This is a genomic window from Virgibacillus byunsanensis (assembly GCF_042675965.1).
GTDB lineage: Bacteria > Bacillota > Bacilli > Bacillales > Amphibacillaceae > Virgibacillus_R > Virgibacillus_R byunsanensis.
This window is the reverse complement of record NZ_JBHTKJ010000035.1, coordinates 1-57,671: the sequence shown is the minus strand read 5'-3', so window position 1 is coordinate 57,671 and position 57,671 is coordinate 1. Positions and strand designations below refer to the sequence as shown.

Here is a 57,671-nt window from a genome sequence, read left to right as displayed (position 1 = left end):
GAGTGTTTCGGTACATTCGATTACATGATATTGATTGGAAGAATAATATATCGTTTATTCGTGATGCAGTTGGAGGTTCAAATCAGACAAGATATTGGTCTGTGCTAAATTGGATTTTATCCAAATTGGATGAAGAAGTCGAAGAGGATAGCATTGAAATTGAAGGTGACGAGAAAAAAGCCGTAGTTTTAAAGGCATTGAACGAAAAGAAATCTTTTGACTTTACCGACGTAAAACGCCATGTTGTCATTATTGATGAATTAAATCGTGGTAATATCTCCAAGATATTCGGTGAGTTAATAACCCTGTTGGAAGAGGATAAACGTTTAACTAAAAACAATGAATTAATTGTGGAATTACCTTATTCGAAACAAAAGTTTACACTCCCTCCTAACTTATATGTAATTGGTACGATGAATACTGCAGACCGTTCAATAGCGCTATTGGATACAGCTTTGCGACGCAGATTTGTATTTGAAGAAATGATGCCAAATCCTGAACACTTGGAATCAATTGGTGACGAAATTGACGTGGAAGCTATGTTAACCGTAATGAATAAGCGAATTGAGGTGCTCTATGATCGTGATCATTTGATAGGTCATGCATATTTTATAAATGCAAAAACAGATGAAGAGATTATTTCTATTGTAGAATTAAAAGTTATCCCGCTATTACAAGAGTATTTCTATGATGATTGGGAAAAAATCGGTCTTGTTTTAGGAGGCATTGGTACATCGAAGGAGGATCCTTATATAGTTTATAAGGAAGAAGTAAATGTAAATGATCTTTTTAAACAGAGGCCTTCTCTTCATATTCGTGCACTATACCGAGTTAAACAAAAATTATCCACACAGGAGTTAATGGCAATCTATGACTAAAACAGTAATTGTTCGTGAGTCGTATGATTGGATTACAGAAAATGATGTGTCGGCAACACAATATGAAGAGCTTATACGTTACATTGAAGAGAAGTATCCAAATGAAAACGTGCTCGATCAGAAATATAAACGTCTGAGATTCATCAATTATGTTGGAACAATTCAATGCTCGGATGTACGTTATGAAGTCGTCCCAAAGATAAATCTTTCAAATAATGACGAGCGAAAAGTGCTGCTATCGATGCTTTCTATTACAAGGTTTCTACCCATTTCATTTTATGAACAGATACAAAACGGTGAAGAAAAAGGAGATTTGCTTACGGCATTCCTAACAGCTTTTCTTGAGCGCTTGTTGAATGAACTTAAGAAAGGAACCTATAAAACGTATGAGAGGCAGGAAGAAAATTTATATGTCTTGAAAGGAAAACTCGAGCTTAGTAATCACATTCGTAACAATACATTTCATAATACGAGAGCATATTGCAGTTTTGATGAACATACTGAAAATAATTCCTTAAATCAATTATTTAAAGCAGCATTGCATATTTTGAAAAAATATACGGGGTTATATTCTTTAAAACTCCATCTAGAACGCTGTTTAGGATATTTGGAAAGGGTGGACTTGGTAAACATTAATCCTACTACATTAGACAGTATTAAGTTGAATCGACAAAATGAACGTTTTAGAGATGCAGTATTATTTGCCAAGCTAATAGTGGAACGTGCCTCAATTTACAGCCAAGGGCAACGTGCATTATCTTTTTCACTTATGTTTCCAATGAACGTATTGTTTGAAAAATATATTGAAGTAGTACTTAGAGAAGTTGTTGGTTATAAAGTAGTAATCAGTCAACATGCAGAGAAAAGGTTATTACAAAATAAAAAGACAGGTTACAGAAATATCTTACTAAAACCAGATTTTCTGGTTAATAATGAACTCATTATTGATACGAAATGGAAAAGTGCTACGTATCATGGGAAGACCAGGTACGATCAGAGCGATATATATCAAATGTATGCTTATGTTACAGCTTACCAAGAAGCAAATCGGTGTATTCTACTTTACCCGAAACAGGAGAGAGAAGCGGACCACCCTGTTTGGGAAGTCATAGATACGGATAAGACCATTGAGATGCGCGCGATTAAAATTGAGAACTTTTGGGAAAGTGTTGATGAGTTGAGGGGTATTTTGAAGGATAATTAATCATGAAATTTATTAAGTAGCATATTTCATTTAATGCTTATTACTTACGCGTTTTAAAAAAAGAACCCTTGCAAGCAAGGGTTCTTTTTCTATAGATTTAACCAACATTAATAATCCTAATGTATAAATTGATTAATAAATCCATTATATACTAATCTTTTGATGAAAATGTGAATTTTTAATATGGAGTATGATACAATTTTTCTTACATCAATATACCTATAAGGAAATAATCAAATATGAATAGATAGAAAGCATGTTTAAAAATGTTATAGATGTTGTTTTAAATGATCCCATACGAGATGTAACGATTGTAGCTATTGTTGTCTTTATTGCAACCTTTTTCTATGAACAAAGACTTGACTGGTTCCAAGCATAAAAACATCCACTGGTTCCATAAATAATCAAGCAAACCTGGCAACGGTTTTTCTTTTCGTCTTCTACTCATTTTTTAATATTATTATTTGAATTATCCATTTCTCTTACTCCCTTTCCTCTCAAAATAAACCTGCATCTTATACGCACATACCTCACTAGTCATCTCATGTAATATTATTTGATCACTTTCACTAACGTCAAAATTGACCCCAAATTGGTTTTCCTTGAAATAAACAAGCTCATCCTTACTAACCCATTTAGACATAGGCATATCAGCTACCAGTTTTGCTACTTTCGCTTTATCATAATTCCATAGTTTCTTTGTATTTTTATTTGAAAAGTCTTTTTCTTTTCTGTAGTTTTTTTCCATAAAAAACTGGTGAAAATAAGGGGCGACTTCTTCTGGTGTAACAGGCTTGAGCCAATCAGATGGACCTTTATTAAGCAGAAATTGTAATACAACCATTTTATACGATTTGTTCATCATTTCGTTTTCTACTTTTTTCAACCATCGATAATGCTTTTGATATACCTTTGCTTCATGATGACTCAATTCTCCGTATTCGTTGAGGAAAGCAAAGTATCCTCCAAAGGCTTGTTTGTATTCCTTTGAATTACTGGTTCCATATTTATGTACTTCTTCATAAGATGGTCTCTTTCCTACATGCTCTTTCACGTTTAAATAGTTAAGATACATTCTTTCTTTTCGTGAGCTTCGTTTCTTTCTCATCTCTTCTAATAGATTAATAACCTCTGTTTCAAAATGAATAGCACATGAACTCGGTACAATTGGTTCCATGCTTTTACGAGGCTTCGCATCGTCTTCTTTGAATTGATTAAATACTTGGAGTTTCGTGTCAGCATTTCGGTAATTTCCAATTAGATCAATGATTACACAGTTATTTTTACCAGCATATTTTCTCAATCCTCTTCCTATCTGCTGGGTGAATACTACTAGAGATTCTGTTGGCCTTGCAAATAATAATGTATCAACCGATGGTATATCTACCCCTTCATTAAACAGATCCACTGTGAAAATAATATCTATTTCATTTGTATCTAGCATCCGTATTGCTTCACTACGCGAGATGTCTTTTGAGGCTGAAGTTAACGTTATTGACTTTACCCCTTGTTCACTAAAATAATTAGATAGAAATTCTGCCTGTTGGATAGAGGAAGTGAATGCAAGAGTACGAGTTTGCTTATATTCATTCCACTTCTCATAGATTTGTTCTGCGCGATCTCTTTGCAATTGCTGAATCATAAGCTCATGCTGATCATATTGCTTTCCTAACCAGTTAATCTTGGTATAGTCAATATCATCCTTTACTCCGTGATAAATAAGTGGTGTCAGCCAGCCATGCTGTATTGCTTCAATAAAGGTTATTTCATAGGCAACATTTCCATCACAAATTGCAAAAACATCTTGACCATCTGTACGTTCAGGTGTTGCCGTTAAACCCAATAGAAATTGAGGTTCGAAATAATCGATCACCTTTTGATAGCTTTTTGCTGCAGCATGGTGAAACTCATCGACAATAACTAAATCAAATTCCTCTGGTTCGAATGTATGCAATTGATCTTTAATACTTAATGTAAAAATAGAGGCGAAAAGCATATCGTGGTCTGGGTCTTTTTCCAAGCCATAATATAGCCCCCCTGATTTACCAAGAACCTGTTCAAAACTTTTCTTAGCTTGCTTTAGAATTTCTTCACGATGTGCGATAAATAATACTTTTTGGAATCGTTGCGCAAAAAATGCAGCTAAATATGTTTTCCCTAGTCCAGTAGCCATGACGACCATCGCTTTATTATAGTCCTCTTCCATGGTGTTCTCTAATTCTTGTAATGCATCCAGTTGTGCAGGACGTGGTTCTAGTGTTGTCGTATATGGACTTGGGTAATCGACAACTTTCTGTGGCAATTCTTCCTCTTCGTTAGGTAGGGTCAATTCTATTTCCTCACGCTTCGTCCAAGTGGAAATAAGATTCGCATGCTTAACATGAAAATTATCATAATCAGTTTGGTAGCTTTTTAGTGATTCACGATTTATTTCAATGGTTTGGTAATCATAAAAATGTTCAATGAATAAGTCAATGGACTGATTAAACGTATCGATAGAAGCATTGCGCTGCATCCTTAGATTCCACTCGACTCCACTTGTTAACGCAGAGCGAGATAGGTTAGAGGATCCAACAATAATTGCTCCTTCTTCTTGATGTTTAAAAATGTAAGTTTTCGGATGAAAAGCAATTCCATTACTGCGCCATAACCTAATTTCTAGGTTATCCCCCTCTAAATCTAACAATCTTGCTAAAGCCTTAGGCTGTGTTACATATAAATAATCACCAGTTAAAACTTTTATATCTGCTCCATTATTAAGCGCGTCCTGAAGCGCATCATAAATAACCTTTACCCCTGATTTCATGATGAAGGAGGTCAGGATGTAAATAGTAGAGGAGTTTTGTATATCTTCAAGTAATTGTTTATGCAGATTAGACGTATGTAACGTTATATTAGTCATTAGTCTTCAACCTCAACTAAAAATATTTTTTCGTCAAAGCCTCCTCGTTTAGCAGCTTTATCCTTTCTAACCTGCTCCACTTCATCAATTGAAGTACCATGGACGCGAGAAAGCGCATGCATTAATTCCAAGACATCCGCAAGTTCTTCTACGGCATCTTCATTTGTAGTTGTTTCCTGATATTCGGTGACTTCTTCTTTTAGTTTCTTTTTAAGTTCTGATATGTAACGATCCTGGTTAAGTATTTCTGTTTTGAAGTCTTTACCAGTGTTTTCTATGATTTCTGGGATTCGATCACGGACTAATTTGTTGTATGTTGGCATAAATTACGACCTCCTAGAAACTCGTTTACTCTATTTTATAGAAAAAGTAGAGAGGGAGCAAATGATGGTTTTTTATAAGGTTTAGAGTATATAAATTATTTAGAATTATAAATCCCAATACCATCATATTATTTCTAGCATAAAAAACGGGCCCATTAATTAAACAAAAGAAAGACAAAAAGAAACTAAACCATTTACCTATAACAGACGTGATTTAATTTTACCAAAAAAACTTTGGTACGATGAGTCCGTTTTTTTCAGAGGAAATTCTTCACTGGGTTGCAGACAGTAGCGAGAGTTTAGTCTTGCATGCAATGAAACGAACTTTAGAACGCAACAAGTCTAATTGGGGTTATGTACGTGCTATATTGAATTCCTGGATGAAGAAGGGATTTACAACAATTGAACAAGTAAATACAGAGGAAGTAGCATTTCGAAATCAAAAGAAAAGATATCAGGGTTATCAAACTAAGTCGGGAGAAGTAATTCCAGATTGGTTTAAGGATCGGAAGGATAATAGGGGAAAGGGAAGTCCAGTAAAGTAGAAGTTATTCGTGATGCAGCTGCGGAACGAGAAGAAATTGAAGCGTTGTTTGCTAAGTTTGCAGGAGCTAAAACTACAGTTGAAAAGAAGAATGTTTTGGTGGCATCTGGTTAAAAAGTAAACTTAAGGAGGATCAAATATGACTATTCCAGACTATCACTCTATCATGTACCCATTATTGGAATTGTTCTCAGACGAAAAAGTACACAGAATAAGAGATGTTGAATCAGAAATAGCAAAGTACTTTGGGCTTACGGAAGAGGAGTTAAATTTGTTATTGTCAAGTGGCAGGCAGGGTGTATTTAAAAATAGATTAAACTGGGCTAACACGTATCTGAAAAAAGCGTGTTTAGTGAAATCAAGCGAAAAAGGAACTGCTTTTATAACGGAAAGAGGATTAGACGTTATTAGGGATGACACGATAACAGAACTGAATAATCGGCTTCTTAGAAAATATCCTGAATTTGAAAAGTTTTCACGAAGAAAGAAAAACAATGATTCTATAAGTAGTAAATCTGGTCCAAACGAAAAGGTGTATTTCTGACAACTTCTGACTTTTCTAAAGAGGCTCGTGAATATGTAAGTCATATATAGAATAAAATTATTCTTATATCAGGAGACATCCTAGCAAATTTAATGATTCAATTTAATTTGGGTGTGTCAGTTGAATTAACCATAGAGGTTAAGAGGATTGATAGTGATTATTTTGTTGAGTGAATCAGAAAGAATATAAAAAGTTCAAAAGAGATAACGGTTGTATTATTGTACTTTAAACATGATCTGTTACCAAAAGGACTTACTAATGGATTTAAAGTAGGCATATATCAAATTGATATTAAGGATTTTCAATCATTTGTTATTAAAAGATTTGATAGACTCTTACAAAGACAACTCCGAAATAGAGAAGAAAAATATCGAAAAATATGGATAACAAGTCAGGTTCCAAATTTCTATCACTAATATAAAACTTAACCTGTTCAACCTGCTAAGAAAAGTGGGGTTTGGTGTACCAATAATAATTTAACTAGTTATGAATTAGTTAAGGATAATAAAGGTTTTATCTTAAAATCTGGTAGTGAACACCAAGTAAAACAAAAAATAAATAAATATTGGAAAGAGGAAAATAAATCCTCAACCTCTATTGTGGAATGATGAATATAAGTTTGGACAACCAAAGTGAGATAGAGTACGAGTATTCTGCTTCAAAAAGGAAAGAGAACTTATATTAAATGTAGGAAACAGATGGTTAAATATGATAAGTAAATTTTGTTTGGGAAGTCTAGAGAAGTAGAGATAGCATTCCATTAAAGCTAAGGTAAAAAATGGGATAGATGTTAGGTTGATTATTACCAAGACTTAAGTTTATTAGTCCAAAGATTTGGTTCATTTTGAAAATTCATTAAATATTATTGACATTTCCCATTGAATGAATTATATTTATAATAATATTTTTAATAATTGATTATCAATTATTGAAAATACAGACATAAAATTTATAGGGAAGTTAGCTGGAGGATTAGTAATGAGCGCCGAAAAAATATTTGGGATCTTGGACTTATATAACCAAACAAGAAGACAATTAACGGTTTCAGAAATTTCAAACCTTATGGATATCCCACAGAGCAGTGTTTATCGCCATGTTAGAGTTTTAAAGGAGAATGGGTTTCTATATGAAACATCAAATGGTGATTATAAATTAGGTTATCGCTTTTTGGATTTTGCTAACATAGTCCGTTTAGATAATAGTTTATCTGAAATTGCCTTGCCAATAATGAAGGAATTAACAAACCAATTTAAGGAAACGACTATACTCAGTGTCATCTCAGATAATTTTGTTGTATGTGTAGAAACTGTTTCATCTCCACAAGCGGTTACAGTTTCTTCGGAGCAAGGGAAAATAATTCCATTATATGTTGGTGGCTCCTCTAAAGCAATTCTGGCTTTTCAACCCAATGATTTAGTTGATGAATTGTTTAATAAAAATCTAGTTGTAAAACATACGGAGAACACACTTGCGACCAAGGATGAGTTAAAGGCAAACCTTAAAGAGATTAGAGAAAAAGGTTATTCAGTTTCAGATAGTGAGATTGATTTAGGAGTATATGCCTATGGATTTCCTATTAAAAATTCTAAACAAAAGGTATTTGCATCACTAGCGATAGCTGGACCTAAAGAGAGAATGCAACTTAAAAGCGAGCATGAAATTGTAGAAAAGTTCATCGAGGCAATAAACAAAATTGAAAAATACTTATAAGGAGGGAGAGAAAAATGAAGTATGAATTAGTTGTTAGAGGAAAATTGATTTTAGAAGATGAGGAGGTAATAGGTGAGGTAGGAATAAATAAAGGGATAATTGTAAGGGTTTGCAAAACTCAGAATGTATTAGAATATGATCTACTCCAAGATTATGATGAAAGTTATGTATTCCCAGGATTAATTGATGCACACGTTCACGTTAATAGTAACCCAGAGGAAGGCTTTGTCTCCACTAGTAGTGCAGCAGCGGTTGGGGGAGTTACAACATATGTTGATATGCCTTATGATTTCCCTGATCCAATAACAAATGTAGAGAGGTTTCAGCAAAAAGTCGAAAAAGCAGAAAATGAAAGTTTAGTAGATGTCGGGTTATGGGCGACGATTACCAAAACTGGAGGAACTGATCAAATTAAGCCGTTAGCTGAAAGTGGAGCGATTGCATTTAAATTTTCTACGCTTGAATCTGATCCTTATCGTTTTCCTAGAATACCAGATGATGAAATTTTAAAAGCAATGGAATTAATTCGTGAGACTGGTCTACGATTGGCTTTTCATGCTGAAAATGATGAAATCATCAAGGGATTAATAACAAATTTTGAAAGTAGCAATAAAGTTAGTCCAAGAGCTCATATGGAATCACGACCGCCAGTTTCTGAATCCAGTGCTGTTATTAAATTACTAGAATTTGCATATTGGACAAATGTGAAGCTTCATATTGTACATGTTAGTCACCCTAGAACACTTGATTTAATTAATTCCTTTAAAAATGACGGTGTTAACGTAACTGCTGAAACATGTTATCCATACTTGCTTCTTAATGTAAGCGCTTTAGAAGAATATGGTTCAAAGGCTAAAAATAATCCGCCATTACGGGAACCTAATGCCGTTCATGGATTATGGAATCAACTACTTAACCATAAAATCGATCTTATTACTTCTGATCATGTTGCTTGGGGGCGCAAACATAAAAAGTTAGAAGAAAATAATATTTTCAGATCAGCACCTGGGCTTTCTGGTTTGGAAATAATGGTACCTTTGCTATTTGAACACCTGGTATTGAAAGGAAATGTATCACCAATAAGATTTGCGAAGTTAATGTCCCAGAATCCTGCTGAAGTTTTCAGTATACATGGTAAAGGTAAGATTGCAGAAGGATATGATGCAGATTTTACAGTTATAGATCCAAATAAAACTTGGACAATTGAAGAAGAAAAACTACACACAAATGCGAAACTAACCCCGTTCCATGGAACAGAAGTAAAAGGAAAAGTAATAGGAACTATTGTAAGAGGAAACGTGGCATACAATGGTGAAGAAATACTAGCAGAGCCCGGATTAGGAAAAATAGTAAAGGGTTCGGCAAATAAAGAGTCTATTTCAAAATAAAAAAACTGAATTTTTGAAATGGATTAACTATTAAGTTTTCGAATTTTATTAAAATGGTTGGTACATCAATTTGTGCTTGACAGTTATTAAATAAAAAATGAAAGGGGAAATTATTGTGAAAAGTTTAAAAAGGTATATGATGCTGATATTGATTGTCACTTTTCTTGTTATTCTTTCAGCTTGTGGAGATGAGGCCTCTACCACTAATGAAGAAGGAGGAGAGGATTTCGAAATAACTTTAACTTATTCTGACCATGATCCACCAGGAGCTATGAGGACGGACTTTGTTGAAAATGTATGGATTCCTGAGATAGAAAAGCAAACAAATGGTCAAGTGAAAGTTAACGCAAACTTTGGGGGATCACTATTAAGTTCACAAGAGGTTCTTGAAGGGGCTGCGGATGGTGTAACAGATATGGCGATGATTTTCCCAGATTTTTATCCTGAAAGACTATTTACTTATCAGATTTATAAACTATTCCCAGAAGCTCCTGAAAAGTGGGAGAATATTTCAACCATTTTCGAGGAATCTGTTGAAGAGCTTCCAAAATTAAATGAAGAGTTAGAGGCTTTGAATCAAAAGCCATTATTAGTAACAGTCGGACTTCCTACAGTGTTTGGAGCTTCTTACGAGATAGATGGTATTGAAGACATTATAGGTAAAGATTGGCGCGCATCTAGTCGCTGGCATTTAGAATCTATGAAACATATAGGTGCAAACCCAGTAAGTGTACCATGGGAAGATGTATATATGTCCTTAGAAACTGGTGTAATTGACGGAGTAATGACAAATTACGATGGATTTCATGCAATGAAATTCTATGAAGGTGCACAAGACATTATTGTAGGACCACAACTATGGTGGGCATCACCATTCACGCATACAATTAATTTAGATGTATGGAATGACTTGCCAGAAGATGTACAGGAAGGAATATTAAAGGCAACAGAAATTGCTCAGGAAAAATTTGGGGAGGTATATGCATCTGCATTAGAAAATACAATTGAAGCGCATGAAGAAGCAGGAGTAAATGTAAAAATGGCCGACGAAGAGGATGTAGCCTACTTCACGGATGAAGAGCTATTGAACAATCTAAGAAATACATGGATAGAAGAAGCGAAGGCTAATCACGGAATAGAAGATGCAGAAGAGTACATTAATAGTATGCTTGAAATCATGCAAAGAGGTTTGGATAAAGAATAATGACATCTCCTCTTTCTTTCTTAAGGAAGGAAAGAGGAAAGTATTTAAAAAACTTATAAAGGTGTTTTGAAAATGGGAGAAATCTATCGTTTTTCTAAAAGTATAATGAGCTTTATTAATGATAAGCTAGCTGAAATATGTGGATTTCTATTATTTGCGATTATGATTTTACTAACGGTCAATGTCGCAAGCCGTGAATTTGGAATTGCAATTCCAGGACTAACAACAACTGCTGTTTTAATTCTGATAGCTGTTGTATATTTGGGCCAATCCCGTACTGAGGAACATGATGAACATGCTAACGTTGATATGGTAACTAATATGCTGCCATCAAAATGGAAAACATTAAACAGTTTGTTTATAAACATATTAAAATTATTTACTATAAGCTTTTTTTTCTATGGATCCATTGGGAGTTTTATTAGTTCTTATCAAGCAAATGAAATATTTGCTGATGTTGTAAAAATTCCTATGTGGCCCGCTAAGTTAGCAATTGTAATTGGATTATTCTTTTTTGCAATTCAGATTTTATTAAAATTAATTGAAGATATTAGAATTCTATCAAAAAAGTCCTGGAAAACAAATAAATGAATCCAGGGACAATCCCTTGCTCCGTATTTTTAGTATATAATCAGTTTTTTACTTTTTTGTTCAACTCGAAAAAAGGGATGGGGTTTAATTTATTATGGATCTAACAATGATTGGTATTATATGTATCGCTTTACTATTACTATTAATCTTCTTAAGTGTTCCAGTTGGAATAGCTTTTATTATAAGTGGTGTAATTAGTACAATTCTTATTTTTGATATAGAGAGAGCAATATCTCTACTTATGGGAGCAGCGTTTTCCTCGATTGCTGCACCGAGCTGGACAGCTATTCCATTATTTATATTATTGGGAGCGCTAGCTGTTCAAGCGGATTTAGCACGAAGAGCATTTAAGAGTGCAGATGCTATAACGTCTGGAATGCCAGGATCTGTAGGTATTACAACATGTTTTGCATGTGCAGGGTTTGGTGCAATATCCGGGGCATCTATAGCTGCGACATCTATTTTCGGTAAGATGGCTTTGCCAGAGATGAGACGTTTAGGATATGGTAAGGAATTTGCATCGGGACTTATCGCTTCAGCTGGTACATTCGCTTCGATGATTCCCCCAAGTATGATGTTTATTATCTATGCACTGTTTACAAATACTTCAATTGCAGAGTTATTCTTTGCTGGTATAATCCCAGGAATATTAACTGCAGTGGTCTATGCAATATTTATCTATGTAAAATCAAAACGGGACAAAGTGCTAGTAGAAAGACAAAAGGCAGAACCGAAATTAAATGGGAAAGAAAGATTATCAGCATTATTTTCTGCTTGGCCAATAGTACTAGTTGCCATAGTTATTTTAGGTGGAATTTATACTGGCTTGTTTACACCAACTGAAGCCGCGGCAGCAGGTTGTGTATTGATATTGGCAGTTGGAATTTTTGAAGGCAGATTCAGAAAACTAAGCGATGTAAATGGTGCGTTAAGAGAGTCAGCAAATACCACTTCAATGGTATTTTTAATCAACATTGGTGCTTTGTTTTATGCAAAAGTTTTAGTGCTAAGCAGATTGCCGCAAGATTTTACGGTTTATCTAACAAATTTAGATGTACCACCTTTTGTTATTGTATTAATCATTTGTTTAGTTTTCTTCCTTTTAGGAATGATTATGGTTCCTATAGGTATTTATGCCATGATTTTACCAATTGTTATCCCTATAATAACCTCGTTAGGTTACGATCCCATATGGTTTGGGGTTATCGCATTGAAATTAACAGAAATTGGTGCAGTTACTCCACCAGTAGGATTAAATGTTTATGCATTAAAAGGAGTAGTGACAAAAGATATTAGTGTAGTTGATATTTTTAAGGGTATATGGCCATTTGTCATCCTAGATGTGATAATCCTATCTTTCTTAATCGCATTCCCGCAAATAACATTGTGGGTACCAAATTTACTATTTGACTAGTAAATAAGGCAAGTGGTTTTAATACTATAAAATATAAAGATATTTTGGAGGGTTATAGAAATGGAACTAAACGGAATTTGCGTTATTACACTTACACCTTTTAACGATAAAGGAAATATTGATGAAGGGAGTCTCCGTAGACTAACAAACTTCTACATTGACTCTGGTGTTCATGGAATGGTTATCTTAGGTATCATGGGGGAATCCCATAAAATGACTGATAGCGAACGTTCCAAAGTTTTGGAGGTTACTCTAGAAGAAACGAAAGGAAGAGTCCCTGTAGTTGTGGGATGTACAGCCCAAGGTACAGAAGTTGCAAAAGAATTGTCTATACAAGCAGAAAAATCTGGTGCACATTCTGTTATGATTGCAGCTCCAAGAAATTTAAATAATGAAGAAATGTTATTTAAGCATTATGCAGAAATTGCAGAGGCTATCTCCATACCTATTGTTGTTCAGGATGAACCAGTGACGACAGGGGTAAAAATGTCTCCAAAATTCTTAGCTACATTAGCAGATGAAATAGAAAATGTCCAATATGTAAAATTAGAAGAAGCACCAACAACAGTAAAAACAACTAAAATCTTAGAGGAAACTAGTAATCTGCAAATCTTTGGCGGACTAGGCGGTATGTATTTTTACGAAGAGTTAGTTAGGGGAGCAAAAGGAATTATGACTGGTTTTGCTTATCCCGAAGTATTAGTTAAAACCTTTGAATTGTACACAAGCGGTAATAAGAATGAAGCAAGAAAATATTTCTATGAGAAATTACCCTTAATTAGGTTTGAAGCCCAGCTTGGTATCGGTGGGGTAACTATTAGAAAGGAAACGTTTAAACTTAGAAATGTTATCGACTCAAGTCACGTAAGACACCCAGGAGCAGCTGTTGATAGTCAAACCATGGATGAATTACAAGAAATTATAGAATTTGTTGGTTTAAAATAGAAATTAATAGGAGAGTGAAAAAATGGATTTAGGATTACATGGTAAAGTTGCCTTTATCTGTGCATCGAGTAAAGGTCTAGGAAAAGCATGTGCTCTAGAACTATCAAAAGAAGGAGCCATAGTAGTTATATCAGGACGAAAGGAAAAGGAATTAAAGGAAGCGTCAGAAGAAATTCAATCCATTTCAAAAAATGAGGTTGGTTATGTTGTATGTGACCTTACCAAAAAAGAAGATATTGAAAATGCTATTAAATATACTGTTGATAAATATCAAAAAATTGATATCCTAATTAATAATGCTGGTGGACCGCCTAGTGGAAGTTTTGAGCAGATGGATGATGAGAATTGGTATAAATCATTTGAATTAAATCTATTAAGTTATGTTCGAACAATTCGTGAAGTATTACCTTTCATGAAAGAACAAAATTCTGGTAAAATTATTAACCTTGCTTCTAGCTCGATAAAACAGCCTATACCTGGTCTACTTTTATCGAATACATTTAGAACAGGAATTGTAGGTTTGTCCAAAACATTAGCTAATGAATTTGCAGAACATAATATATTAGTTAATACAGTTGCACCCGGCAGGGTAGCAACCGATCGGGTTAGAAGTTTAGACCAAATAAAGGCTGACAAGTTGGGTATTTCTATTGATGAAGTACAGAAACAATCGAAAGGTAATATTCCACTTAGACGTTATGGCCAACCAGAGGAATTTGGGTCCGTTGTTGCATTCATAGCCTCCGATGTGTGCTCTTATGTCACAGGATCATCAGTAATTATTGATGGCGGGCTAATTAAGGCAATATAACGTTAAAAAAGGTGATTTGGTTCTTTTAAGACCCATCTCACCTTTTTTATTTTAACTTACAAATGCGTGGTCTAACTCCACCGTCTTTAGACGGTATCAGCTTTTAGCCTTGCCCTTAAATGTTCATACTTAAAGTGTGAGGTGAAAAGTATGGACGGTTATCGAAAAAATAGCCATGCGGTGTATGATATCAAGTATCATGTCATATGGGTGACAAAGTATAGATATAAGGTGTTGCGGGGTCATATAGCAACAAGAACAAGAGAATTGATTAGGCAAGGATGTGAAGCAAGAGGTATTACTATTTTGCAAGGAAGTGTTGGGAAAGACCATATTCATTTGTTGTTATCCTGTCCACCAAGTATTGCTCCAAGTAAGGTTTTGCAGTATCTAAAAGGGAGATCATCAAGATTATTACAGGATGAATTTCCAGAGTTAAAGAAGCGGTATTGGGGGCAGCATTTGTGGGCAAGAGGATACTTTTGTGCCACGGTTGGTAACGTAACAGACGAAATAATAAGAAATTATATAGCCAATCAATTCAATGAAGGCAAGGACGATATTTTCAGGATTGAAGAATGAGTTTAGTCACATTTCGAGTTTGCTTCAGCTTAAGGGCTTTGAGCAGGACTTCAGCCTGAAGAACGACTTTAGTCGTCGACATTTATGTCCAAATCCACCTGCTTTAGCAGGTGGTCGTTTAAATTAGCAGAATTATTTTTATTGTTGGAAATATAGTTGAATTTATAAATATATGGTGTAAAATATAATTAAAGTTAATGATAATCAATTATTATTATTTGATAAAATAAGAGAGGGGAGATCATACTTGAATAAGTTTGACCTGGTAATTAAAGGAAATGTAGTTTTAGATGAAAAAGTAATCAAGGGACAGGTGGGTATTACAAATGGAAAGATAGAGGAAATTGTAGAATCTGAGAATAATAGAAACCTCAATGGTTCAAAAGAGGTTGATTTTGGAGATTCCCTTATATGTCCAGGCGCGATTGATGTGCATGTTCATTGTTTTAGTAACCCAGATGAAGGATTTCTAGATACTAGTATTTCCGCTGCTGCTGGGGGTGTAACAACCTTTCTAGATATGCCTTATGATTTACCTAATCCTGTAAATAATGTTACTAATTTTAAGCAAAAAGTTGATCTACTTCAAAAAGAAGCTGTTGTGGATATAGGCCTTTGGGGAACCATCTCAAAAAGGAATGGGACTGACCAGATTATTCCCTTAGCAAAGGCGGGGGCAATGTCATTCAAAATGTCTACCTTTGAAACCGATAAGTATAGGTTTCCAAAAATTCCAGAGTCCGAAATTATGAAAGCGATGTCAATATTAAATGAATTAGACCTACTAGTGGCTTTTCATTCGGAAAACGATGAAATAATTAAAGCACTGATTAATGAATATACCGAAGAAAATAAAGTTTATCCAAGAGCCCATATGGAAACAAGGCCGCCAGTATCTGAAACTAGCAGTGTTCTTCAATTGATGGAGTTTGCTTATTGGACGAATGCAAAGCTCCATATTGCACATGTTAGTCATCCAAGAACGTTCGATTTAATTAAAAGGTTTAGAGCAGAAGGGGTTAATGTAACTGCAGAAACATGTTATCCATATTTATTGATGGATATAAATGACTTAGATAAGATAGGACCTAAAGCAAAAATGAACCCTCCACTGCGCTATCCAAAAGATGTATCTGGGATGTGGGACCATTTAGTTGACGGAAATATCGATTTAATTTCTTCTGACCATGTTGCTTGGAAAAAGGAAAATAAAGTTAGCGGGAATGAAAATATTTTCAAGGCATCTTCCGGGCTTGCAGGATTAGAAATTATTGTTCCCCTAATGTTCAACAGTATTGTGGTAGAAAAGGGATTAAGTCCTGTACAGTTTGCAAAATTAATGTCACAGCATCCGGCTGAGGTTTTTGGAATAAAGAATAAAGGGCAAATTAAAGTTGGATATGATGCCGATTTTGTTGTTATTAACCCAAATGAGAAATGGCAAATAGATGAGGAAAAGATGTTCTCAAACTCTAAAATGACACCATTTGATGGGCAGGAATTAAACGGAAAGATTGTTCAAACCATTGTTCGTGGAAATACAGTATTTGATGGTAAGGAAATACAGGTGCAGCCTGGCTACGGAAAGTTTGTTAAAGGTGCTGCTGCAGAGTAGAAGAGGAGGAATGGTGAATTGTCTAGTCAATATAGGGAGTTACTTCAGGAAATTCTAGTAAAAGATGATTTTTCAGAGGATACTATCAAAAGGGCGAAATGGGTGATTATGGATACCATTGTAGCTGCACTTTATGGCATAAAAACAGAAAAGCCACTACAAAACTATATTGATAGTGTTTCAGTAGAACAAGATATTGAGTCGAATGTAAGATTTCCTATTCTGGGATCAGATAAATTTGTAACAGCCAAAGATAGCCTTGTTATCCACGGAACTGCAATTGTATCAAATGAACTGGATGAAGGGAACCAATTTGCTAAAGGGCATCCAGCAGCACATATCTTACCAACGATAATGATAAGCGCAATTGAAAATAAATCTTCAGGTAAGGAATTTATTAAGGCGTTTATTCTTGCGTATGAAGCTAGTTCAAGGTTGGCTATGGCTAGTAACATGAAGGATTACATGCACCCACATGGTACCTGGGGGAATGTAGGTGCAACTATCGCTGCAGGGTTATTACAAAGAATGAAGGTTGATGATATTATTAATGCATCTATGTTATCGGCTACCTTTCCACTGGCAACAACATGGGAAGCAGCTGAAAAGGGGATAACAGCAAGAAATTTGTATACGGGGCTTGGTTCCTTTATTGCATACGAAACTCTAAAACTGCAAAGCTATGGATTTAGAAGCTCGTCTCATGTTGTAGAGGATGTATGGAAAAATATAATGGCGGAAGGATTTGATGGTTCTAAACTTTTTGAAGACCTTTTTTCGCCTCCTTTAATTGAAAAGAATTACTTTAAGTTTTATCCTTCATGTCGTTTTACACATGCTTCTATTGATGCAATGAAAAACTTGATAAGTGAATATGACTTCTCATTGGAAGATATCGATAGAGTTGAGGTTAAAACATACGGATTAGCTGCAAGGTGTAGAAGTTCTAAGCCTAAAACACCACTAGAAGCAAAGTTTTCTATTCCATTTATGTTGTCTGCTATATTACATGAAAAAAATTTATATACAACAAATGAAGAAAGTGTGTTATTTGACCCAGCTATTCAAGAGTTGTCTAGCAAAATAATCGTGAACGAAGATGAAGAACTAAATAAATTGTTGCCAAAGAAAAGGGCGGCTCAAGTTGCAGTTATCTTTAAGAATAATCATACCATAAAAAATATAGTTTATACTGCAAAAGGTGAATATGACCAACCATTAGAGGAAGATCAATTGATAGAAAAGTATAATGCTATGCTAGGGAAATACTATTCTAAATCGTTGCTTAAAACCTTAAAAGATAATGTCTTCCATATAGAAATCTGTGAAGATATGAATGAATTTTTTAACAGTAATAGGTAATAAAAAGTAGGAGTGTGAAAATGATTGAAAATTAATTTAGAAAGAATTAAAGAGGATTTGTTAGAGGTGGGATCTATAGCAAATTCTGGTGAAATTGGGTATACCCGCTTAGCCTTTTCTAAGGAAGAAAAAATGGCAATGAATTGGTTAAAAGGTAAACTAAAAGCTAATGGAATCCAAACATACGAAGATTCAGTTGGTAATGTTTTTGGTAGAGAAGGTGAGCTTGATAGTCCAGCTATTGCTTTTGGGTCACATTTGGATACGGTTCAAAATGGTGGATTGTATGACGGGGCCCTTGGGGTGATTGTAGGGTTAGAGGTCTTGAGAACCATAAAAGAGAATGGCTATGAAACCGATGTACCGTTAGAACTTATTTCTTTTATTGGTGAAGAGGCAAACCCACTTGGTGGAACATTTGGCAGTAGAGTAATGGCGGGTCTTATCAAGGAAAGTGATCTAAGTGAAATTACTTTACAAGAGTTTGGTTATACATTTAATGATATTAAGGATGCATGTATAGATAGGGATAAATATCTATCATTCTTAGAATTGCACATTGAACAGGGAAGTGTACTAGAAACAGAGAAAAAACATGTTGGGATTGTGACTTCTATCGCAGGAATTTCCAGGATGCATGTTCATGTGATTGGAAAAGCTAGCCACTCTGGTACTACACCTATGCAACATAGAATGGATGCCTTAGTTTCTGCTTCCTCCATTGTTAAAAAGGTATCTGAAGAAGCGATAAATAGAAATAGTGACCTTGTTGCAACTGTTGGGAAACTAGAAGTATCTCCAAACTCGGAAAATGTTGTACCAGGGGATGTTCATTTAACGATTGAAATTAGAAGTAGCAATTGGAATGAAGTAAAAGAATTTGAAAATCACTTAAAAAGCTGGATGAATAGTAATTTTAATGTTGAGATGAAGCAAGGAGTGCAAAAACAGCCGAATAAATTATCAGAAGAAGTTCAAAAGTCTATTGAAAAGGCAAGTAAAAATACGGAAACCAATTATAAATATATGGTTAGTGGTGCTAACCACGATGCCAATTCATTAACATCGCTAACTAATGTTGGAATGATTTTTGTTCCGTGTAAGGATGGACTTAGTCATCATCCCGATGAGTATACTTCATGGGAGGATATAGAATTTGGAGCAAATACCATGTTAAATTCTATCCTAGAATTGTCCAAACAGTATGCAAGCTTAATCAAAGGATGATTGATAATGGAAATAAATAAACATGTTACGGATTTGTTAAAAAGTCATCGTTCCATAAGAAAATACAAAAATATAGGAATCCCAGATGATATTTTAAAAGATATCCTGGATACTGCGCAATGGGCACCATCCCATCACAATGTTCAGGCTTATAGCATTATTGTAATAAAAGACAAACAAAAAAAGGAAGAATTATCATCGATTTGTGCAGGGCAAAAGTATGTTAGAGATTGCCCTGTTTTCCTTGTATTTTGTATGGATTTCTACAGGATACATTTAGCATGTGAAATGTATGGGGAAAAGTTAGAAGTTGATGAAGTAGAGAATATTATTATTGGTTCAGTTGATACAGCACTAGTAGCAGAAAATGTATTGATTGCTGCTAGTGCTCATCAATTAGGTGGGGTTATGATTGGTGGTATTAGAAATGACCCTAATAAGGTTAGTCAATTGTTGAATCTCCCACCATATACAATGCCAATTATGGGAATGTGTTTAGGTTATCCAGATGATATCCCCTGGCAGAAACCAAGACTTCCTAGGCAATTGGCTATTCATTCGGAAGAATACGATTATGATAGTTTGAAAGATGGTCTTGTAACTTATGAAGACTATTCTGCGCAATATTATATAAAAAGAACGAAAGGGGTAAAAACGACTGGGTGGACAAAGCAAATATCCAACTATATCAGTCAGCCTAGAAGAAAAGATTTAGTGGAATATTTAAGAAAACAAGGATTTGATGTTAAATAGGATTATAGTACGTAGTCAAGGAAGGGAAATGTGATTTTCGTGGAAAAGGCTATCTATTTTGATGATATTTCTAATGAACTAAAAAAGATTGTGTTAAAAAATAAGCCAATAGATTTGGAGATATTATTTTGGAATGAGTTGAGTGATGTACAAAAGGATCAGGAAACAATTGATACAGACTATTTTATACTGACAGCTTTTCAAGTTGATGATAAACTTCTGAGAAAAGCTAAAAGTCTTAAGTTTATTCAAAAAGTCGGAATCGGGGTTGATAACATTGACCTTAATACTGCTGAAAGACTATCTATACCTGTTTCAAATACACCTGGTGGCAATTCCATCAGTGTAGCAGAGCTAACTATACTATTCATTCTTACACTGTACAGAAGGTTAGTGGAAATTGATCAACGTACAAAAGCAGGGAATTGGGATTCTTGGAAATTTCGGTCATCGTCTTTTGAATTGAATGGAAAGATACACGGTTTGATAGGGATGGGAAATATCGGACTGGAAGCTGCCAAAAGGTCTTCTTCGTTTGGTACAAAAATTGTTTACTATGATACTAGAAGATTATCAAAGGAAAAAGAAAGGGAAGTAAATGCAGAATATATGAGTCTAGATAAAGTGTTACAAACATCAGACATTGTTAGTCTACATGTTCCTTTAATTCCACAAACTAGGAATATCATAAATAAAGAAAAAATGAAACAAATGAAAAGAAATGCGATATTAATTAATGTTGCTAGGGGCGGAATAGTAAATGAAGCTGACTTATATGAATGTTTAAGCAATCAAACAATAAGTGGTGCTGCTATTGATGCTTGGGAAACCGAACCTATACCAAAAGATAATAAGTTATTATTGTTAGATAATGTTGTAGCTACTCCACATATAGGTGGAGGAACAGCCGATACATTTAATCGAGTAATTAATATGGGCTTTGAGAATATTAAAAGAGTTCGTAAAGGGAAAGCTGCTCATCATATTGTAAATAATTTTCAAGTAAAAGACCATAACTAATTTTTATTTGTGAATAGGATAGGAGGAATAGTATTGTACGATTTTACGATTGTGGGCGGAGGAATAGTAGGATTATCTACAGCTTATTCACTTGTTCAGCGCTATCCAAATAGTAAGATATTGGTCTTGGAAAAGGAAGGTTCCTGGGCAGCACACCAAACAGGGAATAATAGTGGAGTTATTCATTCTGGTATTTATTACAAGCCAGGTAGTTACAAAGCAGAATTTACCAAGGCAGGTAAAAAAGAATTAATTGAATTCTGCGAAAAACACGAGGTTAATCATGAAGTATGTGGGAAGGTAATTGTTGCAACAAAAAAAGAAGAGATACCACACTTAGATAAATTATATGAACAGGGAAAGGTAAATGGATTAGATATCAATTTACTTAGTGCTGAAGAACTTAAAGAAGTAGAACCATTTGCTAATGGAGAAAAGGCAATATATGTTCGAGAAGCTGGAATTGTCAATTATAAAGATGTATGTAAAAAAATTGTATCCTTACTTGAAATACAATCTCATACATTGAAATTAAATAGTAAAGTAATTAATATAGTTGAAAATGATGATTTGGTTACTATAGAAACTAATAATGAATCATTTCAGTCTAAGTTTTTGATAAATTGTGCTGGGCTGTATAGTGATCATGTGGCATCCCAGGTAATTGATAGAGTCAAGGAATTAAAGATTATTCCATTTCGCGGAGAATATTATAAAATTAAGGATGAGAAAAAACATATCGTAAATAATTTAATTTACCCTATTCCAAATCCTAGTTTTCCATTCATGGGTGTTCACTTTACAAGAATGATTGATGGTGGAGTAGAAGTAGGGCCTAACGCTGTTTTAAGCCTTAGAAGGGAAGGTTATCATAAAACCTCCTTTCAATGGAAGGAATTTTTTGAATCCGTCTCTTATCCAGGTCTTTGGAAATTAGGTAGTAAGTATTGGAAAGAAGGAACTAAAGAAATGTATAGATCTTACAGTAAAAGAGCCTTTATAAAGGATGCACAAAGATTGATTCCAGTTATTCAACGGGAGGATTTGGAACCTGCACCATCAGGTGTTAGGGCCCAAGCATTGCTGAAAGATGGAAGGTTACTAGATGATTTTTACTTCATCAATGGGAAGAATAGTGTTCATGTTTGTAATGCGCCATCACCAGCAGCTACAGCTTCTTTATCTATAGGAAAGGCAATTGTTGATAAAATTGAAGAAAGCTTTGCAAAAGTAATCGTATAACTTAAGAAAAAGAGGTCAACTATGAAATTTTCTAGGTTTATAATTAATGATAAGATAAAATATGGTATAGTTGAAAGAAATTTGATACGAGTTATTTCAGGCGATTTATATGGAGATTGGGAATATACTAGTGAGGAATATTCTGTTGATCAGGTAAAATTGCTAACTCCAATAATTCCTAATCAGATTATTGGTATTGGGCGTAATTATGTGACTAATATAGACGAAAAGCCTTCTGTCTTACCGGAAATACCTGTATTTTTTATGAAACCCACTTCTTCTATTATTGGACCTAATGATGATATCTTTCTTCCTAAAACTATTGATAAAGTTAAGTTTGAATCTGAATTAGCTGTTATTATTGGGAAAGAGGCAAAAAATATTGCAGAAGACGAGGTGCTTCATTATATCTTTGGCTATACCGTGTCCAATGATGTTACTGCACCACAGTTTTTTCATGAAGATGGGCACTGGATGGTGGGGAAATCTTTTGATACATTCACCCCTTTAGGACCATATGTAGTAACTGATATAAATCCTTTTAAAGTGAAGGTTAAAGCCAGAGTTAATAACATAGAAAAGCAAAATAGTGGAACCGATTTAATGATTTTCTCAATTAATAAAATGGTTTCTTACTTATCCGAAGTCATGACATTAAAACAGGGTGATATTATCTTAACGGGTAGTCCGGTGGGAGCTGAATTAGTTATAACTGGAGATATTGTTGAATGTGAGATAGAAGAAATAGGAAAGCTTAATAATAGGGTATTTTAGTTTTTAGGTTAAAGTCAAACAAAACTAAGAGACAGAGTGAAACTTTCTTGTTTAACCACCACTACATAAGTAGCCAACCAATAAGTGTGGGAGAGTAGATGACTAAAAAGATTGTAAATATCAATTTTAAATCTTAGCTCCTATACTGTATTTCAAAAGCTTGGCTACGAAGGTCAGGTCAAACACTTTTTTCAATTGCAGTTCTAGCAAAATATATGGACGGATTTCTTATTATAAGAAAGATTCATTCGTTACATGGATAATCTGAAATAGTATAAAAAATACGTTTCAACTTAAAAATAGCATTCCTGCCATTTGTGTCCCAACGAGTTTGAGATACTTTCAGTAGCAAACCCATCGCAACATATATTGACAGTATAAATATAAATACTTACCCTTATAATTAGAATAAGGTATCAAGTAGCGGTAAATACTTGATACCTACAACTACAGTCCGCATAAAGAGCGGCTGACCAATATGTTGTTTTTGCAAAGAAGTAACTGCCACTCATTGATAGGGAGCGGTTACTTCTTTTTTTCTAGAAAGACACAATAGTTACAATCAGTGTCAGTATCGCTATTAGAGAAATACTAAATTGCGCTACTAGACTTAATGCTACAAATGCCGATATTATTCTAACCACCTTTCTTCGTAAAGGAGTTGGCTAACCGTCCAGAGGAATTTACAGCGGCACTTGCCCCAATCCCTCGTAGCAAAATAAAAAAGGCGTATGTATAGTGCGGTGTGAGGAGGGGTTATATGAAAAGATGTAAAGTTTGTAAGAAGAAACCACGGATCAGGAGACGTGTTAATAACGAGGGGATTCTTTTTTGCTCGGACGATTGCTATGAGGAATTTGAGGATTCTCCAAATGACATGGGTCATCCTTATATTGATGATTACGAGGCCATTAGGTACGAATACATTCAGTGGATAAAGAACTATGTAGATAATCTTTATAAGTATTGGTTGTATGGTGCACCGCGGAAAGAAGATTTGACCGAACGGATTGATGACTTGTTAGGGGAGTATATTGATTTTTATGGATTGGAAGGTCAGGATGGTGTGTTTTCTGTTGAGATCTATAACTATCTAATCGACTTCGAACAGTTGCAGGAAGAGATACAGAACTTTGAGGTGGACGGGAAAGAATTGAAAAAGCGCCGTAAAGCTATGTATGAAGAGCAAAGAAGACGGAAAGAGGAAGAGATGTGGGGATAGACCTGTCTTCCTCTTTCCGTCTTTCATAAACGAGCCAGATTGTGAAACAACTCTTTTATTATGTAGTAGACTAAATACAGCGCAGCAAAGACTTTTTTTGTAGTACATTCTAGTTATGCAATTTCAAATGCTGGTGCTTTGCTTTCATTACTGATACCAATTGTTATTTGGACCGGTAATAATTAGGATAGGATTAAAATAAAAAGAATGTTTATAAATGGCTAGAGAAAAGGCTACAAGGACATCCTTACACAAAAGAATATCCACCTTTTATAGATTTTAAAAAACATCACTTTACATTCTACCTACTAGTAGATATATTAGCTAGATCTTCAGGGGATCTTAACTATTATGACATGATGGTTCAAAATCTGATAAAAAATCTAAAACCATATACAAGTCCAGAATCCTGAGAGGAGGAATGAATGTGAGTAATCATATAGTCATTGTTGGTGCAGGTTTAAGTGGTCTACGGGCTGCCTCTCTACTTTCTGCACGGGGCATCGAATGTAAGGTTCTAGAGGCTAGAGACAGAATTGGCGGTAGGGTCTTGAGCACTTCGGAACCAAACAGACCTGATTTGGGTAAATTTGACCTTGGGCCGACATGGTTCTGGCCGCAGTATGAGAGCACTATTACCAATCTTGTTAAAGATCTGAATTTAGGAACTTTCGTCCAGTACACACAAGGGGCAATGCTTTCAGAACGATTCCAAAACAAGCCACCAGAGCGTTATGTATTACCAGAAAATTCGGGTGAAAGGTCGATTCGACTCATAGGGGGTGTGCAGTCTCTTATTGATGCTGTAGCAAATACGATTCCCTCAAGGGTCGTCGAGCTAGAAACGCGAGTTACAGCAATTCGACTCGATGAAGCTGGTGCTATCACGGTTGAAGCAGACCTTGCTGATGGAAAGAGAAAAATAGTTTCGGCAAGTGCTGTTATCCTAGCATTACCGCCTCGGATTGTGGCGTGTCATATTGAATTCTCTCCTTCTCTGTCTGCAAATATAATTACTGACCTTGAAAGCAAACCAACGTGGATGGCAGGACAGGCCAAGGCAGTTGCAATCTATGATCGTCCCTTTTGGAGGGAAACAGGACTCTCTGGATTCGCAACGAGCTGGGTCGGACCCTTACAAGAAATCCATGATGCTTCTCCTGAATCAGGGTCTGGTGCATTATTTGGTTTCTTCGGAATGCCAGCAAAAACGCGTAGAGAACTAGGAGAAGATAACGTTTTAAAACTGGTCACGGATCAATTTGTTAGGCTCTTTGACCCCTCTGCCCAAAACCTAAGGGCTATCCTATATAAGGAGTGGTTCAGAGATTCTGAAACGGCTGTTGAGGAAGATTTGGATCCACTTAGAGATTTTCCGAGCTATGGTCAACCACCAAAATCAGGGGCATGGGAAAAGAAAATTATTTTTGCTGGTACAGAGACTAATTCACAATTTGGTGGACATCTTGAAGGTGCACTCCTGGCAGCTGAACAGGCAGTTTTTGAAATCACTAATTTAAATAACAAGTCTTTATGAGAATTCGATAACTTCCTATAAAGAGTATCGTATGTGAAAGCTAACGGAGTTTGAAAATGTTGGAGAGAATAAAAAAATGGAGGCACTGTCTGGTGAAAATGATGAAAGCTATCAAATTCCATTCAAGATGAAACTGGTAGAGACCCCAGTGTCTCAGCCGGGAGAAGGACAAGTACTACTCCATGTAGAAGCCTGCGGTATATGTAATGGAGACTCTATGGCAATTAAAGGGCTTCTCCAAAGCATCCCTGCATTCCTGGTCATGAAGTGATTAGCGTAGTAGACTATCCGATGCCATACATAATAGTAAAGCGTATTATGATCAAATCTATAGTTGATAAAAAGTGCTTAAGCATGGTATAAGTATAAAAGAAATAAAGATAACTTTACTTTTTGGGTTACATTAGGGTTTGTCCTGATGCTCCAAAAATGAGAGGATTTGAATTAATATGACAGATAATTTTTGGCGTGATCTACCACGACCGTTTTTTATACTTGCACCAATGGAAGATGTGACGGATGTTGTTTTCCGTCATGTAGTAAGCGCGGCAGCTAGACCTGATGTGTTTTTTACAGAGTTTACAAACACGGAAAGTTATTGTCATCCAAATGGGCACCAAAGTGTTCGTGGGCGCTTGGCTTATACAGAAGATGAACAACCACTTGTGGCTCATATATGGGGGGATAAACCCGAATATTTTCGACAAATGAGTATTGGAATGGCAGAAGAAGGTTTTCGCGGTGTGGATATCAATATGGGTTGTCCTGTACGCAATGTGGTATCAAATGGGAAGGGATGCGGACTTATCCGTCGTCCAGAAGTTGCGGCAGATTTAATACAAGCAGCAAAAGCAGGAGGACTGCCTGTAAGTGTGAAGACAAGGCTTGGTTACACGGATGTAGAAGAATGGCATGACTGGCTTACACACATATTGAAGCAAGACATCGTAAATCTATCTATTCATCTGCGTACAAAAAAGGAAATGAGTAATGTGGATGCTCATTGGGAACTGATTCCGGAGATTAAAAAACTCCGTGACGATGTAGCACCAGATACACTTTTGACGATCAACGGGGATATTCCTGATCGTCAAACAGGTTTGGATCTCGTTCGCAAGTATGGTGTTGATGGGGTTATGATTGGGCGTGGCATTTTTAAAAATCCATTTGCCTTTGAGAAGCATTCGAAAGAGCATAGTAGTGAGGAATTTCTGGATCTCTTAAGGTTACAGCTTGACCTCCATGATCACTATTCAAAGGAATTTGAAGCCCGTCCATTCAAACCTCTTCATCGTTTTTTTAAGATATATGTCCGTGGGTTTCCAGGAGCGAGTGAATTAAGAAATCAATTGATGAACGCAAAGTCAACTGATGAAGTGCGTACATTGCTTGATAACTTTTGGCGAAATAATGTTGATGCTAGTAGATTGTAGTTAAGATATGCAACTGCTCAATGGACAGATCCATGATATAAACACTATTTCTTTATTTGATGAAAAAGTACTCTATACAGCGATTGAACTTATATTGAGAGATATTAAGGTATCAAGTAGCGATAACTACTTGATACCTACAACTACAGTCCGCATAAAGAGCGGCTGACCAAATGATGTTTATACTGATAGAAGTAATCGTTTACCATTGGTGTGGGGCGGTTACTTCTTTTTTACAGTTATGAAAGTGTTAGTGTCTCTATTAAAGAAGTGTTACAATTTTACTAAAGCAAGGAGGTGTGCTGTAAATGACTGAACAATTGATGGGAAAAACAGCTATAGTCACCGGGGCGAGTAGTGGTATCGGGGCTGCGATTGCAAAAGAACTTAACAAGGCTGGTGCTCATGTAGTACATGCTGGGAGAAACGAGGAAAAGCTTGCAGAAATAGCAGCGGATATTAATCAAGAAAAAAAACGCTATGTGTGAAGACAGACGTAACGAATCAAAAGGATGTAGACGCCTTGGCAGAGCGGACGAAAAAAGCGTTTGGAAGTGTAGATATTTATGTTAACAATGCCGGGAAAATGGGTTCGAGTACCATTTCGAATGGAGATGTCTCTAACTGGGAACAGATGATTGATATCAATATTAAAGGCGTTCTTTACGGCATTCATTCCGTTTTGCCTGAGATGCTGGAGAATGCAAGTGGGCATATCGTTAATATCGCTTCTGACTCAGGATTTGAAGTTACGAAGAGACTTACCGTGTACAGTGCGACGAAATTTGCCGTACGCGCGATTTCCACAGGATTGGAAAAAGAACTTGCCAGAACTGGAGTACGCGTATCCAACATTTCTCCGGGTATGGTGGAAACTCCACTAAGTGCAACGAGTCCATTTGAAAGTGACCGGAAAAAACTTGAAGCTACTGATATTGCCAATGCAGTCATTTATGCCGTGACACAGCCGGATTATGTGAATGTAAATGAAATCACGGTTAGGCCCGTTTAACAGGGTTACATGGATTATTCCTAATGTATGACGTTATATAATGTTTATAGGCTTTTTAACATTTGCCGTTTTTAGTGCTAAAGGTTTATAAAAAATAAGCCGATTCGTTATATTAAACGTTAATACCGAAATATAATGAAATAAAGAATAAGGAAAAGAGGGTTAAAAATGGATGTAAGGTTCCCAATTGGCAAATTACAAGTTCCCGAAAAGGTAACATTTGCAAGTATTCAAGAATGGTTAAAGCAAATCGAAACGTACACGATTCGATTAGGAGAAACTGTCAACGCATTAAGTGATGAGGAATTAAGCAAAACGTATCGTGATGGTAGCTGGACAGTTCGTCAACTTGTTCATCATATTGCTGACTCTCAGTTGAACATGTATCAACGTTTGAAGCTGGCTTTAACAGATGAGCATCCAACAGTACTAGATTTTGATCAAGATAAGTGGGCTATACAACCGGATACAAAGCTTCCTGTAGAATGTTCTATAAAAATGCTGGAAGGTATCAATGAGCGTGTCGTAGCTTTGGGTCATAGTTTAACGGAAGAGCAATTAGATCGAACTTTTGTTCATCCGATAAATGGCAAAATAACAGTTGCATCAAAAGTTGCAAAACTGGCTTGGCATGAAGAGCATCACTTAGCACATATAAAAATCGCATTATCAAAATAGCATAATATATAAGGAATTGGTTTATCAAATTTCGATAAGCCAATTTTTTAAATGGGGAAAGAAAACAGAAGTTTAATTCAGCTAAAGGCGCGATTGTTCACTAAGCGTCTCTTTTCGAAGGCCAATGTAGGATCATCAGGTCAAACATATTCTTCCAGTAGCAAACCATCGCAACATATATTGACGGTATAAATATAAATACTTATACTTGTAATTAGAATAAGGTATCAAGTAGCGATAACTACTTGATATCTACAACTACAAACTACAGTCCGCATAAAGTGCGGCTGACCAATATGTTGTTTTTGCAAAGAAGTAACTGCCACTCATTGATCTGGTGCGGTTACTTCTTTTTTTCGCAGTTATTAAAGTGGAGGCTTTTTTCCTACTGCATAAGTGCAACGAAGGCTATCGCTATTAAAGATTTGCACTCCAAAGCATAAGGGCTTCTAAGAAAGCAAAATACGCTTTCTAAGAATTACTTTAGCAATTATTAGCCAAGTTTTCTAATAGAAAGACGACAATAGTTACAATTATTGTTTGTGTCGCTATTAGAGAAATACTAAATTGCGCTACTAGATTTAATGCTTCAAATCAGTTGGCCAACCGCCCACTTGATATGAAATGACATAGTTCTTACCCCTGAATGACAAAATATGTAAAATGAGTGAGTGACAGACTGATTATCACTTCATATCTCCTGGATGAATCAAACTGAAAACTCATCATTTTTGGAATCAAAAATGTTATACTTGTTGCACCAATTTTTATTTTTTATTGATTTTAATTAAGGTAGTCTTCTGCAATAGGCTGATTTAATGAAGCAATGAAAAAAGCCTAATTTCTCCATTTTAATGTTAAGAAATTGGGCTTTTTATATTTACTTATAGTGCAAAATAGCGTTTAAAAAGGGTGCAATTTATCTCTTAAAGTCACACCCCTGACCAACTAAATGGTTGTAACACTTCTTTTTGATTGCACTTGTTAGTGGTAATCCTTTCATTTGGGAACGATTATATAGACGTTTTGTTGAAAACTATTATAAGAGCAGAAAATAACGGAATACATACAAGAAGCGATGAGAACAGGGTTTTCATCCTCTTTGAAAAAAAGAAGAGACAGATCAAATCTGCCTCAACAATTTAACTATTCTACAAGTGTAGTTTATATGCTAACATTCATTTAATTTTTTCCACATAACTTCACAATAGAATGATATAAAATTTCAACAGCTGGTAAAAGCGTTTCTTCATTAATATCAAAACGCTCATTATGATGTCCAGCAGCTAAATCGGTTCCAAAAATACAATACGTTGCTAGGCCACCGCTATTTTGAACAGCTTCCATAAAGTAAGTGGCATCTTCAGAACCAGCAGTACTATTTTGTTCAAGATAACTTTTTTCAATTGTTGGAGATCCCTGTGCGCATTCATGTAGGACGGAAGCCAAATCCTCTGAGCAATGACAACTTATCCCTTCACCAACAACTTCCAAATCATAATCTATTTGGTACATCTTTGCAGCACCCTCAACAATTGATTCGACTTGCTCCTTCACATATGCATTAATAGAGGAAGTTTCACCACGAGTTTCTATTTTTAATTTTGCTTGATCGGCTATAATATTTCTTCCAGTACCTGCATGCAGTTCACCGACATTAATTCTTGTAGTCCCATCTGAATGACGAGCGATTGCATGCATATTTAACGTAGCCGATGCTGCAGCCAATAACGCATTCCGGCCTTTTTCAGGGTTGCCACCAGCATGGGAGGCAATTCCGCTGAATGAAATATCCAACTTTGACGTTGCTAAGAATCCATTATTCGCTGCAACGAAGTGATTATGCGGAACCCCTGTACCAATATGAGAAGCGATAAAATAATCAACGTCGTTTACAACATCTGCTCCAACCATCGATTTTGCGCCACGCGTTCCTTCTTCCGCTGGCTGAAAAATCAACTTAATTTTTCCAAATAAACTATCTTTATTCTTAGCTATTAATGTAGCCAAACCTAAACCGATTGACATATGTGCATCATGCCCACATGCGTGCATGTTATATGGGTTGCTAGATTTAAAACCTTCTTGATTTGGGAAATGATCCGCTGCATCGGACTCATTAATAGGTAGCGCATCCATATCAAATCGATACGCGATTGTAGGACCTTTTCGATTGGTATCTAGAGTAGCAACAATTCCTGTATACCCTTCTGAAAAATGGTCAATATATTTCTTTTCAGCCCCGTGCTGCAAGGCCCATTCATAATGTTCTTCAGTCACTTGCTTGTCTGGTTTTCCCATACAATCTTCTGCTGACATAACATCTTTTCCTAGTTGTAAGTCAAATCCTAACTCATCCAGAATTGACGCTACAATAGAGGCAGTTCTCATTTCTAAGAATCCCTGTTCTGGATACTGATGAAAACCTCTTCTCCATTCAACTATTTGTTTTGCTAGATTTTCTTTTTCCATTCGCGCTTCCTCCCTTAACAAAAGTGCCTGGTTAGCGCTTTTGTTCTATATTTAATGGGACCCTATTCTACAAATGCGTAGTAATGCCTGGTCCATATGGAATACCTGTAAAGAAGAATATTAAAATTAATATAATCCAAGTGATTAAGAATGTAATCGAATATGGTAACATGAGTGAAATATACGTACCTATACTTGCTTTCTTATCGTATTTTTGAATAAACGATAGAATGATAACCATATATGGAAATAGAGGCGTTACTATGTTTGTCGATGAATCTGCGACACGATACGCTACCTGCGTAAATGCCGGATGATATCCCAATTGCATAAACATCGGTATGAAAATAGGTGCCTCTATTGCCCATTTCGCAGACCCCGAAGTGATTACAAAGTTCATTAATGCCGTAAAAATAATATATCCTATAATTAACCCTATACCAGTAAATTCAATGCTTTCGAGAAACTCTGCACCGTTTACAGCTACCCAAGTACCAAGATTAGACCAGGTAAAGTATGCAATAAACTGAGCGATAGCAAATACTAAAACGATATAGCCAGCCATGTCTTTAATCGATTCAGCCATATAGTCACTAACATCTTTGCTTGATTTTATCTTTCCAACAGTAATACCAAAAGTTACCCCTACGATGATAAATAAGAATAGGATTATAGGGATAATACCTTCAAGAAATGGAGAAGGTACAATTCCACCATCTTCATTTGTTAATGGACTATTTGGTAAAAAGATGACTATTACAATTAATGCGATATAGGAAAGTCCTGCAATAACTGCATTTAGGAAACCTTTGCCTGCATTTGGAAGTTCTTCTGTTTTTTCTTCTTCTACAGCATCACCTTTATAGGTACCTAACCTGGGCTCAACAAATTTCGTTGTTACAAGACTACCTACAATCGTTAATACAAATACGGAAACAATATTAAAATACCAGTTATCGACGGGTGTCACTATGAGTGTGTCATCGATAATGGCAGCTGCTTCTGTAGAAATACCTGACAACAATGCATCAGTTCCAGCTATAAATAAGTTTGCTGTAAAACCTGCTCCTGCCCCTGCGAAACCAGCTGCCAAACCGGCGAGTGGATGACGTCCGATTTTATAAAACACCATTGCTGCTAAAGGCGGAACTAACACAACTGCCGCATCAGATGCTAAATTACCAAGAATACCCATGAAAACTACTGTATAGGTTACAAGGATTGGTGGTGAATTTAAAATAGTCTTTCTAATTGCATAGTCTAATAAACCAACTTTTTCTGCTAAACCAATACCTAACATCATGACCAATACTAACCCTAATGGTGCAAATCCAGTAAAGTTATCTAGCATCGATGTTAATATGAACTGCAATCCTTCACCGGATAGCAAATTTTGAATTGGTAGTTCTTCACCGTTTCCAGGGTGAACAACGGTAGCATCAAACAAACTAAATATATACGAAACAATGATCATGAATACCGCTAAGCCAATGAATAAGATAAAGGGATCCGGAAGTTTATTTCCGACCCTTTCTACTACATCAAGAAACCGCTGAAACAAGCCTTTTTTTTCCTTTTTCATATTATCAACTCTCTTTCGTAAAATTTTTAAGATTTAATCATTCAGTTTTGACGGGGTAACATCGTTTGGAATTGGGCAAGTATAGTTATTTTTTTGTCTAAATTTGTTAAACTCTTCCTTTACTTTATTTAAATCCTCCTCAGAGGTATACAAATCTAACCCTGTTTTTGCCATACTACCTGCTGCCCGAAGCATACCTTTATGTGCATAGCTACTTAACCCTTGTGCTGTCATTTGCCATGTGTGCAATGCTGTTCCAAGTGCTGAGGTTGACGCGGTTAACTGTGCGGTCGGTACAACCCAACTTACATCCGCAACATCAGTAGATCCTTTAAGTGTTTCTTGTGATTCGTAATAGGTTGAAATGGAATCGGACAGGTATTTCCCTTGGAATTCACTTCCATCTCCAAAGTATCCAAACCCTTTCATAGAATCTAAATAACCTTTTTGTTCTCCTTCTGTAAATGTTGACCATAATTCTTTCGCAAATTTGATTTGACTTTCTGAGGGGGGCTCTACGCCGACCTCTTGTAAATTTTTATATAGAATTTTTTCTAAATGACGATTCGGAATATAGTTAGAGCAAGCTTTGTCAAATTTAATAGTTACTTCGGTTTCTGTCATTAAGGCAGCGCCTTCCGCGATCTTTTTCACTCTTTGGAAAATATCATCCACCTGATCGACTCTCGGAGCACGAAGTAAATAGAGTACTTCCGCATTTGCTTGAACCACATTCGGTGAAATACCACCCGTATTCGTTACCGCGTAATGCATTCTAGCATCATCAATAACATGTTCTCTTAAGTAGTTAACACCAACATTCATGAGCTCAATAGCATCTAATGCACTTCGTCCCAAGTGTGGTGTATTGGCTGCGTGTGAAGAAGTTCCTTTAAACTGAAAATAAACTTGATAGTTTGCTAGACTAGATAAACTCATAATGGCATTCGCTGGCGATGGATGCCATGATAACGCGGCATCAACATTGTCAAAAACGCCTTCCCTAACCATGAATGTCTTCCCAGATCCACCCTCTTCGCCAGGGCATCCAAAGAATTTAACTGTACCTGGTAAATTATTTTCCTCAAGGTATTTTTTAATAGCACATGCCGCAGCAAATGCCCCAGTACCTAGTAAATTATGACCACACCCGTGACCATTACCATTCTTTTCTAGTGGTTGATAACTGGTTTCATTTGGCTTTTGACTCAAACCTGATAGCGCGTCAAATTCACCTAAAAACCCGATTACCGGCTTACCTGACCCGTAAGTAGCTGTAAAAGCGGTTTTAATGTTAGCAACATTACGATCTACAGTAAATCCCTGTTTTTCACATTCGGATGCAAGGAACTCGTAAGACTTGTATTCTTCAAATCTAGTTTCCGGATGATTATAAATAAATTCACTTACTTGCTTAAAATAATCTTTGTTTTCCTTCAAATAGTTTTCAATAAACTTGTTCATTTTTATTCCTCCATTAAATACTAGAAATCTTTAGAAAGCTTGGCTTATCGCCAAGCTTTCATGGCGAGGGCCTTAGTTGCACTTATTATGATTTCTAATAAAGTATACTTTCCTATCAGCGTTAAAATATCGTAATTAAAACCAATTACTATTCTTTTAACCAACTATTTTTTCACGCTTCTAGTTGAAGATATTTTTCTAAAACGATGGTTCCGTTTATCAAATTATCAATTGTTGCATACTCATCCGGCTGATGACTAATACCATCTTTACATGGGATGAAAATTAACCCAACAGGCCATTTACGAGCCATATTCATTACATCATGTCCTGCTCCACTATCCATCACTCTCGTTTTAACCCCTAGCTCGTTACAAATGTTAATTAACTTGTCGTTTAAAGCATTATCAAGAAGGACCGACTGATTATCCACTAAAGTCGTTATACTGATCGATACATTATGTTTCCTCTCTATCTCTAAACAGTATTTTTTAATTCGATTTGCAAACGCTCGCTTTAATTCGTCATCTACACTCCGGATATCAATTCCTAGCTCTACTTCTCCGGGGATAATACTCATTGCATTTGGCATTAGCTTAAATGTGCTAACGGTTGCTACAAGTTGAGATGTTTCCGTGTCATTAACTTTTAACGCTTCGTCATTAATGTAACTTACTAGTGGAGCTGCTGCTACGAATGCATCTGATCGTTGATTCATTGGTGTTGTGCCTGTATGGTTTGCCACACCAGAAACTTTTACCAGTAATCGGATTGGACAAGCAATTCCTTTTACAATACCAATAGCTGTATTATTTTCTTGCAGTTGCTTACCCTGCTCGATATGCAACTCAAGAAACTGATCTAATTCACTTTTCTGGAGTTCTGCTTGATCGATTTGCTCCCATTTTAGCCCCATATCTTCTACAGCTTTCTTTATTGTAATGCCCTCGTTATCGGTAATATCAGCTAATTTCTGCTTTTCTAATGTCCCAACTATCGCCTTACTTCCAATGGTTGATATGCCAAAACGCGCAGATTCTTCCGAAATAAAGCAGATAACTGCTATGTTCTTTTTAGGCTTAAAATGTTTTTCTTTTAACAATTTTATCGACGCCAATGCACATAATACCCCAACCACACCATCATAACCACCACCATTATGAACTGTATCAAGATGCGAACCCATTGCAATGGTAGGTGCTTTTGTGTCAACCGTCCATACAGCCCATTGATTTCCTGCCTTATCCTGGTAGGTTGTTAACCCCAATTCACGGGCTATGTTGATAAAATGACGGTGAGCAGCGAATTCTTCGTTTGTATACCCTAACCGTGTGAAACCTTCTGGAGTATTCATTGACTCTGTAAGATTTAGTTCACATAATTTCTCTTTGATCCATAAACCTAATTGATTCAATCCGAAAACACCTCTTTTCAGTTTTTTTATTAATCGATATTATCACTTCTCTACTACCCGCAAAAATGAGAGACTATCAACAAATTGGTATACATTTTTCGGTCTTCCTCTTTGTTTTAAATGAACGGTTCCGCATTTCTCGATCACTTTAGCATTTTCTAACTCGGCTAAAATTCTTCTCCCATTTCTTTCTGTACTTTGTAACCATCGCGAAACATCCTGCGAGGTGAACTCTTTTTTACTATAATTATGCGAATAGGTAATGATCCTCCTAACATCCCGATAACTTACCACCCCTTCACCAAACTTGGTCATTAATTCTTGGTCGATGGCTTTGTTATTTAAAAAAGGGCCTTCTTGATTCTGAAATTTCTTAGTAATCGAATATTGATCATCAATGACGAGTATGGAAGCTTTGTCGTCTATGCTAAATTGACTCAACCCAAATCTAACATTCTGTTCGGCATGAGAGACAGTCTCTCCATATCCAATAGCAACACCAATTGTTAAATTATCCCTAACTTTAAAATCATTCATTAGTTTAAATAAATCATTCTCAGCATTATTCCCAAATTCTCCTTTAGTCGTAAATATAAAATATAGTCCATCACCTACATCAACAAACGAACCATTCATATTTTCAGTTAAATATAACAAGTGTTTTTTTATATCTACTTCATGATGCCTCCATTTGAACAATTCATAAGGTTCATTTCTATCAAAATCATTGATTATCTTGCAACCTATAACGGCCATTTGAAGATTTTCGTAATGATTTGCTTGTGCTCTTTCTCCTAAGAGCTGAATCGTTGATTTAACCGCCAAAAAAGAAGGGGTAAGTCTGTACACTAAGACTCCATCTTTTTTTAATTTCTCGTAAGTAGATTTTATGGAAGTAATAGCTAATTGTGTTTTATTCGATTTATATAACGATTTGTGAAATTTCTCTAATTTTGACATCTGATTATATCCTTCATACGGTGCATTATAATATTGCAACGAATTCAAGTTATAAAACGATAGAATCTTAGAGACTTCATCATTCGTAATGGTATCGATACTTATTTTATCAAAAATATTGCGCTCATTTAATTGTGCTTCCATTAATACTCCGAAAAAGCTTGACCCGTGTAAGGGCGGGAAATTCCCCTCATTTTCCTTTATTAGTTTCTTGTCTACAGCAAATGAATAATTCATGATTCCTGAGAATAACCATTGATCCACAATTAAATCATTGTTCGTAACGATGTCTGTAATTTCGCTTACTTCTTGATAAGTAAATGGAATAAGTTCAATATCCTTAAATTCCTTAGACACCTGTAAAATCCGAGTCATTGATTCTTCTGGACCTATCACACCTATTTTTATAAGCACTTTTATTCACCTCTCAAACGGTAGAAGAAAATATCCCACTTGTTAATTAGCGTTAATTTAATAATTAAGTTTAAGCACCTCTCCCTTGCATATTTTTCAACTGTTCAGAAGTTCCAAACCGAATATATTTAAAGCTAAATGTTAAGAAGTTCATGTACTAAATTGTTTCTATCGTTTATTTAAGGAATATGTCCTTTATTTTTCCTTAAATTTATACTACTAAAAATCTTCTGTCGTGTCTATAAGTCTTAGGATATTTATGCGAATAATTTCTCTATTTCGTCTAATGAAAGGAGTAAGGAAGGAAATTGAAAAGAAAAGGTTTTTACTATTTAATAATTTTTTTATTTACGTTTTCCCCTGTTGTCATAGACACGATTTTTAACAGCATTGACAGGGATATCCAAAAGCACGCTGATTAGGGCAAAAAAAATTACAGATGGTTAAACAACAAAAGTAGCATACGTCGTTTCGTATGCTACTTTTGTTGTTTAACATTCTTTCTTCAACTAAGGGCGCGATTGTGGAGTAACTCTTGTATTACGTAGTAGACTTATACTGCGCAATAAACGCCGTTAGTTTGAGAACCCCCTTAGGATGGGTTTCATTAAATTAACGTCGAGTCTAATGAGGCTCATCTTCATTTTAGGGAGGTGGGCTTTTTTGCGTTTGTATAAAAGTCAATAAGAATAAGAATGTGGTAAAATAAGGTAGGAATAATTAGTTGTCACTACTAACTTAAATCGGCAACTTATTTAATAAAGAGAACGTTAGGATAAGAAAATTAAGTGGCTGAGAGGAGGTATTTATACTATGAATTATACTTCTGAATCTAAGTTTAGAGTAGTATTTAATAAGGGGTTGGTAACAACTTTATATCATGATTTGTGCAATCAATTAAGTCAAACAGATTTTGAGCAACGTTTTTACCATGTTCATGCTCAAAGGCTGATGGAATTACAGGAAACGTTAAAGAATACTTTAGAGATTAAAAATGTTTTTGATTTTTCAGTTCTAGATACTAATGTAGTTAGTGAAATACTAGAAACATTATTCTACTTTGCAGCAAGTACATACAAGACTTTTTCTATGAATGGCTACAAAAAGGACGAGTTATACAAAGAGTTGGAAGAGTATGAAGAGCAGATTGCGAGGTTTGAGCTTTTTGGGAGTAGAGTTGAGGCCAAGAACTCTTTTTCAGAGGGCTTTGTTAAGGAACAAATAAAGCAGTTAATTAATGCAGTATATACAGACCTTTTTTTTACAAACAGCAAAGTCATTTCAAATAAACTAAGTAGTGAGGATAAGATCGAACGATACACTGAGTTTTATTATAATCAAATTAGGGATAAGATAATGTTCGAACAAATGGGGCTACCTGCAAATTTTGATGAAAAACATTTTAAGGACTATCTTGAACAACAAGTAAGAAGCGATTATGAATCTTTTTGTAAAATAGACTCTATTAAAACGTTAGTGGAATATTTAAATCAGTTGAATGAGCGCTATACATTAGAAACGGGCAAGGGTACTTCTGCCTTGCATCATAATCAGGATTCTGAACAAATAATTGTTAATTTATATTTGTATTTATCACGTGAAACAAATGGATTGAATGTTTCCGATGCATTACGAGAATATTTTGTGGTCAATGATACTGAGTTTAATCAAATTTTTTCAATGTTCCTTTCAAGTTTTACAAAAAAGGATTATAAGATAGAGTGGTTTGTTCCATGTTTTCCTGGATTTCATGATAAAGAATTGTGGTCAGAAGTCAATGGACTTAAGATACTTAAAAATAGTGAAGTTGAAAATTATTTTTACGATAATGAGCATTTAGTTGCTGATATTAAAAAGAATCACCCACAACAACTTTGGGTTAAATTTTTAAAGCTTAACTCGCCCCGTGATATTCAATTTGCATACTTTCAGTTAGAACAGCAATGGAATAGTTATCTGGATATTATTCACTTTGCAGATCAATATAGAGTCCCAAATAAATTCACTGAATATGAGGGACTATACGATGTGGAAGATATGACTTCAGGTACTATTCATTATGGCAAAAATGGTTTTGAAGCGACTTTCCAACCTCCTCTTAATGAACGTGCTGTGGAAATTAAAAAGGAAACCTACAAGAATTTAGTATACAATTTAGAAACCATACCAGATGATCATAACTTAAAAAAGCGATTGATACTATCTTTGAGATATTATAGGGACCACCTTGAAGCTTCATTTTATGGTGATAAGTTATTAAAGCTTTGGCACTGCTTAGAAGTTTTGTCTCAGCAAGATAATGTGGATACGATTAAGGAGATGCTTGCCATTTTCCCAGCAATACGCACAACTAGACTATTTCCAAACGAAAGAATAATGAAAATGAATGCCGATGAACGGTCAGCTTTCTTTAGAAACCAAAAACAATACTTCGATGCGATTATTAAAAATATGGGAATGATTCGAAATGAGTATGTTGCACATGTTAATCGTGGAGAAACAATTCAAGAAAGGCGTTTCGAGCGCCATGTTGAGCAGCTAAGGCAAATTGTGATTGGCATACAGTATTTAACAATTACTCTAATTAAGCAAGATCCAGAGTATGATAAGATGAAAAAAATTCAAAAAAAGTTAGAGGAAGATTTTTTATCATAGTCAATTTAAAAATATGACACCAGATAAAAATTTTAGCTATGTAAGAAGTTGGCAAACAGTAAAAAAAATTTATAGAGCATTGGAGTGGTCTTAGTGAAGGTAACAAGTTTTAATATTAATAACTATAAGTCAATAGGATCGAAAGATAATTTCTTATCTGTAGACCCAAAAGTTACTGCCCTAATCGGAAAGAATGAGTCCGGTAAGAGTAATATTTTAGAGGCTATAGGCAAATTATCATTTAATAGACCACTAAGTCCTAATTACCTTAGTAATAAAAATAGAGGAGCTTCTGGAGAAGTTTCTATCATAGTTCATTTGGAATACTATCAAAGTGAATTGAATCAATTTGAAGTAAGTCAAGCAAATACATCATTAAGTTTCATAGACAATACAACGATTAAGATTGAAGGTGGATTGTCTGAATTAGTGAAAGATGATGAATTGTTAATGGAAGCTATTAATGATGTTCTGGAATTGAATATTAGAAGTGTTTGGGGAAATGAATCTAAACGTATTAAATCAGTGCAAGATTATATGAATGGTTTGAAGGTCATAACTTCACATGTTTATATAAATCATAGTGCTAAATTAGGTCATTTAAAGAGTTGGATAACCAATGCTTATAAAAGCAAGGAAGACTTGATTGATAAAATTGAGATTATTGATAATTGTCTTGCAAAACATTATTCTCTTTTACCTAGTATGTATTACCGTGAACAATACCCGCAATTAGAAGCAAGTTATAAATATGATGATATAAAGGATATTTTTAAGGATACAAACCATATCTTTTATAGATTCCTTATAGCAGCAGGTATTACTGAACATGAAATAGTGGATGCATTCGAAGACCCTATAGATGGTAATAGGAAGACTGTTCGAAATAGGATTGTAAGAAAAATTAAGAATAATATTGAAGCGGAGTTTAATGAATTTTATAATCAAGAGAAAATTGAATTTCAAATAGAATTTGAGAGTCGTGTCTTTAAAATATATATATTAACTGATGATAAGGCAATGAACCTAAGCGAAAGAAGTAATGGATTGCGTTGGTACATAAGCATATTTGTTGATGTTCTTTCTCGTGAGCATAAAAATTCATCTTTAGTTTATTTGCTAGATGAACCAGGCGTATATTTACATGTTAATGCTCAAAAGCAACTCCTAGAATTATTTTCCAGACTAGCAGAAAGGGAAAATCAGGTAATATATACTACACATTCTCCATACATGATAGACAGTAAAGACATAACTAATGTTAGGGCTATTGAAAAAGTCGAGGAAGGTGATACAAAAATATTTAAGAGTGCTTATAATCAGAATTTATCAAATGACTCAAAAATGGAAACTCTATCTCCTTTGGTGCAAGCTATTGGAGCGGATTTAAAGTTTAATATAGGACCATCTAGTAAAAATAATCTCATTACCGAGGGGATTACAGATTATATGTATATGAATGCTATGATAAATTATTTGGGGATTGATAGCGCCCCAAATATCATTCCATCAGCAGGTGTTAGTAATATCAATAGAATTGTTTCAATTTTATTTGGCTGGGGATGTGAATTTAAGATTTTATTAGACTATGATAAAGCTGGTTACAAAGAATACGATGTTTTAGTCAATAAACTGGATGAGACTCTAGAAGATAAAATTTTATTCGTATGTTGTAACGAAGAAGTAGTTAAGGAGAAAATGGTGAGCAACCCACAGACAATTGAGTCGTTAATTTCTGAAGATGACTCTAAACAATTGAGTACCCCATACGATGGTTCTAGTTCGTCGAAGAAGTTAGCCGCAAAAGAATTTCACGATAAAGTAGTAAACAAGGAAATTGAACTTATGGACGAGACGGTGTACAATTTTAAAACATTGTTTGAAGCATTAAATATTCAAGATTATAATCTAACGACCGTTAGAAATTAATACATCTCCACTACATCAAAAATTGCATATAGAATTTTGACATTATAAGTAAGCTTGCCTATAATTATCATATACTTGAATAAGTATGCCGCAGTTGCGGGTTCGAATCCCGTACTCCTCGCCAAATCATTGAACATTGCCCTTAGTAGCAGTTATTGGATTATTGGTGTATTTATCGCTAATACCCTTTCAATTGCTATGGCGACTACATGGGAGTCGCTCTCTAAAGATGATAAGGAGATGATAGCGATGACAATGTTAACAATCTTTACCCTGCTAATAACCTTCGCGGCTTCCGAGGAGTTAGTTTAATTGGCAAAACGGTTGATATAGGAACCGAGGTTATTAGCAAACCATCATAAAATAGTGGAATCTCATTGCGTTATTATAAAAGAAAAGTTTCATAATTAGGCTCATCTCTATAATATGGAGATGAGCTATTTTTGAATAGCTCTGAAGAATAAAACTTAAGCCCTTGATTTACTTATTCATTCATTTATTCGATAGTTAAAGAAAAAGTCATCTCTAAGAGGGAGTGAATTGCTTTTTAGAATAGAAAACACAAATTGTTCTGCTGCACAGTACAACGATACTATGCAATAAAAGATAATAGTCCGCAATCAGGCGACATTGTGGAAAGCCAAAAGCCTAATTTCTCGGTCAAAATAAGAGGATTAGGCTTTATTATTTGATATCTCTAAAGTTTCTTCTGGTAAAATACTTTGACTGCAAGCAGTAAATCTCGTGGCAACTAGTGGTACAAAACACGGCAAAGGGGATACATTCTGGTGGCTGTAATCAGTCAGGCACCCAATCCTCCATTTATCCTGAACAGAACTACCATTACTTCGGATATCAGCTGTGTTAAAGAGGATAGTATTTCAATTATTTGGAGGGATTTAACATTTACTGTCGAAATAGAACAATGAGAGGTACAGGTATGAAATTAGTTATTTTTTTGTTGTTCAAATAGATCTATCGAAGGCCAAAGAGCTAGAAAAGGTGTTTTAATTACTAGAAAATTGAGTGTCAGGCACCTCATATGTATATAGCAATCACAATAGTGTATATTTGAAAGTAATTATCATGTATGTGATATTTTGTGTATTTTAATCATATTAAAGTTAAGAGAGGTAAAAATATGAGTATAAATATTTTAAATAAAATGTTTAACAGTGTACTAGAAGAGTCATTAAAAGAGAAGCTTGAAAAAGGTGAAGTTATTGACGATAAAAAATTAGAAGAAATTATAGAGGGAATATACTCCGATGAATCTCTAGAGAAGTATACAGAACCCATTTTTTCATCTCTTAACAATATAAAATCAACAATGATTGAGGATAATAGATTACTTGAGTTAGAATTTGAGTCAAGATTACAGAGACGATGGATGGAAGCATTTCACAATCTTTATGCAATAATCCAAATTGCTGAAGAAACAGGAATGGATATCATTGACGACTATTTAGAAAAGAACAACCATAATAGTAAACAGGTTATAAAAATTCCAATTTCATTTGATGTATTAATTAAGCTTTTTGCCAAATCAGTAGTTAATGGTAAAGAGATATATTTACTTCTTAAATCCGGATACGCAGATGGTGCTATATCAAGATGGAGAAGTATTCATGAGACAAGTGTATTTTTTAGAATTCTTACATCAAAATATTCAGATGAAAGGTTCACAGAAGAACTAATACAAAGATTTTATGATTACTCAATTATAGAAAACTATAAAGAATACATTAAAATAAATAGAGATAAATGCTCGGAAGAATATTATTCTATAAAGAAAGAATACCAAAAAGTACTAAATACATATGGTGAAAATTTTAGAAAACCGTATTCTTGGGTTAAACCTTTACTTCCAAATAAACATAAAATATTCTTTGGGGATTTAGAAAGGTTAGCTGAATTAGATACACTTAATATATATTATCAGCAGTCTAATTATCAAATACATACTAGTCCTACTGGGCTTTATAACAGCTTAGGTTTTATAAAAGATCACCCAGGGGGAAAGATTGGTGCAATATTTGGACCTAGCAATTATGGATTATCAATCCCCGGACAATTAACAGCAATTTCACTTATGCAAATCACCTCTTCATTACTTCTATTAGAACCGAACTTAGATAAGCTAGTCAGGATAAAAATTTTACAAAAGTTTGTTAACAAGGTTCAAAAAGACTTTGATAGAATTCAAAATGAAATAGAAGACGAGGAATATGACATTTTTAAAAATAGTTAATTATTAGTTACCCTAAATAATGATTATCTTGGTCACTTGTAACTGCATTGACATGCTCCTATGAATTATTGTATTAAAGTATAAAGGTAAATACTTCAATATCAATCTCCTGCAATCAAGCACTTATTTTGAGCAAGAACAAAACAAAGTCATTTGCTGCACAGTACAACCATACTATTCAATAAAAAATAATTACAACAATCTAGGCGCCATTCTTGAATTAGAAGGAACTTCCTGAATCGAATTATTTTCTAAAATTAACAAGAAGGAATCGGTCCAACATAAATTTATTGCAATGGAATACAATTTTTTAGTATTTTGAGCAATAGAGAAGTCGTATTCGTATGGTCACGTAAAGAGTAAGAAATAACTACCCTAAAACGATTGCTCAGGCTCAGGATGGTTATTTTTTTGGTAGATAGGAAAGTATAAGACTTTCTTATCTACATAAGTGCAACTAAGGCTTTCACCATTAATGCTTGGTGATAAGCCAAGTTTTCTAAAAAACGATTAACATTCCGAACGAGATTAAATGCTATACTTGTAGTATTAATTTGATTGATTTTCAATAAAAGCAGTCCTCTAGCAACCTGGCCAGTTTGTGGATTAACGAACATTTAGTAGTAGAATTATTTTTAAAAACATAATGGAATACTCTTAGTTAGACGTTTAATATAGAATAGATTTAAGAAATTCTCTGAGTGACATTATTTTCATTTTGGAGGGGACAACATGGAAGTTTTTGAAAAATATTTAGCAGGTATCGATAACCCCGATCACCGCAAACGGACAGAGGAAATTTTGGTGTGGGTTACTAATAAATTTCCTGATTTGGAGACGCAAATCAAGTGGAATACTCCAATGTTTTCTGAGCATGGCACATATATCATCGGATTTTCTACAGCGAAGCATCATATGAGCGTTTCACCCGAAGAAGCAGGTATTGCGCAGTTTGCCGATGACATTGCACAAGCTGGCTACAGTGCTACCAAAGGATTGTTTCGAATTCCGTGGAATGAGCAGGTGAATTACGAATTGCTTGAGAAAATGATTGAATTTAATATTCAAGATAAAGCAAAATATACGAATTTTTGGCGATAATATCTGCTTGATTCCTTATAAATTCATGAATCGAATACTTATTAATGTGAATAGATAGAGATTACTTGTTTCCAATTTTATAAATATGGTGTTCTTTTGAAGGCGAATGTAGAAACATCAGATCGAACACCTTCTTCCAGTAGCAAACCCAGCTCAAAATATATTGACAGTATAAATATAAATACTTATACTTATAATTAGAATAAGTATCAAGTAGCGTCAACTACCTGATACCTACAACTACAGTCCGCATAAAGAGCGGCTGACCAATATGTTGATTTTGCAAAGAAGTAACTGCCATCATTGATCTGGGGGCGGTTACTTCTTTTTCTCTAGAAAGACGACAATAGTTACAATCAGTGTCAGTATCGCTATTAGAGAAATACTAAACTCCGCTACTAGACTTAATGCTTCGAATGTCGTCATTCTACCACCTCCCTTCATAAAGGAAGATGGCCAACCGCCCACTATACTATGTAGTTGATATATGAATTTTACCACATTACTTTTCAGATTAACAGTAAAAACAGAACAAATGTTCGTAATTATGCTGTTTCAATTGCCTCCAGTAATCTGTGCTTGGGAACATGGAGGCTAAGCTTCATTAAGTATGAAACTAACGCAAGCTTTTTAAACTGAAACCTAATGAACCACCAACACGTACCTTATGTAACAGCACAAACCAAGGAGGATTATAGTGGGGGAGTCCATTTATTTTACGGATAACTTTTTTTCAAAGGGAACAACGGATATTTTTAATAGTGAGCGGGAGAAGGTAGGGTCACTTGATTTAAAAAGTGCCTTTTCTTCACGTGTTGATATTCTGGATGTGGTGGGCAAAGTTGTAATGAAGGGTTCTTCTCCCTTTTTATCAAGAAAGTGGATCGTTAAGGATCATCATGAGCAGGAGATTGGTAAGTAAAAGCAACGTTTCGCCTTTTTTTCCAAGAAGTTTGTCTATCACTCTTATCGTCAGGGGGAGTATGAGATTAAATCAGAGGCATTCTCCAAGGAATATGACATACTTGATCAAGATGGAAACCTGATTGCTGCATTTAAAAAGGTTAGTAGTTTCTTTCAATCACCAGCATATGAATTGAGCAATAACTAATTTGTGCTATCAAAGGAAGGATTAATAGCAGTTGTTATGGGAATCAATTTGATTGTCAAACGTAATAATTCAGGAGCCGGTGGTGGAGCAGCAGGTTCTTAGATAAGGGAAAACTTTATTCTTTTCTGTAATGAGCCAGAAGATCAGGATAATCGCTCATTTCTTGCTTGCCTTTTTCACTCAGAACATAGACACCTCTTCTAATTCTATCAAACCATCCGTAATAGTTTTTCGTTAAAATCGATGACGTTTTTTCACCGGTTCCCATCTCGATTAATAGTTTAGGAGATAGTTCGCCAGCTTGTTCAAGGTAACATGCAATTTGAATACAATTTTCTCTATATGCAGTCATGATTTGTGTTCTGTTTGTTCCACCAATATTGAAATCAGCGCTTCGGCCATCGATTTCTTTGAGCACTTCCTGTCGTTTACGCTTGTTTGAATCTGTGTTCTTCCTAGGTTTATATGGAGTTGGATGAAAGATGATTTCTGACTTCTTTGGCTTTCCTGAAAATGAAACGAGAATCAACCCTAATTCTAACTTTTTAACTAACCGACATATATCCTTCCAACGCTTTGATCTTGGTTTGTACATGGGCTTTTTGGGTACGGCAATGTAGACAAGTTCCGATATTTGTAGCCTCTTTGTTGCTTGTATGAGTAGGTCCACACTTAAGTTGCGTTTCAATTCAATGATGATTAGTTCATCATCTTTAATGGCTGCCATGTCACAATCTTTCACTTCGCCGTAGACTTCATAACCTTCTTGTATAAAATGCTTCTGAATTGGTTCATATAAATCCGCCTCTTGAAGCTTTGTTTTTTCCTTCATAAGTAAACACCGTCCTAGGTAATGACAAAAATTAATAGCTATGTATATTATAATGGAAATGGATGAAAAAATTTATTATGGTAATTTTTTGGATCTCAAGAACTGTAGTTAGTATACTTTGATAAACTAGGGAAAAATGGTAAGCTTACATATTGTTAGTCGAAATGAAGATATATTTTGTAAATCTGGTTAACCTTATAATACGTAGCTTATAATGGACTGTCAAAGTAGAAGGAAAGTAAGGTAGGGTTTTATGACTAAGCCAAAGAATAAAGGAAACAAAACAACTGGAAAGAAACAAAATAGATTCGATAATCAGAAGGGTAAACAACACCGACAACAGGGAAGCCCTAAGAATGTTAAGTCTAAAGGCAAGCCAAATACAAATGGTAAGCAACAACGTGGCAAAAAAAGTGTAACCGAAAACGTAACCTGTACAGGCTTGACCCCTGAAGGTAAAGGTATTGTCGAGTGGGAAGGTAAAGAGCTTGAGGTAGAGAATCTGTTACCTGGTGAAACAGCTGAGGTGCTCATTTCCCGAAAGGGGCGTTTTACTAACACGGAGCTGAAGCATGTGATGACACCTTCAGAAGACCGTGTGAATTCACCATCCTGGTATTATTACGAACGTGGGGGATGTCAGATTCATCACATGAGTAATGAGGCGCAAACTCGTTTTAAGCAGAAAACCATAGACAAATTAATGAAGACTTTTGGAAAACCAGAGCCTATCATAACCATGGACCATCCGTATGATTATCGAAATAAAAATACGATGACATTCGGCTTAAATAAAAAGAGGGAGATTATTTGTGGGCTATACGCCCCAAATACGCATCGGATTATACCAATGGATGGGTCCCTCATTCACGATCCGAAAGCTGACGAAATTATACAAACGATTAAGGGTATGATGAAGTCCTTTAAAATGCAACCGTACAATGAAGACACTGGACGAGGATTCTTACGGCATGTGCTAGTAAGGGTCGGCAAGAATAGCGGAGAAATTATGGTGGTGTTAGTAGCTGCATCACCTATGTTTAAGGGCAAGAACAATTTTGTGAAAGCACTAAGAAACTCTCATCCAGAAATCACGACAATTCTGCTGAACGTAAATAATAGGAGTGACAGCATGGTACTAGGTAATCAGGAGAAAGTACTGTTCGGCAAGGGGTCCATAACAGACACTCTCTGTGGAATGCGGTTCGAGATCTCAGCGAAATCTTTCTACCAGATTAATCCAATTCAGACAGAAAAACTGTATACCAAGGCTATTAAAATGGCAGAGCTAACTGGAGAGGAAACCGTAATTGATGCGTACTGCGGAATTGGTACAATCGGCCTGGTTGCTAGTGAACAAGCTGGAAAAGTCATTGGCGTGGAGCTCAATAAAGGTGCAGTCCGCGATGCCATTCGTAATTCAAAACGAAACGGCGTAAAAAATGCCCGATTCTATCAAGGTGACGCTGGGGAGTTCATGGTACAAATGGCAGCACGCGGTGAACATGCCGATGTCGTTATCTTGGATCCACCACGAAGCGGGAGCGATGAAGCATTCTTATCTAGCGTGGTTAAACTGCAGCCGAAGCGGGTTGTATATGTGTCTTGTAACCCGGAGACGCAGGCGCGTGATATGAAGTATTTGGTGAAGAACGGGTATAAGGTTAAAGAGATTCAACCAGTGGATATGTTTCCTCAGACGGCACATGTGGAGACGGTCGCGTTGCTAGAGCTAAAATAGCTTGGTTTCAATGGGTTTAGCGATTTTTAACTAAATATAGAAGTGTTTATTATGTTCCCTCGGACTAATGGTTCGGGGGATTTTTTGACCACCGGGTCTTGCTCGAATAAAAGGATAAATATCCACTTTTAAATATTTCTTTGGCTTATTGGGCCTAAACTCGAGTGTAATAATTCTGCAGTGGGAATTGGTGTAGTAGGGTCGTGAGGATTTTTAAATAAAGTGCCAGGCACCTTGGACTATTCAATATAGTCTAAGGTGCCTGGCACTTGGATTATAGTAACTGCTATTACTTTTTGACAGAGGCTTCATAGATGGATTCTACTGCTTCTTTTAAGGCAGCATTAAATTCTTGATCCGTTTGCTTAACATTTAAGTCATCGCTTAATGCTCTGGAGAAACTGGCGATTAAGCCGGCATTTTCCTTGAGCTTTTTGTTTGCTTCCACTCGTGGATAACCACCAGATAGTGCAACAACACGAACAACGCGTGGGTGTTGGATTAACTCTTGATACGTGTTTGCTACTGTCGGGATCGATAATTTTAACATTACATTATCTGTATCAGCTAAGTTATTAAGATGGCTAAGCAACTCGCCGTTTAAAATTTCTTCGGATTTTTCTTTATCGCTGCTGTTAATATCTACTTCTGGTTCGATAATAGGAACTAATCCAGCAGCTATAATTTGTTTTGCCACTTCAAATTGTTGATCCACGACAGCTTTAATACCTTCTGGATTAGCTTCTTTAATCACCGAACGCATCTTTGTGCCAAAAATATGGCGTTCATTTGCACGTTTAAGTAATTCGTCTAAACCTGGGTTAGGCTTCATTAGTTGAACCCCATTAGTTGGTTCTGCCAATCCTTTATCCACTTTTAAAAAAGGTACAATACCTTTTTTCTCAGCCAAGTAATCAGCAGTATACTTGCCTTCGATCTCACGGTCCATGGTTTGCTCAAACAATATGGCACCAAGAATATAATCAGAATCAAAAGCAGGTGACGTGATAATACGTGTACGCATTTCATGTACCATATCAAACATTTCATCTTCGTTTGAATAAGCATCTTCTAAGACACCATAATTCGCTAATGCTTTTGGAGTACTGCCACCACTTTGATCAAGGGCTGCAATAAAACCTTGTCCATTTTTAATCTTCTCAAATTGATTATCTTGCATGTTATCCACTCCTTAAGATTACTTTTGCCAGCCTTTTCTGTACATATTCAATTATACAGAAGTAAGTTGTAGAACGAAAATTTTATGTTGTTAGGGGGGAAGTCAAAATTGCTTGTTGCATAAAATAATAAACATCGCCACAAGACTGGTAACGGGTGCGAAATAGTGTCATATTTAAGCTAGTTATCGTTTTCTTTTTAAATAGCGAATTATTGCAAGGACAATTGCTGAAATAAGTAGTATCGTAGAAATTAGTAGACCGTTTGCAGTACCAATAGGTGTAAAAAAACCTAAAAGTAATATGATTAATCCAAAAATAATTAACCCTATAATCATTCCATTTCCCCCTATATTTCTATTCATCCTTGTAAACCCTTATTTAATTCTTTCACCCAGTAAAAAAATAGTTATCTATTTTTAATCGTAACCTCCGAAGTATCTAACCCTAACCGTTTCTTTAATTCCTCTGTGATGGAGAATGAAATGGTTGCATCTTTTTCCACATCAACAAATTTGTAATGCATCCCTGTAACAATAGTCCCATCCGTTCCATATGTCTCAGTTGGGTTCGTGTTAAAGTTTATATGCTCATCATAATTTCCATTGATTTTTCCTTGCATGAAAATGTCATTAGGCAAAACAACATAAGCTGGTTGCTTTTGTACCATAGAAATTTCAATGGTGTTTTTCTGAACTTCTATTATACCGTCTCTCGGAACAGGTGCCTCATTTACTACTAACTCATAATCCCACAATTCTTTTGCTAAATCTTTTAATTGAGCGTCACTGTAATCATTTAAAATGTCGTCAATGAATTGATTATAATATTCAGCTTCCTCTTTCATATAGTTGAAGTCCGTTTCAATCTGTTGTAATGTATTTTGGAGTTCCTCATTCTTCTCTTCTAATTGTTTAATTTGGGTATCTTTATCTTCAATAAGTTGTTTCGTAGCGGTGTCCTCATCCGTTTTGTCACTAGTATCAACTGAACCTTTCTCTGTACAGCCTGATACGAAGACAATAATACTTAATGTCGTTAATAATAAAATAACTATTTTCTGCAAGTTCTAAACCCCCCTTACTATTGATTTCTTGTTCCATTGAACTGCTGCCTTCATGAAAAAGGATGCCATGCAATAAGATATTTTTTAACACATCCAATTACGTTGCACATATTATGAAACTGTTTAATGACTGCTCCTTTTCATTTGAGGCATTCATGAGTTCATAATAGCTGGTAACCAGGGTTTGTATCATCGTGGGGACGTTGGCGAAGTCTTTGCGAATGCTATTGGTGTAACTCTTTTCCCACTGTGCATCCGGTAAATACGTGGCATCGACTATATCTTGTTTTACGTTTTGAAACCCTGCCTCCTCAAGCAACTCTAGAATTTGTTCTTCATGAAATAAGTTTTGTATATTTCCATCATTCCCCACAAATTTCGAGTGCAAGGCTAGAATGGAAGCTGCACAAAAATGGACACGCTGTGATAGGTACGTATAGTCTAGATCCCACTCAGCGAAACATATGCATGTTGTCATACTACGCAATTTCTTAACATAATGTAGTAAATCTTCAGGTCTTTTGAAATACCAGGAACTATGAGATAACACTGCCACATCGAATATTTCGTTTGATTCAAATGATGCAAAATCAGTTTCAAAATGGAATGTAATACGCTCTCCCAATCGAGAACGCTTGATTCTGTCTGTTGCTTGTCCTAATGTCAACGGAGCTCCATAATCCCGACTAGCAATATCAATGGCGAAAACTTTCCCATCAATTCCTACTGCGTCTGCTAATGCTGCGGTTGTATCACCCTGTCCACAGCCAATTTCTAGTACACGCATTCCTTTTTTAACTCCAAATGCTTCCATTAAATCCAAACGGTGTTGAAACTGAACTTGCTGTATTTCATCTGTTTCAAAGAGCTTATAATTAGATAAAAACATTGTTGTTTTGCTTTTAACTCCAATGTCATTGCCGGATCTCCAGACTAATTAGTGCCTTTTTCTGTTTCAAGATAAATTTAAGCACTTAAGCCAATATATAAATTGAATCAGGATTCGCTATCAAATTCCCAATTATTCCTCCAATAAATACTAATAAAGCTATATAACTAAGCCTCCATTGATAAAATCTTTTTTTTACTTTTCACACTCCCCAGTGGTGTTGACTTGCTTCAATTTTTAAAAGAGTTATCTCAAAATAAAATTCTATTCAAAAACATGGCCCTTTAATGGAAACTTTCACAACTCCGTTATTGCCCCCAATAGTTTAATAAGAAAAAACGCAGAAGAGCTTTCTAGTTCCTCAAACTGTCCAGTAGAAAAAAACCAAAAATTATCCCAGCTATATTTGGAACAGAGGGACCAATCATTACGACGACATCAAACAAGAATACTTTTGTCACTGGCATAAGTCCAATTAGAGGGAGTAAAGCAATGTAAAATGAAGGTAATCCTATACCTATTAACTTCCCCCAGTCAATTGACCATTTAGTTTTTTTATAATTCTCTACTAATATCGGCAATTTTATTAGTAATCCAATTACTATCGGATATAAGGAAGTATAGATATATAAAGGAATAGGGTTGTAGGTAGTAGCAACTTGATTATTTATAATAATTTGGTATTTCGCACCTGTATTCAAAATTATCATTATTACTATTGACCATAAAAAGTAATATAGAAAACGTTTCAAGCCATCATCTCCCCTCATTCAATCCTTGCCCCCGTTAATGAAAAACTTTTAGCTTTGAATAATATAGCAATCAACAAACCAATTATCACACTACTATTTATTTGATTTGCAATAATTGGAGCGATCTTCAAAGAAGTAAATCTTCCCTATGGTATATGTAATTATTATCCCTATTAAAACATATGCAATCCAATTATCCTCTCTCAAAAAATCACCTTTCACTATTTCATTCTGTATCGTAGAAAACTTCTTTCCTTGTTCCATTAAACTGCGGTGTTACTTTAAGTAAATCTATTCACAATCTTTGTGTTTATTTTAACATAAATCCCCATATCCCCTTATGTGAATTTACTAAATATTACACACTTGGTTGTGAATTAGCCTGTAAGTAATGAAAACATTTCAATCTATCATTTCTTCATTTTTTTGTTATAGGAATATTATAATAAAAAGGGCAGGGGAACTGATTCCATTGCTCAAGGTGGAGAAAATAGTGCGATCCCTAGAGAGGAAGAGGATGATGCGAAAAACTTGACTGAAATAAAATAAAATTGCAGATAGAAGGTGAATAAAATATTAACAGAGAAAAGGGCGAAACGTACGTAAATAAATCAGTTAATGGAAGAATTGTAGGATTTTCAAAATGTGAAGGGGACAAGAAGGATTTGAGGATAAGCTAATTTTATAAAATATTAAACTCAAAGGTTACAAATGTTTTACTGTTTTTTTATCATTCTATCGAAAGAAAACTCCCTCTTCAAGCGCGTAAAGGACTTCAGTCCAGCGGTAAGGGGGAGATGAATTTCGATTGGCGATAGCCAAAACTTTTCAATTATGATATAATCAGAACATACATTCGGTTAAGGTGAGGTGAAAATATTGCTGGTAAAAAAAGGTAATAAATTTCGTATCTACCCAACGAAAGAGCAAACATCACTAATCAACAAAACCATTGGGTGTTCTCGTTTCGTCTACAACTACTTTGTAGAAAAGCAAAAAGACAAGGATGCCTATTGGTCTATTGTTGCCGAAATGGTTCAGAATGGTCAACTTCCTAAAAATAATTGGAAAGGCGAATTTTTCAATACATACAAGTCGATCAAAGAAGTACGTGAGTTGAAGAAACACTATCCATTCTTGAAAGAAGTGGACAGTATAGCACTTCAAAAGTCCGTTGAACTTGTGAATGATGCCTACACACGATACTACAAAAAGCAAAATAATGCCCCACGATTTAAATCAAAAAAGAACCCCCTACAATCCTATACAACCAAACAAACCAATGGAAATATTGCTATTGTAGACAAATACATCAAACTACCTAAACTTGGATTAGTACGATTTGCGAAAAGTCGTGAAATACAAGGGAGAATCATCAACGCCACGATTAGACGCAATCCTTCAGGTAAATACTTTGTGTCTATACTGACGGAAACAGAAGTATGTGAGTTACCTAAAACAAATTTGGCGATTGGTGTAGATTTAGGATTAAAAGATTTTGCTATTCTTTCCAATGGTACAACTTACTCCAATCTGAAAACTTTCAGTACGTTAGAAGAAAAATTAACCAAGGCACAAAGAATCATGAGTAGACGAACTAGGGGTGGCTCAAACTGGCATAAATCAAAAAGAAAAGTAGCACGTATTCATGAAAAGATAGGTAATATAAGGAAGGATTACTTAGATAAGATTTCAACCGACATCGTCAAAAACCACGACATCATCGGAATGGAAGACTTGTCAGTATCCAACATGCTGAAGAATCACAATCTTGCCAAAGCAATTAGCGAAGTATCATGGTCACAATTCAAAACAATGATGGAATACAAAGCGAAATGGTACGGTAAGCAGGTCGTGACCGTGGCAAAAAACTTTCCTTCCAGTCAGCTATGTTCATGCTGTGGCTATAAAAACAAAGACGTTAAAAATCTCGGATTACGTGAATGGGATTGTCCAAAATGTCATACCCATCACGATCGTGATAGTAACGCAAGTTTGAACCTTAAACATGAAGCGATAAGACTTCTAACCGCAGGGACTGCGGGGATCGCCTAATTAATAACTGGTGAATACACTAGTGTTCTTAGGAATCTCCCGCTTCAAACAGTCCGTAAGGATGTTAAGTGGTGAGTAGTTCAAAGGGAAATAAACACAGAATACTTATCATCCTTCTACCTTTTTCCAAGGTAATCACCAGTATAAAATTTGACAAACCACCAAGGATACAAATTAGGTGGTTTGTCTTCCCCCCCCCCTGAAGATATCACGAATTATTATTATTTAACATTTTCTACATTGGGATTAAAAGAAGCAAATATACCATCAGGATTTCCTTGCCAAACCCAAGCATGTAAAGCAAATGAACCGGGAAAAGGTCCGTCTTCGAACTCTTGATTAAATAATGATGGACGTTCTTCACCGAGAGACATGTATTCAACGGCTACTAATTTATAATCACCGTTCTCTTTAGGTTCGTAAACTAGAACTTCTGGGGCTAGTGGGTCATTGCTGCCGTTTTTTAATAAATCATTATTTGTTAAATGAATACCCATATTGGGAACTAGATGGTAATCGGTTCCATACCCGTCTTTAAAGGCAGCTTCAATGTCATGATATTTAGCTGTAGCTTGCCGAACCTCTGAAAGTTGTTTCGTTACATCAGGTCCATGGGATTTCGCTCCAACGACATTAGTGAATACAAAAGTTAATACAAAGGCGATAGCTATGTTAATTAATAAAAACCTACTTATTTTCAAAAAAACACCTCCTCTTTAAAAGTATTACAATCTTAATAAAGTATATCAATATTCTTTATTCAGAACAATACAATGAAAAAGAAGTAATACTTAACTTGAAAACATGTAACACTTCTTGATATATAGTAGGTAAGGTTCAGTTTAGTTTAACAATAGAAATTATAAAGAAAAAATGGCTTGAAGAAATACTCCGATCCAATTTAATGTAAAGGAAATTATGTGCGATTATAGTGAGCTTTAGCTTGCGGTTCAATGTTTTGCACCTCACAATTGAACTCTTAACAAGACTAGGTAGTGTTTATGTTACCGTATTTATTTCTCGGTATACCATGTTCTCCATCAAAGTCTCCATTTCCAGTCATTATCTATTATTAATCCCCTGTTGTAGATAAATCATTTCTTCGGCAAGCTTTTGAATTCTATCAGCAACATTCCGGTCGATAATTTCTTCACTTTCCTCATTAAAGGAATCATTATGGATAAAGACATTGCCTGTTGGAACTAATCCTTTAAAATAAGAAAGAACGGGCTTCAATTGGTATTCTGGTACTAGAAAATGTTTGTCAGACCATCCTGTTGCTACCATTCCTGTTACTTTATATTTAAAGGCATTTTCCGGAAAATGGTCTAGCAGGTTTTTTAATGCTCCGGTAATCGATGCTTGATATATTGGTGTGCCAAATACCAGAAAATCGGCAGACAAGATTTTGTTAACAACATTCCAAGTATCCTCGTTATAGTCTGCTAATGGGGCACCAACAGCAAACTCAACCTCATACTCCCTAAGGTCAATTAACTCTGTCTGTAAGCTTGAGTCCAGGAGTTGAGCCGCGACCAACACATCGTTAACCGCTAGAGATGTTTTGTCACCAGCCAGTGCTCCCGATATCCCGATAAGTTTCATTATAACTACCTCACTTCATTCAGATTCGCCTAAGTAATGCACATTTTACAGTGATCCTAGCTTATCCTGAATGGTAGTGCAACTAATTTGTTTTTGATGAAAGCAAAATTGGGGATGCTTACATGTCGTTTCCTGTCACCAAAACTAATTACGTCCACCACATATCCCCGACCGATTCTTTTACCATTACTGGGTTCAATGTGCTAATCGCCTTTGTAAACCCTTCGTCAATTGACATGAGCCCATCCTCATGCTCAATACTAACGACATAATCATATCCATAGAGTCTAAGCGCACTAATCATATCCGCCCATACTTTAGCATCATGGCCAAATCCTACCGTGCGGAAATACCAGGCCCGATTTTGCATATCTGCATACGATGTCATATCCGTTACACCGTTTCGATTCACATTTGGTTGGTCTATAATGGTATCCTTCGCGTGGAAGTGGTGAATAGCATTTTCACGTCCTAATAGTTTAATCGATTCAACCGGATCAATGCCTTGCCACCACATGTGGCTAGGATCCAGGTTAGCGCCCAAAGCTTTCCCGCATGCATCTCTTAACCGCAGCATGGTTGCTGGTGTATGTACCGAAAATCCGCCATGAAGTTCAAGTCCAATTTTTATATCATGAGCTTCAGCAAATGCTGCTTTTTCCTTCCAGTAAGGAATGATCTTTTCTTCCCACTGCCATGTTAAAATTTCCTGAAAATCATTTGGCCATGCTGCGATAGGCCAGTTTGGATATTTTGCATTCTCATGGTCTCCTGGACAACCAGAAAATGTATTAACGACAGGAATTTCGAGCTTGCTAGCTAGTTTCACCGTTTTGGTGAATAAGGCATCAGCTTCTTCTGCGATTTTCCTTTGTGGGTGAAGGGGGTTGGCATGACAGCTTAAAGCGCTTACAATTAAGCCCCTGCTTGTGATTTTCTCCATAAATTCCTTCTGCTTTTCTTCATCTGCCAGTAATTCATCCACCTTGAGATGGGCGTCACCGGGGTAGCCTCCCGTACCCAATTCAACAGCCTCGATGCCCTTAGCTGCTACATGATCAAGCATTTCCTCTAGATTTTTATCGGAAAATAATACGGTAAAAACTCCTAATTTCATAAAAAAACCTCCTTCATGGAACTTTGTAATCCGTTACATCCATTATACATAATTTTAGTTAAATTCAATACAAAAATTCATTATTTTTAAAATTAACTGTTGTATGTGTAAAATAGTTCTCGGGGGAATTTGATATTAATTCCTAGCCAAAAAAGAAAAGGCACTCTA

The 57,671-nt window shown here is 35.5% G+C and carries 48 protein-coding genes and 2 pseudogenes (1 of these 50 running past the window's edge); 32 read left to right on the top strand and 18 right to left on the bottom strand.

All coding sequences use genetic code 11. The annotated features are described in order from the left end of the window. The 3 genes from ACFQ3N_RS13290 to ACFQ3N_RS13280 form a co-directional block, all read left to right on the top strand. A protein-coding gene (locus ACFQ3N_RS13290) for an McrB family protein (protein WP_390363019.1) crosses the window boundary here: on the top strand, positions 1-878 show its end. The gene continues 1,699 nt to the left of window position 1, outside the view; only the last 878 of its 2,577 coding nucleotides appear in the window; the start codon falls outside the window, past its left edge; the stop codon is at positions 876-878. Then, positions 871-2,082: an McrC family protein gene (locus ACFQ3N_RS13285; RefSeq protein WP_390363018.1), complete on the top strand. Its 1,212-nt coding sequence runs from the start codon at positions 871-873 to the stop codon at positions 2,080-2,082. Before ACFQ3N_RS13290 ends, ACFQ3N_RS13285 begins: the two co-directional genes overlap by 8 nt. 256 nt (positions 2,083-2,338) lie before the next feature. Next, on the top strand, positions 2,339-2,461 hold the full coding sequence (locus ACFQ3N_RS13280) for a hypothetical protein (RefSeq protein WP_390363017.1): 123 nt from the start codon (positions 2,339-2,341) through the stop codon (positions 2,459-2,461). A gap of 90 nt (positions 2,462-2,551) precedes the next feature. On the opposite strand, the gene ACFQ3N_RS13275 is transcribed toward ACFQ3N_RS13280, so the two are convergent. Next, positions 2,552-4,984, bottom strand: a complete 2,433-nt coding sequence (locus tag ACFQ3N_RS13275; protein WP_390363016.1) for a DEAD/DEAH box helicase family protein — start codon at positions 4,982-4,984, stop codon at positions 2,552-2,554. Continuing rightward, positions 4,984-5,307: a phosphoribosyl-ATP pyrophosphohydrolase gene (locus ACFQ3N_RS13270; protein WP_390363015.1), complete on the bottom strand. Its 324-nt coding sequence runs from the start codon at positions 5,305-5,307 to the stop codon at positions 4,984-4,986. Before ACFQ3N_RS13270 ends, ACFQ3N_RS13275 begins: the two co-directional genes overlap by 1 nt. Positions 5,308-5,537: 230 nt before the next feature. Here ACFQ3N_RS13270 and ACFQ3N_RS13265 point away from each other — a divergent pair. The 22 genes and pseudogenes from ACFQ3N_RS13265 to ACFQ3N_RS13160 all read left to right on the top strand — a co-directional run. Then, positions 5,538-5,852, top strand: a pseudogene (locus ACFQ3N_RS13265) (DnaD domain-containing protein); the annotation flags it as partial. Positions 5,853-5,990: 138 nt separating this feature from the next. Next, on the top strand, positions 5,991-6,395 hold the full coding sequence (locus tag ACFQ3N_RS13260) for a winged helix-turn-helix domain-containing protein (RefSeq protein ID WP_390363014.1): 405 nt from the start codon (positions 5,991-5,993) through the stop codon (positions 6,393-6,395). Positions 6,396-7,373: 978 nt separating this feature from the next. Further along, the gene (locus ACFQ3N_RS13255) at positions 7,374-8,105 is read left to right on the top strand and encodes an IclR family transcriptional regulator (protein WP_390363013.1); all 732 of its coding nucleotides are present in this window, start codon (positions 7,374-7,376) and stop codon (positions 8,103-8,105) included. 14 nt (positions 8,106-8,119) lie between these two features. Further along, positions 8,120-9,493: a dihydroorotase gene (locus ACFQ3N_RS13250; protein ID WP_390363012.1), complete on the top strand. Its 1,374-nt coding sequence runs from the start codon at positions 8,120-8,122 to the stop codon at positions 9,491-9,493. 115 nt (positions 9,494-9,608) lie between these two features. Next, positions 9,609-10,697: a TRAP transporter substrate-binding protein DctP gene (gene dctP, locus ACFQ3N_RS13245; RefSeq protein ID WP_390363011.1), complete on the top strand. Its 1,089-nt coding sequence runs from the start codon at positions 9,609-9,611 to the stop codon at positions 10,695-10,697. Between the two features lie 72 nt (positions 10,698-10,769). Next, positions 10,770-11,288 carry a TRAP transporter small permease gene (locus tag ACFQ3N_RS13240; protein WP_390363010.1) on the top strand — a complete coding sequence of 173 codons (519 nt, stop codon included), beginning with the start codon at positions 10,770-10,772 and terminating at the stop codon, positions 11,286-11,288. A 94-nt stretch (positions 11,289-11,382) separates the two neighbouring features. Then, a complete protein-coding gene (locus ACFQ3N_RS13235) occupies positions 11,383-12,702 on the top strand; it encodes a TRAP transporter large permease (RefSeq protein ID WP_390363009.1) in 1,320 nt (439 codons plus the stop codon). Positions 12,703-12,762: 60 nt separating this feature from the next. Beyond that, positions 12,763-13,647, top strand: coding sequence for a dihydrodipicolinate synthase family protein (locus ACFQ3N_RS13230; RefSeq protein WP_390363008.1), 885 nt, complete (start codon positions 12,763-12,765; stop codon positions 13,645-13,647). A 22-nt stretch (positions 13,648-13,669) separates the two neighbouring features. Continuing rightward, a complete protein-coding gene (locus ACFQ3N_RS13225) occupies positions 13,670-14,458 on the top strand; it encodes an SDR family oxidoreductase (RefSeq protein ID WP_390363007.1) in 789 nt (262 codons plus the stop codon). 150 nt (positions 14,459-14,608) lie between these two features. Further along, entirely contained in the window at positions 14,609-15,040 is a 432-nt protein-coding gene (gene tnpA / locus ACFQ3N_RS13220) for an IS200/IS605 family transposase (RefSeq protein ID WP_390363006.1), read from the top strand. A gap of 247 nt (positions 15,041-15,287) precedes the next feature. Then, positions 15,288-16,655 carry a dihydroorotase gene (locus tag ACFQ3N_RS13215; protein WP_390363005.1) on the top strand — a complete coding sequence of 456 codons (1,368 nt, stop codon included), beginning with the start codon at positions 15,288-15,290 and terminating at the stop codon, positions 16,653-16,655. 18 nt (positions 16,656-16,673) lie between these two features. Then, positions 16,674-18,017 carry an MmgE/PrpD family protein gene (locus ACFQ3N_RS13210; RefSeq protein ID WP_390363004.1) on the top strand — a complete coding sequence of 448 codons (1,344 nt, stop codon included), beginning with the start codon at positions 16,674-16,676 and terminating at the stop codon, positions 18,015-18,017. Positions 18,018-18,041: 24 nt separating this feature from the next. Then, the gene (locus tag ACFQ3N_RS13205; RefSeq protein WP_390363003.1) at positions 18,042-19,244 is read left to right on the top strand and encodes a M20 family metallo-hydrolase; all 1,203 of its coding nucleotides are present in this window, start codon (positions 18,042-18,044) and stop codon (positions 19,242-19,244) included. Between the two features lie 6 nt (positions 19,245-19,250). Then, entirely contained in the window at positions 19,251-19,997 is a 747-nt protein-coding gene (gene nfsA / locus ACFQ3N_RS13200; RefSeq protein ID WP_390363002.1) for an oxygen-insensitive NADPH nitroreductase, read from the top strand. A 30-nt stretch (positions 19,998-20,027) separates the two neighbouring features. Continuing rightward, positions 20,028-21,017 (top strand): 2-hydroxyacid dehydrogenase, encoded by a 990-nt coding sequence (locus ACFQ3N_RS13195; RefSeq protein WP_390363001.1) that lies wholly within the window; start codon positions 20,028-20,030, stop codon positions 21,015-21,017. Positions 21,018-21,050: 33 nt separating this feature from the next. Then, complete coding sequence (lhgO, locus tag ACFQ3N_RS13190; RefSeq protein WP_390363000.1) at positions 21,051-22,259, top strand: L-2-hydroxyglutarate oxidase; 1,209 nt, start codon at positions 21,051-21,053, stop codon at positions 22,257-22,259. Positions 22,260-22,280: 21 nt separating this feature from the next. Next, a complete protein-coding gene (locus ACFQ3N_RS13185; RefSeq protein ID WP_390362999.1) occupies positions 22,281-23,033 on the top strand; it encodes a fumarylacetoacetate hydrolase family protein in 753 nt (250 codons plus the stop codon). 760 nt (positions 23,034-23,793) lie between these two features. Beyond that, positions 23,794-24,255, top strand: a complete 462-nt coding sequence (locus ACFQ3N_RS13180) for a hypothetical protein (RefSeq protein ID WP_390362998.1) — start codon at positions 23,794-23,796, stop codon at positions 24,253-24,255. Positions 24,256-24,682: 427 nt separating this feature from the next. Next, the gene (locus ACFQ3N_RS13175) at positions 24,683-25,792 is read left to right on the top strand and encodes a flavin monoamine oxidase family protein (RefSeq protein ID WP_390362997.1); all 1,110 of its coding nucleotides are present in this window, start codon (positions 24,683-24,685) and stop codon (positions 25,790-25,792) included. 449 nt (positions 25,793-26,241) lie between these two features. After that, on the top strand, positions 26,242-27,225 hold the full coding sequence (locus ACFQ3N_RS13170; protein ID WP_390362996.1) for a tRNA dihydrouridine synthase: 984 nt from the start codon (positions 26,242-26,244) through the stop codon (positions 27,223-27,225). A 308-nt stretch (positions 27,226-27,533) separates the two neighbouring features. After that, positions 27,534-28,237, top strand: a pseudogene (locus tag ACFQ3N_RS13165) (SDR family oxidoreductase). A 168-nt stretch (positions 28,238-28,405) separates the two neighbouring features. Beyond that, positions 28,406-28,915 (top strand): YfiT family bacillithiol transferase, encoded by a 510-nt coding sequence (locus ACFQ3N_RS13160; RefSeq protein ID WP_390362995.1) that lies wholly within the window; start codon positions 28,406-28,408, stop codon positions 28,913-28,915. A gap of 1,182 nt (positions 28,916-30,097) precedes the next feature. On the opposite strand, the gene ACFQ3N_RS13155 is transcribed toward ACFQ3N_RS13160, so the two are convergent. From ACFQ3N_RS13155 to ACFQ3N_RS13135, 5 genes are all read right to left on the bottom strand, one after another. Next, entirely contained in the window at positions 30,098-31,387 is a 1,290-nt protein-coding gene (locus ACFQ3N_RS13155; RefSeq protein ID WP_390362994.1) for an amidohydrolase, read from the bottom strand. A gap of 67 nt (positions 31,388-31,454) precedes the next feature. Next, entirely contained in the window at positions 31,455-32,969 is a 1,515-nt protein-coding gene (locus ACFQ3N_RS13150; protein ID WP_390362993.1) for an AbgT family transporter, read from the bottom strand. A gap of 33 nt (positions 32,970-33,002) precedes the next feature. After that, a complete protein-coding gene (locus ACFQ3N_RS13145) occupies positions 33,003-34,433 on the bottom strand; it encodes a M20 family metallopeptidase (protein ID WP_390362992.1) in 1,431 nt (476 codons plus the stop codon). 172 nt (positions 34,434-34,605) lie between these two features. Beyond that, positions 34,606-35,847 carry a M20 family metallo-hydrolase gene (locus ACFQ3N_RS13140; RefSeq protein ID WP_390362991.1) on the bottom strand — a complete coding sequence of 414 codons (1,242 nt, stop codon included), beginning with the start codon at positions 35,845-35,847 and terminating at the stop codon, positions 34,606-34,608. Between the two features lie 42 nt (positions 35,848-35,889). Then, positions 35,890-37,221, bottom strand: coding sequence for a hypothetical protein (locus ACFQ3N_RS13135; protein ID WP_390362990.1), 1,332 nt, complete (start codon positions 37,219-37,221; stop codon positions 35,890-35,892). An 813-nt stretch (positions 37,222-38,034) separates the two neighbouring features. Here ACFQ3N_RS13135 and ACFQ3N_RS13130 point away from each other — a divergent pair. From ACFQ3N_RS13130 to ACFQ3N_RS13120, 3 genes are all read left to right on the top strand, one after another. Next, positions 38,035-39,876 carry a hypothetical protein gene (locus ACFQ3N_RS13130; protein ID WP_390362989.1) on the top strand — a complete coding sequence of 614 codons (1,842 nt, stop codon included), beginning with the start codon at positions 38,035-38,037 and terminating at the stop codon, positions 39,874-39,876. A 93-nt stretch (positions 39,877-39,969) separates the two neighbouring features. After that, the gene (locus tag ACFQ3N_RS13125) at positions 39,970-41,805 is read left to right on the top strand and encodes an AAA family ATPase (protein ID WP_390362988.1); all 1,836 of its coding nucleotides are present in this window, start codon (positions 39,970-39,972) and stop codon (positions 41,803-41,805) included. A gap of 1,141 nt (positions 41,806-42,946) precedes the next feature. Further along, complete coding sequence (locus ACFQ3N_RS13120) at positions 42,947-44,056, top strand: DUF5677 domain-containing protein (RefSeq protein ID WP_390362987.1); 1,110 nt, start codon at positions 42,947-42,949, stop codon at positions 44,054-44,056. Positions 44,057-44,499: 443 nt separating this feature from the next. On the opposite strand, the gene ACFQ3N_RS13115 is transcribed toward ACFQ3N_RS13120, so the two are convergent. Next, positions 44,500-44,673 carry a hypothetical protein gene (locus ACFQ3N_RS13115; RefSeq protein ID WP_390362986.1) on the bottom strand — a complete coding sequence of 58 codons (174 nt, stop codon included), beginning with the start codon at positions 44,671-44,673 and terminating at the stop codon, positions 44,500-44,502. A 115-nt stretch (positions 44,674-44,788) separates the two neighbouring features. Here ACFQ3N_RS13115 and ACFQ3N_RS13110 point away from each other — a divergent pair, with 115 nt between their 5' ends. Then, entirely contained in the window at positions 44,789-45,157 is a 369-nt protein-coding gene (locus ACFQ3N_RS13110) for an iron chaperone (RefSeq protein ID WP_390362985.1), read from the top strand. Positions 45,158-45,475: 318 nt separating this feature from the next. On the opposite strand, the gene ACFQ3N_RS13105 is transcribed toward ACFQ3N_RS13110, so the two are convergent. Further along, positions 45,476-45,583, bottom strand: a complete 108-nt coding sequence (locus ACFQ3N_RS13105) for a putative holin-like toxin (protein WP_390362984.1) — start codon at positions 45,581-45,583, stop codon at positions 45,476-45,478. Between the two features lie 271 nt (positions 45,584-45,854). On the opposite strand from ACFQ3N_RS13105, the gene ACFQ3N_RS13100 reads away from it, so the two are divergent. Next, positions 45,855-46,079 carry a hypothetical protein gene (locus ACFQ3N_RS13100; RefSeq protein ID WP_390362983.1) on the top strand — a complete coding sequence of 75 codons (225 nt, stop codon included), beginning with the start codon at positions 45,855-45,857 and terminating at the stop codon, positions 46,077-46,079. A 304-nt stretch (positions 46,080-46,383) separates the two neighbouring features. Here ACFQ3N_RS13100 and ACFQ3N_RS13095 read toward each other — a convergent pair whose 3' ends face one another. Further along, complete coding sequence (locus tag ACFQ3N_RS13095; RefSeq protein WP_390362982.1) at positions 46,384-47,100, bottom strand: DUF2161 domain-containing phosphodiesterase; 717 nt, start codon at positions 47,098-47,100, stop codon at positions 46,384-46,386. A gap of 253 nt (positions 47,101-47,353) precedes the next feature. On the opposite strand from ACFQ3N_RS13095, the gene rlmD reads away from it, so the two are divergent. Next, complete coding sequence (gene rlmD, locus ACFQ3N_RS13090) at positions 47,354-48,841, top strand: 23S rRNA (uracil(1939)-C(5))-methyltransferase RlmD (RefSeq protein WP_390362981.1); 1,488 nt, start codon at positions 47,354-47,356, stop codon at positions 48,839-48,841. 289 nt (positions 48,842-49,130) lie between these two features. Here the strand turns inward: rlmD and ACFQ3N_RS13085 are convergent, their stop codons facing one another. The 5 genes from ACFQ3N_RS13085 to ACFQ3N_RS13065 all read right to left on the bottom strand — a co-directional run bounded on the left by ACFQ3N_RS13085 (position 49,131) and on the right by ACFQ3N_RS13065 (position 52,726). Next, positions 49,131-50,021 (bottom strand): fructose bisphosphate aldolase, encoded by an 891-nt coding sequence (locus tag ACFQ3N_RS13085; protein WP_390362980.1) that lies wholly within the window; start codon positions 50,019-50,021, stop codon positions 49,131-49,133. Positions 50,022-50,204: 183 nt separating this feature from the next. After that, positions 50,205-50,357 (bottom strand): hypothetical protein, encoded by a 153-nt coding sequence (locus ACFQ3N_RS13080; RefSeq protein WP_390362979.1) that lies wholly within the window; start codon positions 50,355-50,357, stop codon positions 50,205-50,207. Positions 50,358-50,428: 71 nt separating this feature from the next. Then, on the bottom strand, positions 50,429-51,085 hold the full coding sequence (locus ACFQ3N_RS13075) for a hypothetical protein (protein ID WP_390362978.1): 657 nt from the start codon (positions 51,083-51,085) through the stop codon (positions 50,429-50,431). 97 nt (positions 51,086-51,182) lie between these two features. Next, positions 51,183-51,974, bottom strand: a complete 792-nt coding sequence (locus ACFQ3N_RS13070) for a class I SAM-dependent methyltransferase (RefSeq protein ID WP_390362977.1) — start codon at positions 51,972-51,974, stop codon at positions 51,183-51,185. Positions 51,975-52,327: 353 nt separating this feature from the next. Further along, a complete protein-coding gene (locus ACFQ3N_RS13065; RefSeq protein WP_390362976.1) occupies positions 52,328-52,726 on the bottom strand; it encodes a hypothetical protein in 399 nt (132 codons plus the stop codon). Positions 52,727-53,605: 879 nt separating this feature from the next. Between ACFQ3N_RS13065 and tnpB the strand changes: the two genes are divergently transcribed. Beyond that, positions 53,606-54,781 carry an IS200/IS605 family element RNA-guided endonuclease TnpB gene (tnpB, locus tag ACFQ3N_RS13060; RefSeq protein WP_390362975.1) on the top strand — a complete coding sequence of 392 codons (1,176 nt, stop codon included), beginning with the start codon at positions 53,606-53,608 and terminating at the stop codon, positions 54,779-54,781. A gap of 221 nt (positions 54,782-55,002) precedes the next feature. On the opposite strand, the gene ACFQ3N_RS13055 is transcribed toward tnpB, so the two are convergent. From ACFQ3N_RS13055 to ACFQ3N_RS13045, 3 genes are all read right to left on the bottom strand, one after another. Further along, the gene (locus ACFQ3N_RS13055; RefSeq protein WP_390362974.1) at positions 55,003-55,482 is read right to left on the bottom strand and encodes a hypothetical protein; all 480 of its coding nucleotides are present in this window, start codon (positions 55,480-55,482) and stop codon (positions 55,003-55,005) included. 361 nt (positions 55,483-55,843) lie between these two features. Next, complete coding sequence (locus ACFQ3N_RS13050; RefSeq protein WP_390362973.1) at positions 55,844-56,386, bottom strand: NADPH-dependent FMN reductase; 543 nt, start codon at positions 56,384-56,386, stop codon at positions 55,844-55,846. Between the two features lie 148 nt (positions 56,387-56,534). Then, positions 56,535-57,503, bottom strand: coding sequence for a sugar phosphate isomerase/epimerase family protein (locus tag ACFQ3N_RS13045; protein ID WP_390362972.1), 969 nt, complete (start codon positions 57,501-57,503; stop codon positions 56,535-56,537). Between the last annotated feature and the right edge of the window lie 168 nt (positions 57,504-57,671).

What these genes read in the sequence shown, in the direction of transcription:
- ACFQ3N_RS13285 (WP_390363018.1), top strand. Translation starts at nt 871, where the DNA reads ATGACTAAAACAGTAATTGTTCGTGAGTCGTATGATTGGATTACAGAA.
- ACFQ3N_RS13280 (WP_390363017.1), top strand. Translation starts at nt 2,339, where the DNA reads ATGTTTAAAAATGTTATAGATGTTGTTTTAAATGATCCCATACGAGAT.
- ACFQ3N_RS13275 (WP_390363016.1), bottom strand. Translation starts at nt 4,984, where the DNA reads ATGACTAATATAACGTTACATACGTCTAATCTGCATAAACAATTACTT.
- ACFQ3N_RS13270 (WP_390363015.1), bottom strand. Translation starts at nt 5,307, where the DNA reads ATGCCAACATACAACAAATTAGTCCGTGATCGAATCCCAGAAATCATA.
- ACFQ3N_RS13260 (WP_390363014.1), top strand. Translation starts at nt 5,991, where the DNA reads ATGACTATTCCAGACTATCACTCTATCATGTACCCATTATTGGAATTG.
- ACFQ3N_RS13255 (WP_390363013.1), top strand. Translation starts at nt 7,374, where the DNA reads ATGAGCGCCGAAAAAATATTTGGGATCTTGGACTTATATAACCAAACA.
- ACFQ3N_RS13250 (WP_390363012.1), top strand. Translation starts at nt 8,120, where the DNA reads ATGAAGTATGAATTAGTTGTTAGAGGAAAATTGATTTTAGAAGATGAG.
- ACFQ3N_RS13240 (WP_390363010.1), top strand. Translation starts at nt 10,770, where the DNA reads ATGGGAGAAATCTATCGTTTTTCTAAAAGTATAATGAGCTTTATTAAT.
- ACFQ3N_RS13235 (WP_390363009.1), top strand. Translation starts at nt 11,383, where the DNA reads ATGGATCTAACAATGATTGGTATTATATGTATCGCTTTACTATTACTA.
- ACFQ3N_RS13230 (WP_390363008.1), top strand. Translation starts at nt 12,763, where the DNA reads ATGGAACTAAACGGAATTTGCGTTATTACACTTACACCTTTTAACGAT.
- ACFQ3N_RS13225 (WP_390363007.1), top strand. Translation starts at nt 13,670, where the DNA reads ATGGATTTAGGATTACATGGTAAAGTTGCCTTTATCTGTGCATCGAGT.
- tnpA (WP_390363006.1), top strand. Translation starts at nt 14,609, where the DNA reads ATGGACGGTTATCGAAAAAATAGCCATGCGGTGTATGATATCAAGTAT.
- nfsA (WP_390363002.1), top strand. Translation starts at nt 19,251, where the DNA reads ATGGAAATAAATAAACATGTTACGGATTTGTTAAAAAGTCATCGTTCC.
- ACFQ3N_RS13185 (WP_390362999.1), top strand. Translation starts at nt 22,281, where the DNA reads ATGAAATTTTCTAGGTTTATAATTAATGATAAGATAAAATATGGTATA.
- ACFQ3N_RS13180 (WP_390362998.1), top strand. Translation starts at nt 23,794, where the DNA reads ATGAAAAGATGTAAAGTTTGTAAGAAGAAACCACGGATCAGGAGACGT.
- ACFQ3N_RS13170 (WP_390362996.1), top strand. Translation starts at nt 26,242, where the DNA reads ATGACAGATAATTTTTGGCGTGATCTACCACGACCGTTTTTTATACTT.
- ACFQ3N_RS13160 (WP_390362995.1), top strand. Translation starts at nt 28,406, where the DNA reads ATGGATGTAAGGTTCCCAATTGGCAAATTACAAGTTCCCGAAAAGGTA.
- ACFQ3N_RS13155 (WP_390362994.1), bottom strand. Translation starts at nt 31,387, where the DNA reads ATGGAAAAAGAAAATCTAGCAAAACAAATAGTTGAATGGAGAAGAGGT.
- ACFQ3N_RS13150 (WP_390362993.1), bottom strand. Translation starts at nt 32,969, where the DNA reads ATGAAAAAGGAAAAAAAAGGCTTGTTTCAGCGGTTTCTTGATGTAGTA.
- ACFQ3N_RS13145 (WP_390362992.1), bottom strand. Translation starts at nt 34,433, where the DNA reads ATGAACAAGTTTATTGAAAACTATTTGAAGGAAAACAAAGATTATTTT.
- ACFQ3N_RS13130 (WP_390362989.1), top strand. Translation starts at nt 38,035, where the DNA reads ATGAATTATACTTCTGAATCTAAGTTTAGAGTAGTATTTAATAAGGGG.
- ACFQ3N_RS13120 (WP_390362987.1), top strand. Translation starts at nt 42,947, where the DNA reads ATGAGTATAAATATTTTAAATAAAATGTTTAACAGTGTACTAGAAGAG.
- ACFQ3N_RS13115 (WP_390362986.1), bottom strand. Translation starts at nt 44,673, where the DNA reads ATGTTCGTTAATCCACAAACTGGCCAGGTTGCTAGAGGACTGCTTTTA.
- ACFQ3N_RS13110 (WP_390362985.1), top strand. Translation starts at nt 44,789, where the DNA reads ATGGAAGTTTTTGAAAAATATTTAGCAGGTATCGATAACCCCGATCAC.
- ACFQ3N_RS13105 (WP_390362984.1), bottom strand. Translation starts at nt 45,583, where the DNA reads ATGACGACATTCGAAGCATTAAGTCTAGTAGCGGAGTTTAGTATTTCT.
- ACFQ3N_RS13095 (WP_390362982.1), bottom strand. Translation starts at nt 47,100, where the DNA reads ATGAAGGAAAAAACAAAGCTTCAAGAGGCGGATTTATATGAACCAATT.
- rlmD (WP_390362981.1), top strand. Translation starts at nt 47,354, where the DNA reads ATGACTAAGCCAAAGAATAAAGGAAACAAAACAACTGGAAAGAAACAA.
- ACFQ3N_RS13085 (WP_390362980.1), bottom strand. Translation starts at nt 50,021, where the DNA reads ATGCAAGATAATCAATTTGAGAAGATTAAAAATGGACAAGGTTTTATT.
- ACFQ3N_RS13080 (WP_390362979.1), bottom strand. Translation starts at nt 50,357, where the DNA reads ATGATTATAGGGTTAATTATTTTTGGATTAATCATATTACTTTTAGGT.
- ACFQ3N_RS13070 (WP_390362977.1), bottom strand. Translation starts at nt 51,974, where the DNA reads ATGTTTTTATCTAATTATAAGCTCTTTGAAACAGATGAAATACAGCAA.
- ACFQ3N_RS13050 (WP_390362973.1), bottom strand. Translation starts at nt 56,386, where the DNA reads ATGAAACTTATCGGGATATCGGGAGCACTGGCTGGTGACAAAACATCT.
- ACFQ3N_RS13045 (WP_390362972.1), bottom strand. Translation starts at nt 57,503, where the DNA reads ATGAAATTAGGAGTTTTTACCGTATTATTTTCCGATAAAAATCTAGAG.